Origin of the sequence: Canibacter oris (assembly GCF_014197205.1) — a bacterium.
Taxonomy (GTDB): domain Bacteria; phylum Actinomycetota; class Actinomycetes; order Actinomycetales; family Microbacteriaceae; genus Canibacter; species Canibacter oris.
On the sequence record NZ_JACIFD010000012.1, the window covers coordinates 1 to 56,228 of the forward strand.

The window sequence follows — 56,228 nt, forward strand, 5'->3', positions numbered from 1 at the left end:
TACCTGGGTTTTCACCCTGATTGCCGCCGCCGTGGTAATCACCGTGCTGGTGAAAGCCCGGTATGTCGAATCAAAGCGCTGGGCTGTGGTAATCGGGCTGCTGCTCGGCGGCACCACCGGAAACCTTGTCGATCGGCTCTTTAGGGCGCCGGGATTTGCAGTCGGCCACGTGGTCGATTTCATTCACACTCCCTGGCTGGTGCCCGCCGTTTACAATGTCGCCGATATCGGATTAACGCTTGCGGTGCTGGGAGCAATTGCGCTATTGATTACAAATGTGCCACTGCGCCGTGTCGTGACAGATCCCGCAACACCGCAGCAGAACGAAAGCGAAGACTCCTAATGCCACAGCTGTTTACTGTTGTGCCGCCAGAAATGGATGGGATGCGAATTGACGCTGCTATTTCCCAGCTCACCGGAGTTAGCCGCAGCTGGGCGACTGAGATAATCGCCGCAGACGGTGCGCAAATTGGCAACCGGGTGCTGAAGAAAAGCGACAAGCTCAGCGCGGGCCAGGAACTGATGCTCAGGTGGCAGCCGAAACCAGAGCCCACCGTGGTGCCGGAGATTATTCCGGGGCTGAAAATCGTGCATGATGACGACGAACTGGTGGTGGTCTCAAAACCGCCAGGGGTTGCGGCGCACCCCTCAAACGGCTGGTACGGCCCCACAGTGCTGGGCGGCCTCGCGGCGCTCGGATATAGCATCGCAACCTCAGGCGCTGAGGAGCGTCAAGGTATTGTGCATCGGCTAGACCAGGGCACCAGCGGGCTAATGGTGGTCGCTAAAAGTGAGTACGCCTATGCTGAGTTGAAACGGCAGTTCAAGGCGCGGGAGGTGCGGAAAATATACCACACCGTTGTGCACGGGTACCCTGATCCACTGGCCGGAACGATTGATGCGCCAATCGGGCGTGATAATCGCTCCGCGTGGAAGTTTGCGGTGACGGCCGATGGCAGACACGCGATAACCCACTACGAAACGTTGGAAATTTTCCCGGCGGCGACGCTGCTAGAGGTGGGATTAGAAACCGGCAGAACCCACCAGATTAGGGTGCATATGTCGTCACTCAATCACCCGTGTGTCGGCGATGTGACCTATGGTGCAGACCCGAAAATGGCGGCGCAGCTGGGGCTGGAACGGCAATGGCTGCACGCGTATGAGATAGAATTTACTCACCCGGGCAGCGGTGAGCGCGTGATGTTTAGCGCCGACTACAGTGCCGATTTAGAGCGCGCCTTAGAAATTCTCAGCAGCTAGCAAGCTGTGCCAACAGCAGTGAGGAAAAAGATGGCCAAGGAAGAATTCGTCCACCTGCACGTGCACACCGAGTATTCAATGCTCGACGGCGCAGCGCGAATCGGCGAACTCGTTTCCGCTGCGGCAGCTGCCGAGATGCCGGCAATCGCGATTACTGACCACGGTAACGTCTTTGGCGCTTTCGACTTTTGGCGCCAGGCTAAAAACGCTGGGATTAAGCCGATTATCGGCACCGAAGCCTACCTGTCTCCGGGCACACACCGCAGTGACCGCACTCGCGTGCGCTGGGGCAACGGCGGCGGCGACGATGTGTCTGGTGGCGGCGCCTACACACACATGACAATGCTCGCCGAAACTACCGGTGGGATGCACAATCTGTTTCGGCTCTCCAGTTATGCTTCCATCGAAGGCTACTATTTTAAGCCGCGCATGGATTTGGAGCTGCTAGAGCGCTACGGTAAAGGGCTAATCGCCACAACCGGCTGTCCGAGCGGCGAAATTCAGACCCGGTTGCGGCTGGGACAGTACGATAAAGCCCGCGAAGCAGCGGCCACCTTCCAGGACATCTTCGGTAAAGAAAACTTCTTTTGTGAGTTGATGGATCACGGCCTCGAAATTGAGCGCCGTGTCACCCAAGATCTGCTGCGGCTCGCGAAAGAAATGCAGATACCGCTGGTCGCCACCAACGACCTACACTACACTCACGCGGCTGATGCGACAGACCATGAGCTGCTGCTCGCGGTGCAATCAGGAAGTACGCTGCAGGATCCAAACCGCTTCAAATTTGATGGCGACCAGTATTATCTTAAGACCGCGGCTGAGATGCGCTCGCTCTTTAAGGAGCTGCCAGAAGCCTGCGACAACACTTTACTAATCGCCGAACGCTGCAACGCCGAATTTAACCAGGGCGCGAACTACATGCCAAACTACCCGGTTCCGCCGGGGGAAAGCGAAGAAAGCTGGTTCGTGAAAGAGGTTGAGCGGGGGCTAAACTACCGCTACCCACAGGGGGTGCCGGACGCAGTACGCAAACAAGCCGAATACGAGGTGCAGGTTATCACCCAGATGGGCTTCCCGGGATACTTCCTGGTGGTTGCTGACTTTATCAACTGGGCGAAGGATCACGGCATCCGCGTCGGTCCGGGCCGTGGCTCGGGCGCGGGCTCAATGGCCGCCTATGCAATGCGTATTACCGACCTTGATCCACTTGAGCACGGTCTCATCTTCGAACGCTTCCTGAACCCAGACCGTGTCAGCATGCCTGACTTCGACGTCGACTTCGACGATAGACGGCGGGGCGAAGTGATTCAGTACGTTACCGAAAAGTACGGCGATGAGCGGGTGGCGCAGATTGTCACCTACGGCAATATCAAATCGAAGCAGGCCCTGAAAGATGCCTCGCGGGTTTTGGGCTTCCCGTTCAGCATGGGGGAGAAGCTTACCAAAGCGATGCCGCCAGCGGTGATGGGCAAAGATATTCCACTGTCTGGAATTGTGGATCCGGCACACCCGCGCTACAAAGAAGCGGCTGAGATTCGCACCCTGTTAGAAACTGACGCGGAAGCTAAGCAGGTGTTTGATGCGGCACGCGGCATCGAAGGGTTGAAGCGGCAGTGGGGCGTCCACGCGGCCGGGGTAATCATGTCTAGCGATCCGCTTATCGACATTATCCCGATGATGATGCGCGAAAAAGACGGGCAGATCATCACCCAGTTTGACTACCCAACCTGTGAAGGCTTGGGGCTCATAAAGATGGACTTCTTGGGGCTGAGAAACCTCACGATTATTTCTGACGCCCTCGAAAACATTAAACACAACCGCGGTGAAGAACTTGATCTGGAAGTGCTGGAGCTTGATGATAAAGCATCTTATGAGCTGATGGCGCGCGGTGACACGCTCGGCGTGTTTCAGCTCGACGGCGGCCCGATGCGCGGGCTGCTCAGGCTGATGAAGCCTGATAACTTCGAGGATATTTCAGCGGTTTTGGCACTGTATCGCCCTGGCCCGATGGGAGCTGATTCACACACTAATTATGCGCTGCGTAAAAACGGCTTGCAGGAAATCACGCCGATTCATCCGGAGTTGGCCGAGCCGCTCGCGGATATTCTAGACACAACCTATGGCCTGATTATTTATCAGGAGCAGGTGATGGCGATTGCACAGCGGGTTGCAGGTTACTCCCTAGGGCAGGCAGATATTTTGCGCCGCGCGATGGGTAAGAAGAAAAAGGAGGAGCTCGACAAACAGTTTGAGGGCTTCTCCGGTGGCATGCTGGAGCGTGGTTTCTCGCAGGCCGCGATTAAAACGCTGTGGGATATTTTGCTGCCGTTTTCTGACTACGCTTTTAACAAGGCGCACTCTGCCGCTTACGGTGTTATCAGCTACTGGACGGCATATCTCAAAGCGCACTATCCCGCCGAGTATATGGCAGCACTGCTGACCAGCGTCGGTGGCAAAGACAAAGACAAGCTGGCGCTGTACCTCAACGAGTGCCGCCGTATGGGCATCGAGGTTTTGCCGCCGAGCGTGAACGAGTCAATGTCAATGTTTGCCGCGGTTGGCGCTGATATTCGCTTCGGCATGGGTGCGATTCGTAACGTCGGTGAAAACGTGGTGGCCGGCATCATCGCGGCGCGGCAGGAAGCGGGAGAATTTGATTCATTTAAAGACTTCCTGAAGAAGGTTCCCGCGAGTGTGCTCAACAAGCGCACTATCGAGTCGCTGATTAAAGCCGGCGCGTTCGACGGTCTTGGGCACACCCGGCGGTCGCTTGTGGAAGCACACGAGCAGCTGATCGATCAGGCGCTGCGCGACAAACGCAATCAGGAAAGCGGCAACATCGGCTTCGATTTTGATTCACTGTTTGCGGATTCGGCAGCCCCCGAGACCGCTATCGACAATGACATTCCAGAGCTTCCAGAGTACACCAAGCGTGACAAACTCGCCTTCGAACGGGACATGCTCGGGCTCTATGTTTCCGACCATCCGCTAAAAGGCCTTGAATACGCCCTCACCAAAGAGTCAAGCCACACCGTTGGCCAGCTGCTGGAAGCTGAAAAAGTGGACGGTGAAACCGTTACCCTTGCGGGGCTCTTGACCAAAGTTGAGCACGCTACCTCGAAAGCAGGGAAGCAGTATGGCAAAGTGCTGTTGGAAGATTTTTCCGGCGAAATGCAGGTGCTGTTTATGGGTAACTCTTACGGCGAAAACGCACACAAGCTTGCCGCAGACCAGGTTGTCGCGATTCGCGGTCGCTTAAATCAGCGCGATGACGGAGTGGCAATGCACGCATACAGCGTAACCACTATTGACACCGCTAACGTCGAGGCGGCGCCGGTGCTGAGGCTACAATTACATTCCCGCAGGGCTACTGTTGAAGTTTGTGAAAAACTGTTGGTTGTTTTGCAACGATACGAGGGCGCCAGCGAGGTGCAGTTAGAATTGCTCGATGACTCCGGTACAGTGCGAATTTTCGAACTGCATCAGCGGGTGCGAGTGGGAGCCGACATTATCAGTGAAATTAAGGCGCTGCTCGGCGCGGGAGCGATTTTGTAATCGCACAGTCAGTATTGAAGTTATTGTGAAGGGAAACCGCAACATGGGGCCGAATTTACAACAGCGGATTATCTCCGAGCTGCGCGTGAAACCGCAGATTGATGCCGCCGCAGAAGTCACGCGCCGGCTAGATTTCATCACCTCATACCTGCGAGTTAGCGGCGCACGCGGGTTGGTGTTGGGAATTTCTGGCGGGCAGGATTCAACCCTCGCGGGGCGGCTCTGTCAGCTGGCCGTAGAGCAGGTGCGGGAAGCCGGGCATGACGCGGAGTTTATTGCGGTGCGTTTGCCGTACGGAGAGCAGTTTGATGAGGCAGATGCGCAGGCAGCTTTGCGTTTTATCGCTGCGGATCGCACTGTCACAGTGAATATTAAGAGCAGTGTTGACGCTTTAGTTGCTGAGCTCGGGCATGATTTCGGGGCGGTGACTGACTTTAACAAGGGTAATGTGAAAGCCCGGGTGCGGATGACAGCTCAGTATGCGATTGCGGGGGATAGCGGCTGCCTAGTGGTGGGAACTGATCACGCTGCCGAGGCGGTAACCGGTTTCTTTACGAAACACGGTGACGGCGCAGCTGATTTGATGCCGCTTGCGGGGCTCACAAAGTCGCAGGGGGCGCAGCTTTTGGAGTATCTCGGGGCACCGGCTGCGCTGTGGCAGAAGGTTCCCACCGCGGATCTGCTTGACGGGGCACCGGGGCAGACAGATGAGAGCAGCTTGGGAGTAAGCTATCAAGAAATTGATGCTTACCTGCGAGGCGAAGAGATTGACTCGGCAGCTGCGGCAAACATTGAAAAACGGTTTTTAGTTTCACAGCATAAACGGAATATGCCGGCGACGGCGGAGAGTGAGTGGTGGCAAAATGGCTGAGCGTGAGTATGTGTTAGCTGGGGGTTGCTTCTGGTGTTTGGATGCAGCATTCCGGGCATTGCGCGGGGTGACCGAGGTGGTTAGTGGATATGCTGGCGGCACCCTGGCGGACCCTAACTATGAGGCGGTGTGCACGGGGGAGACCGGGCACGCAGAGGCCGTGCTGGTGCGTTTTGATGATGAGGTGATTCCGGCAGAGGTGATTTTGGATGCTTTCTTCACGATGCACGACCCCCGCCAGCTGAACCGTCAGGGAAATGACGTGGGTACACAGTATCGCTCAGCGATGTTTGTGGCGGATCAGCAGCAGCGCGAGGAGTTTACCGCGGCGCTTGAGCGGGCGGCGGAGATTTGGGACGGCGATCCAGTCACAACCCTGGAAGATTTGACCGAGTTTCATCCGGCGGAAGAGTATCATCAGAACTTTTTTGCCAAGAACCCCGAGCAGGGATACTGTTTGGCGGTTGCGGTTCCGAAGGTTAATAAGGTGCGGGCGGCTTTTAGTCAGTACTTGAAGTAGCCTGCCGCGGTCGCTGCCGGCGCACTTGCGGTGCGGCGCGTTCTGGTCGGGCTGTGCGCTTGACGGTGTATGCTTTGGGGACGCAGCGCCGCAACTGATTATTATATTGGGGCTGTGTAAAACATCTGTTACTGGGTGTTTTACACAGCCTCTTAATTTTTGCGTTGCGTGCTGTCGGTGCTCGTCAGACTAGGGTTAGTGATTAACAAATCACTGCAAGGATAGATGTAAGGAGTATCAAATGTCAGCACACGCAACAATTATTGGCACTGTAGCTACCGTGCCAAAGCTCACCACTTTTGACAACGGAGGTAGCAAAGCGAGCTTCCGGCTGGCTGCGAACGAACGCCGCCTAGACCGTGCTACCGGGCAGTGGGTTGAGGGTAGCACTAACTGGTTTAGTGTTAATGCCAGTCGGGAACTCGGAGAACACGTGGTGATGTCACTGCGCAAAGGAGACCGCATTGTGGTTACTGGCAAGCTGCGAGTCAGGCAATGGGAGACCGCGGAGGGTCGTAACGGTTATAGCGTTGATATCGATGCTGAGGGCGTCGGGCACGATTTGCGCTTCGGCACTTCTGCTTTTACTAAGAAAGAGTATGCTGCGAAGAGTGCGGCTGGCAGCGAGTCGCAACCCGGAGAGGCGAGTGACCTTGCCGCGCTGGCGCAGGTTGAGCAAGCCAGTTGGGCAGCGCCAGCAGCAGCGTAGCTGCAGCAGCAGTTGCCGGGCAGCGTGGCTGTGTGTGAGGGCAGGTGAAATCTATGTTATTTCACTGTCTTCATGCGTGGCCCGCTGCCCCTCTGTGCTCGCAGCGGAGTTTAAGCCATACTAAATAAAATGGGAGCATGAAGAAAACTCCTTTAGCGCTAGTTTCCTGTGCCGCTCTGTCTTTGCTGCTGGGAGGCTGTGCACAGGTGCAGCAAGCGTTAGCGCCGGCTCCTGCAGCACGGGAAAGTCAAGAGATTGATGACACCGCGCTGTACGTCAGAAACGGTTCGGCGGCGGATAACGAGCCTTATTTTGTGCGCATCACTAAGGAGTATGCTGAGTCAGATCAGCCGCTAACCGGGGAAGCGATGGTTAATACTTTCTCTGACGCGGGGTTCATCAAGTCAGATATGCAGGTGAGCTACGATAAAACTAAAATCAACCTAGATGCGGATTCTCTATTTCTGTCCGTGCGCTTCGGGGATGAGTGTTTGATTGCGCAGGTCGGGCGCGCAGCGCGAGACTATGTTACCGACAGGGCCCCGGTGGTTGGCGCTGACCCTGGGCAGTGCCTAATCGGGCAAACACGCCCGATTGACTGGTGAGTATAGTTGGCGCGTGGCAGCTATGACAATTGATTTCTGATTTTCATTTATGTTAAATTCTTAGTAATTTTACGTAGTGGTCTGGGAGCGAAGATGGTCACAGTCGCAGAAAATTTACTTGAAATTAAAAACCTCAATTATGGTTACCGTGTTAACGGAAAACGTATAGAGCTGTTGCCCGAGTTATCTTTGGAAATAGCTCCCGGAACAATCACAGTATTTTCTGGCCGCAGCGGCTCGGGGAAAAGCTCTCTGCTGCAGCTCTGCTACGGGCTTAGAACACCTGACAGCGGCACAGTTAGCTGGTTTAACAAAGACGTGAACCGCATGCCCAAACGCGAAAAACAGCGGCTGCGACGCGAAAAAATAGGTTACCTGCCGCAGGAAACAACGCTGTTTGACGAACTTTCAGTATTGCGTAACGTGTTAGTAGGGGGGGGCGACTGCGGTAGTGGCGCAGGAAATGCTGTCTAATTTAGGTCTTGAAGAATACCTGCGCAGAACCCCAAAACACATGTCGGGCGGGGAAAGACAGCGTGTCGCCCTTGTTAGGGCACTGGCAAAACAACCTCCGATACTGATATTAGATGAACCAACATCAGCACTCGATATAGTTAACGCCGAAAAAGTAGCGCAGCTTTTACTAACAGCTAAAGCTACCGGCAGCGCGGTAATTCTCGGAACGCACGATGCAGTGCTGTTAGACATTGCTGACGAGAAAGTACAACTCTGATGCAAACTAAAGCAAAACCAAGACTTAATAAGCCAGTAAACATTGCCTTAAGCATGTTGGGCATATTAATGCTGCTGGTGCAAACAATCGTTAATGTCACAATCAGCACTAGTGAAACCACCATCGACAGATTGTGGCGTGGTAGCTATGACATTCTAGTCACACATCAGAATTTTAGTGAAGCAGTAAATATCGGCACCAACGAATACGGATTAAACCTCGTCGAACCAAACTACGCCGGGGTCGCTGCGCCAACAATTAGCGCCGAGCAACTCGCGCAAATAAGACAAACTGCAGGCGTCGAAGTCGCAGCACCAATCGGATACATCGGCACTCAAAACAATAACCAAAAATGGCCGCTGGTGTTCATTCCATACGACGTAATCACCGCCAATCCGACGCTAGAACTGCAACTGCAGTTCATCGAACTCAGTGATGATGGCGTCTCGCAGCGGGTAAACCACAGCTCGCAGCTGAAGATAATAATTGACTCACAAGGATGGAATCAGACCAAACCAAGTGACGCAACGCCGCTGCGAGCTGCGGAACACGGTATCAAAACCATTAACCTGCAAGACCCTACCGTGCAGCACAGCGCAATGCTGCACCAAAATGGTCTCACCGTGCTTACTTCGCTGATGCCAATCGCTAACACCACCGTGGTGGCGGTTGATCCACAAGCGGAGCAACAACTATTACCCCCAGAACTCGCTGCCGAGATGCAAAAACTGCAAGACGCAGAGAATATCCTCGCCGCGCAGCCCGCAGCGACAGCGGCAGCTTTTTTGGCAGCGCTAGAAACCGACACTGACTGGGCCCAACAATTGCTGGCCTTGACCGGAGATGAAACTAGGCTGCCTTCGGCCCTATACGGTGGGTTAGGGATGGAAAACCCCTTAGTGCCATACCTGCGAAACACCGCAAGCTATCCGCCGCTCAGCTTCAAAACCGTAATTACCCAGGTAACGCCGCAGGGTGAGCACACCGTGGGCGAAACAACGGTTGATCTAGGCGAGCAAATGCGGCCTTTCGGGGATTTCGGCTTTGTCGTGCCCTGGCCCGGAGTCGTGGCTGATGTAGACCCTGCCTTTGCACTGAGTTACGGCGGATACTACTCCGCAATGAAAGTGGGGCCGCTGCAATTACGGCAAGACGATAGCGCAGACGGACACACTGTGTTTAAAGTGCAAACATTCGGTTTTGCCGCGCCCGTGGGCACGAATTTTAGCCCCGAATACGTGCCAGAAGGCAAACTACCAGGTGAAATCAGAACTTATCGTGACGCTACAGAAACAGAAATCAGCATCGGTGCATTCGATAAGCAGGGCGCAGCCCATTTTGAAGTGGGAACCTATCAACCACAAATTTTTGACGGCAAGCAGGCGGGATATGTGCCCCTCGGGTTGTACGAACATAACCCACTGCGGATGCAAGAAACTATGGCTGAACTACACCCGGATCTGCACGGGCTGGGGCTGGTAGCACAGAGCCCTAACGTGATAGTGCCATTAAGTGCTGCCGCACATTTCACCCAAGATGAGGTGGTAAATGCGGTGCGCGTGCGAGTTGGTGGAATTTCTGAACTCCCGCGGGAACAGGCGCAGCTGGAAATTGACCGGGTCGCGACACAGCTTCGCGCGTTGGGGCTCAACGCGGTGATTGTCAGTGGCGCTAGTAAACAAACCGTCCCGATGTATGTTCCAGGTTATGCATACGGTGTGACAGACCCAAACGGGGCACAAGAAATTGCAGATTTAGGCTGGGTCGCCCAGGATTTAACCGTCACCGGCACTGACGTGTGGACGGCGCAAACTTTTAAAACCGTGTCTTTGAACGTTGGAAAAATGCTGCTTGCGTTGATGCTGGGCGGGGTGTTTTTGGTTGCCTTGCTGGTCAGACCGCAAAGCGTCAGAGGGCAGCAACTATTAGCGCTTTTAGGATGGTCGAAAACCATGCGGCTGAGGTGGGCAGTCAGCGAAGTTGCGGTGGGAATTACGGTTTTGAGTCTCAGCGGCTGTGCTGCGATTCTGATTTCTACACCAGATAATCGATTGTTTACCGCGGTGTGTATGGCAGCAGCAGTTTTGGCCCTCGGCATTATGTTTAGCGCAATGCGAGGTAAGACACGGCCAGCGAGCGTCATCGGATCGCGGGGAACGCTGGTGTTTTTGGCGGCAGTGTGTGCGGCCAGCGCGGCGGCGGTTGCTATACTGTTGGCGCAGTTGGCGCAGGTGTTGCAGTGGCTAAGCGAAGTGAGCCAGAAGTTTACGCTCTCGCAAGCGGTGTTGGAGACGTTGCTGCCTGCCGGTGCAATGACTTTGTTAGTGGTGATATTTTTCCTCTATCTGCTGTTTTTAGCAGTGCGTATCCGCTTTGGGCTGCAGCGCGAACGAACACGATTTAAATATGAGGTTCTGGCGCAAAGCAGCAGCAAATTAAGCGGTGCTGCCCTCTTTGCTGTGGCGCTTGAAGCGCTGCTCGCGTGCGGCTTGATTTGGTTAGTTATGTGGCTGGGTAGTGCTTGGTTGCAGTTGCAGCCATTGGGTCTTGTAATTCTCCTGGGCACTGTCCTGATTTGGTGCCTAATTCTGACTGTGGCAAGTTTGCAAATGCTGCGACAAGCCACAAGCAGGTAGCAGCGGTCCTTCTCGCAATGCCATAAGATTAGAGGGAGAAAAAAGCGATTTAAGAGAAGAGCGCAACATGGCAGAATACATTTACCAAATGGTGCGGGCGCGCAAAGCGCACGGCGACAAAGTTATCCTCGATGATGTGACAATGTCGTTCTTCCCGGGCGCCAAAATCGGTATGGTTGGCCCGAACGGTGCCGGTAAATCAACCATCCTGAAGATTATGGCGGGGCTCGATACACCGTCAAACGGCGAAGCAATGCTGACCCCTGGTTACAGCGTCGGGATTCTGATGCAGGAGCCAGAGCTTGACGAAGAAAAAACCGTGCTGGAAAACGTGCAGCAGGGTGTTGCTGATCTGAAAGCAAAAATCGATCGCTTCAACGAAATCAGCATGGAAATGGCTAACCCAGACGCAGACTATGATGCGCTGCTGCCGGAAATGGGTGAGCTGCAGGAGCAGATTGATGCCCTCGACGGTTGGGATCTCGATAACCAGCTGGAGCAAGCTATGGACGCGCTGCGCTGCCCACCTTCAGACGAGGTAGTAAAACACCTCTCCGGCGGTGAGAAGCGCCGTGTTGCGCTGTGTAAACTGCTGCTCGAAAAACCAGACCTGCTGCTGCTCGACGAGCCCACAAACCACCTCGACGCGGAGAGTGTGCTGTGGCTAGAGCAGCACCTCGCTAAATATCACGGCGCTGTAATCGCGATTACCCACGACCGCTACTTCCTTGACAACATTGCGCAGTGGATCGCCGAAGTCGACCGTGGCCGCCTCTACCCGTACGAGGGTAACTACTCCACCTACCTCGAAAAGAAAGCCGAGCGGCTGGAGGTGCAGGGGCGTAAAGACGCCAAACTGCAAAAGCGCCTGCGAGAGGAACTAGAGTGGGTGCGGTCTAACGCGAAGGGTCGTCAGGCAAAATCAAAGGCGCGTCTGGCACGCTACGAAGAAATGGCTGCGGAAGCTGAGCGCACTCGCAAGCTCGACTTCGAAGAGATTCAAATTCCGCCGGGGCCGCGCCTCGGTAACGTGGTGCTCGAAGCCAAAGGCCTGCGCAAAGGTTTCGGCGACCGCGTGCTGATTGACGGGCTAGACTTCTCTCTGCCACGCAACGGTATCGTCGGTATTATCGGCCCGAACGGTGTCGGTAAATCAACCCTGTTTAAAACCATTGTGGGCATCGAGCCACTCGACGCCGGCGAACTCAAAATCGGCGAAACTGTGAAACTCAGCTACGTTGATCAGAGCCGCGCCGGGATTGATCCACAAAAAACAGTGTGGGAAGTGGTTTCAGACGGGCTCGATTTTATTCAGGTCGGCAACGTGGAGATTCCGTCTCGGGCGTATGTGTCAAGCTTCGGCTTTAAAGGCCCAGACCAGCAAAAACCAGCCGGTGTGCTCTCCGGCGGTGAGCGCAACCGTCTGAACCTGGCGCTCACTCTGAAGCAGGGCGGCAACGTGCTGCTGCTTGACGAGCCAACCAACGACCTTGATGTGGAAACCCTCGCAAGCCTCGAAAATGCGCTGCTGGAGTTCCCGGGCTGTGCCGTTGTGATTACCCACGACCGGTGGTTCCTGGATCGCGTTGCAACCCACATCCTGGCATATGAAGGCACCGCAGAAAACCCAGCCAGCTGGTACTGGTACGAGGGTAACTTCGAGGGCTACGAGAAGAACAAGATTGAGCGTCTCGGCCCTGACGCGGCAAAGCCGTCACGCATGACATACCGCAAACTGACACGCGGCTAAGAGTCACAAGCGCGGCCGGGGTAAAACCCGGTCGCGCTTTGCTTAACGGTATTGGTTGGTGTCCTTGGCGGTGCCGAGCGATATTCAGTGGCGCTTAGCGGTGCTGAGTTATGTTTTGGCGGATTGAGAGCACTGAGATACACTGAGTGACGCACAGCGGCGCAGCGGCGCAAAACACAGGAGACTGCAAGGAACATGGCGAGAATACACGTAGACATTGAAATGCGGTGGGGCTCAGACCAGGATGCCTACGGACACATCAACAACGTCACCTTCGCGCGCTACCTCGAAGAAGCGCGGGTGCGTGTCTTTTGGCTCGGCACAGCTCGCGAAAAAACCGGGCTCGAAGGGTATTTTCGTGGCAACGACCCCGCCGGGCCGAAAATGTTGGTTGCTGCGCAACACATCGAATTTCTGCGAATCCTAGGGTACTCAGAACATCCCGTCACCGTGGCCATGTGGATAGGGAAACTCGGCGGCTCCAGCCTCGAACTGCACTACGAAATCACAGACAACTCACTGCCCGAAAAACCCGTAGTGGCGCGCGCCATAACCACAGTGGTGATAGTAAACGGTGAGACTATGCGGCCTGAACGACTCGATGCCGCAGGACGCGAGCTCGCCGCACAGTGGCAAGATGCGCCGCTGAAACTCGGGCGCTAAAACCGCGAGCGGCTATGCCTCAGCCGTGATAAATTCGCGCACAAGGCGCTCAAACTCGGCGGGCTGATCCGCATGCACCCAATGCCCAGCCCCGGGCACAGCGACCGGAATCACATCCGGAAACAGCGAGCTCATCAAGGGCAGGTCGCTCTGCTTGACGTAGTTCGAGTCGCTGCCGGCAAGCCACAGCACCGGGCCTGAAAAAGAGGTCGCCGTAGGAGGCTCGAAACCAACAATCTGCGGCAGGGAATTAAACAGCAACCGGACGTTAGCGAGCCAACGGTAGCGGAAAGAACTCGGCTGCTTGACAAGATTGGCAAGCAAAAAATTGCGCATGGTGTCATCGGGAATCGCCGCTTGCAGCTGGTCGTGAGCTTCGCGCCTGGTGCGCAGCGACATCAAATCAAGTTGCAACAGCGGCCCCAACAGGCTGTTAAAAGGAGCAGTGCCGGCGGCAGGAGTGGGAGAAATATCTACGACAGTGAGGCTGTGTAACAGCTCCGGGTGTAACAGCGCCAGCATCATTGCGGTTTTGCCGCCCATCGAGTGGCCCACCAGGTGTACTTTCCCAACCCGCTGCACCTCCGACAGCCGCCTGAGCAGAGCAGCAACCGCATCAGCCATCTGCTGGTAAGAAAATTCTGTGGTCCAGGCGCTGTCGCCGTGGTTGGGCTGATCCACCAAAATCGCGGTTGTGGTGGCTGTTAGTGCCTTGGCGTTCTGTAAAAAGTTCTTACCGCGCCCCATTAGACCGTGCAAAAATACCGTTACCCGCTCTGGGTTGCCGGCGATTACCTCGTAATTAAGCTCACTCATGCTGCTGCCCCCGCGCGCAAGGCATTAGTGTTTGCTGCGTCGGTACGGGCGCGGTGCGAGCCCTGGGCGCCAGGACTCGCGGCGTGGGTGCCCGCTGCTAGCCCGCTGCGGGGCCCGGTGTTACCCGGCAGTCGCACCATCACCTCCTGGGCACAGCTCGCCACCAGCTCACCTGCCTGATTAAAGAACCTGCCCTGCGTGAGGGCGCGGCCACCAGCGGCATGCACACAGCGCAGGTCGTAAAGCAGCCAGTCATCAACGTTAACCTCGGTGTGGAACCAGATTGCTAAATCAAGGCTCGCGACCTTCAATCCAGGAGCTGTCCACGGCACACCATAGCCGCGCAGCACCGGCTCAATAAACATATAGTCGCTGGCAAACGTGAGCGCGGCCTTTTGCAAAAGCTGGGTGCCGCGCAGAGGAGATACCGTCTTTAGCCACACCCGCTGCGAAGCCTTAGTCGCGGCAACCGTGGTAAACACGTCGCTGTCGACATAGCGAAACTCGAACGGCCGCTGCAGGATGAAACTCGCATCGTGATCCGCCGCTAAATGCTGATAGGTGTCGCTCAAACTCGCTAGCTGCTGTGGCTCGGGAATCTCACGCATGTTGAGGGTGTCAGCAAAACCTGGCTGCTCGGCGGGTCGCTGAAAAGACGCGATCAGCGACATGATGGTTTCGCCGTTTTGGAACGCCTGTGCGCGGCGGGTGGCGAAAGAGCCCCCGGTGAAAACACTGTCTACCTCGAAAGTGGTTGCGGCGCTGGCAACTCCGGGGCGCAAAAAATACCCGTGCAGGGAGTGTAGCTCACGATCCGGATCCACCGTGGCACCCGCAGCGTAGGCTGCCTGCCCCATGATTTGCCCGCCGAAGCTGCGTCCGGAAGCTGTTGGGTGAGCCTGGCCCACAAAAATATCGTGGGTAGTGCGGGCGCGCTGCGATGCCACCGTGAGCAGCTCAGACAGTGAGGTGTTAGACATGTGTGAAGCTCCTGAAAAAGGGGTAAAACTGTTTCCCAGTGTAGCGGTGCAGCCGGTAAACTTGCTGCGTGCCCAAAAGTATTATGCTGTTAGACGCCAACGCTGTGCCGGATTTAAAAGTGTATTTGGCACGGTTGCAAAATGCGCAGGTGGATCGGGTGCTAGTGCAAGTAGTGCGCCACGGCGGTGGAGTCAGCGCGGTGTTTGCCGGAGCTTTGCTCGCGCCGGAAAGCCTGCTTGATAAGACCCCCACGGTGCTTGCCGAAAAGGCATATCGGGTGCGGGTGAACGCTGAGGCTGCGGAATCAGGGCCGCGCCTCGGGCTGTCGTCGCCGGAGTCGCCGGAGTCGCCGCAACCGGAGCTGGTGCTGAACGAGGTTTATCCCCTAGCCGCGCTAAACGAGCGCCTTGCCCACTTACAGCGCACCGGAGCAAACGTCATGCAGCTGCCGCCGGCAGCCACCACCGCAAGTTGGGCGGGAGTCACCGCACCGCTTGGTGGCTGGCAAGCGGAGGGGCAAATCGCAGCCAGCTCACTGCAGCAGGTGGCGCAGCAGGGCGCAGCGCGAATCGCCGCAGCTTTGCCCACGGCGCCTGGCCAAGCGATTGTGAACTCGCTGCGGGCCGAGGTGTGGGGTGCCCCGATGCTGCCGGGAGTGCCAGCGGGAGCTGCTTTCGCCCTCGCTCACCTTGGCTTTTTAGAGGGCGCAGAAAACGCGCGGCTACTGCGTCACGGCAACTGGGTGCGGATCGCAACATCCCGCGGCAGCGCGGTGGTGCGGCAAGGGCTGTAACTCCGATGTTGCCTGGCGGAAAACGCCGCAGTTAGATATAATAAGCAAGTTAATACTAGGAGGCTTATATGTCAGGCAACAACGGCATTATTGATCCGTCAATCGACGAGCTGCTGAAGCAGGTAGAGTCAAAATACTCTCTCGTGACCTTCGCGGCGCAGCGTGCACGGCAGATCAATGACTACTACTCAGACCTGCACGACGGCAAGCTGTACGAAAACATTGGCCCGCTCGTTGACTGCTCAGTTGACGACAAGCCACTGACTATTGCACTGCACGAGATTGCCGAAGGCAAACTCGAGCTCTCAACCGATCAGGCATAATTTCTGGGCTTTCACAGCGGCGTCGATTACTGGCTAATCGGCGCCCTTGCCATATCTGCCCGGTATCCACGCTGTAGTCCCGAATCGAGTTAGGCCGAGACCGCGCTAAACTCGTCTCCGCGCTCGTTTTCGCGCTCGTCTCCGCGCTCGGCCCGCATCGCGCCCCGTATCCGCATAACCCACAGGAAACCAGATGTCTGAGCAGCTCTCACCCGCGCCGCGGCGGCAGCCGCGCGTCGCAAAAGTGCTGCTGGATACCCGCCTACCACAGCTCGCACACGTTTTTGACTACGCTATCCCAGAACGCTTAGCCGCCCAAATTCAACAGGGCATGCGCGTCAAAGTGCCGCTGCGGGGTAAACAGCGCAGCAGCTACGGGTGGGTGGTGGAGCTCGCCCAGCACAGCAGTTACGGCGGCGAGCTGGCGATAATCGACGCTCTCGTCGGTGAAGTGCCGCTGCTCACCCCACAGCTGTGGGAGCTGGCGCAAAACCTCGCAGACCGGGCAGCTGGCAGCGCCTGCGACATTTTAAGACTCGCGATTCCCACCCGGCACGCCCGGGCAGAGCGCAAATACCTCATCGAACTGCCGCAAACAGCGGCAGCAGCGGAGACGGCAATAGCTCAGCTCAACGCCCGGATTGCTGCCACAGACGGGGCAGAAATGCTTGCGGGCGGGCAGATCCATCAACTGCCAAACTATAACCCTGAAGCGCTCGCCGAGAAGCTACTGGCCGGCGAAAAGCTGGCCTACACCGCAGCGCACTCGATGGCGCGGCTCGCCAGCGATGAGTGGGTCGGAAACTGGGCCGTGACGCTTGCGGCAACCGCGAGCAGGGTTTTGGCAGCCGGAAAATCGGTGATTATTTGCCTGCCAGACTGGCGCGATCTGGAGCAGCTCAGCGCCGCGCTTACCGTGGCTCTCGGGCCGGCGGCGGATGCACTGGTGCGGCTCGACGCGAAACAATCCGCCGAGAAACGCTTCGGCAACTACCTGCAGGCGCTCAGCGGCACCCCGCGCATTATTATCGGCAACCGTTCGGCGGTGTATGCGCCGGCGGCGAACCTCGGCGCAATCGTGATGTGGGACGAAGCAGACCCGCTACTCGCGGAGCCACTCGCGCCCTATGTGCATCCGCGAGACGCGGCGCTGCAACGGCAGAAACAAGAATCCTGCGGGCTGTTATTTTTCGGCCACAGCCGCTCCGGCGAAATCCAGCGGTTGCTTGACCTCGGCTATTTGCAGCCGCAGCCGCACCCGGTGCACCGCACCAAAATCAGGCACGCTGCGATGCACGTGCAGGGAGACGAATTTGCGGGGCGGATCCCGGAGGCCGCTTTACGGCTCATCCGGCAGGCGGCAGAAACCGGGCCAGTGCTAGTGCAGGTGGCAAAACCCGGATACGCCAGCGCCGTGGTCTGCAAAGATTGCCGCAGCCGTGCGGTGTGTGGGCGCTGTAGCGGACCTTTGGGAGCGCCGCAAACCGCCGGGAAGCTGCAGTGCCTGTGGTGCCTGGAACCGGTAATGCAGTGGCGCTGCAATAACTGTCACGGCAAAACCGCGCACCTGGCTGCCCCGGGAACCAGAATGACTGCGGAACGGTTGCAGCAGCAGCTGCGCGGGTATCGGATTATTGTTGCTGATGGCGAAAATATTGTGACGCGAGTGGATGCGCGCAGCGCCATCGTGGTGGCGACGGTGGGGGCGGAGCCGCTCGCCGCCGGAGGTTACAGCTCGGTCGTGCTGTTAGACGCCGAGAGGCTGCTGCAGATCCCCACCCTGCACGCCGCAGAGGACTGCCTCCGCTGGTGGGAAAACGCTGCCGCTAAAGCAGGGCCACAGGCGGTGTGCCTGCTGGCTAGTGGGTCCGGACCAGTGGTTACTGCGCTGCTGCGCGGCACCGCGGAGCAGTGGCTGCAGGGTGAACTACGCGAACGCCAAGAGCTGCGGTATCCGCCGATGGTGCGGGTTGCGGCGGTGAGCGGGCAGCGCGCCGATGTGCAGGCGGCGCTTACGGCGCTCGCAGAGATTGCCGAGTGCGATGCGCTCGACCCGGTGCCGCTCGGTGACGGCACCTGGCGAGCAGTTGTGCGGTGTAGTTACCGTGCTGCTGCGGAGGTTGCGAAGGTGCTGCGCGGACAGATTCTAGCTGTGGCGGCGGGGCGGATAACGCCCACAAAATCTCGACCAAACCCCAAAATGCGCAGCGGATTACGGGTAAAATTTGATGATCGCAGTATTTTTGATGAGCCGCGCGCGCCGCAGCAGACCGTGCTTTAGCTGTTGCTTGCAGCAGCCTCGACGAGAGAGAATTGATAACAGATGAGAATTGTTTTTGCGGGCACCCCGGCAGTGGCGCTGCCGACACTCGCGGCCCTCATACAACACCCCGCACATCAGGTCGTGGGGGTGCTCACCCGCACTGATGCGCCGCAGGGGCGCAAGCGCGTGCTAACCCAGTCACCGGTTGCGGAGCTTGCCGCAGCCCACGACATCCCCACTTTGAAAGCAAACCGGCTCGACGACGAAGCAACCACCTGGGTACGGCAATTGCAGCCAGACATTGGCGTGGTTGTGGCTTACGGTGCGCTGCTGCGCGAGGAGCTGCTGCAAACACCACGCTTGGGGTGGATCAACCTGCACTTTTCTGCGCTTCCTGCCTGGCGCGGCGCCGCGCCGGTGCAGCGCGCCCTGATGGCGGGTGAAACCACCATCGGGATTGACGTTTTCCGGTTGGTCGCGGAGCTTGACGCCGGAGACATTGTGGCGCGTGACAGCTATCAGGCAACACCTGGGCAGAGCGCCGGAGAGGTGCTGCAGGAGATGGCTGCTGCGGGATCCACAACTGTGTTTAAGGCTCTTGATGAGCTTGCTGCGAATCCCGCCGCGGGCACCGCGCAGCAGGGGGAGGTTAGCTACGCGCATAAACTGCAGCGCACCGACGGCCTGCTTGATTTCGCGCAGCCAGCTGCCGCAGTGCTAGCGCGCTGGGCGGGGGTGACCCCAGAGCCCGGAGCCTACGTCGAGTTCGAGGGCGCCGCGCTGAAACTGGTGCAGTTGCAGCCGCTCACGGTGGAACAACAGCAGCGGTTTGCGCGTCTGGCACAGCCGTTAAAACCGGGCGAAGCGATTATTTGGGAAAAACAGATGCTGATTGCTTGCGGCGCGGGAGCAGTGCTTGCGCCGCTCGTGCAACAGGCAGGGAAGAAAGCGATGCAGGGCAGTGATTGGTTGCGTGGTCGCGGCGCAAAGGCGGAACTAAATGGCTAATAAAGTAGCGGCAACCCGGCTGCTGGCATACGATGTGCTGCGCGATGTTGCAGATCGCGACGCCTACGCAAACCTGGCATTGCAGGCGCGGATCCACAAACAAAAACTGAGCGGCAGGGACGCAGCGTTTGTGACCGAGTTGGTGTCGCAAACACTGCGGTTGCAGGGTAAATACGACGCGATTATTAGCGCCGCAGCAGGGCGCGACACCGCAGAAATTGACGCCCGAACCCTGCGAGTGCTGCGCCTTGGAGCGCATCAACTTTTGGGGATGCGGGTGCCCCAGCATGCGGCACTGCACGAGACCGTGGAGTTGCAGCGCCTGGTGGCGAACCCGAAAGCCGCGGGTTTCGTGAACGCGGTGCTGCGCAAAATCAGTAAACGGTCGCTCGCTGGCTGGGAGACGGAGATTATCGCTGGCAGGAGCGTGGATCAGACCCTCGCCGTGCGGCACAGCCACCCGGAGTGGATTGTGCGGTCGTTGCGAGACGCGCTGAAATCTGCGGGCCGCGCTGAGCAGCTAGAAGAACTGTTAGCCGCTGATAATGAACCGCCGCAGGTGCAGCTGATGTTGTTGCCGCGTGGGTTTGGTGCCACAGATAAAGATGCCCTCACGGATGATGCCCCTGCAACTGCCGCCAGTGATGTCACCGCTAATGCGTTTGCTGCTGAGTTTTCTGCAACGCTCTTGCGGGAGAAAGCGCTCGCAGCCATACCAGAGCATCTCAGCCCCAGCGGACCCAGTCCGTATGGCGTTGCGCTCAGCGGAATGCAGCCAGCTAGCGTTATTAAACAGCTTGCAGCGGCCGGCGTCACCGCCCGAGTGCAAGACCAGGGATCGCAGCTCGCAGCCCTAACTTTAATCGCGGCAAAACCACTCGCCGACACTGAAACCTGGCTAGATTTGTGCGCCGGCCCGGGGGGTAAAACCGCGGTGCTGGCAGCTTTCGCAGCCGCTGCGACACCGCGGCGAATCTCACTGCGCGCCAACGAGGTGGCGCCGCACCGCGCAAAACTCGTGGAGCGGGCCGTGGCCGAAGCAGGGAGCGCGGCGGTTGCTCACACCACTGTGGTGAACCACGACGGCACCACTGCGGCCGCATTCGGTGAACAGCTTTTTGACCGCATCCTTGTGGATGCCCCCTGCTCTGGGCTGGGTGCCTTGCGGCGGCGCCCCGAAGCCAGATGGCGTAAACAACCAGGAGACATTCCTGCCCTGGTAAAATTGCAGGAGCAGCTGTTACAGCAGGCAGCATCACAGCTTGCGGCCGGAGGTGTGCTGGCTTACGTCACTTGCTCACCGCACCTGGCAGAAACCAAAGCCGTAGTGCAAAGACTATTGCGCCGCGATGAGCAGCTGCGATTGCTAGACACAGCGGCTGTGTTCGCAGCAATCCAAGAGCAAGACACCGCAATTATTTGTGAAAACACAATTGTGGGCGACACCGCAACAACTGTAAATAGTGGATCTACCCTGCAGCTGTGGCCGCACGCTAACGGCACAGACGCAATGTTTATCGCGCTGCTGCAGCGTAGCTAGCTGTTTCCCGGTTCTCCTGTCTGGTTGTTGGCGCCAGTGTGATTGCATCGGGTGGCTTGATCCACCAACAAAATTTTTAAGAGGAAAACATGACAACATCAAAATCAGAAGCAGCGGCATTGACGCAGTCCGAGACCCCACCGCGGCATCCGAGTGCGCTGTGGTGGTATCTTTCCGCATCAGGGCTCTCAATGCTCGGCAACTCCATCGCGATGATTGTGTGGCCGTGGCTGGTGCTCGACCGCACCGGTGACCCCGCGGCCGCCGGACTCGTGGCGGCACTGATTGCGGTACCGACGCTGATTTTTGCTTATTTCGGGGGCAACCTCATTGATCTGTTGGGGCGTAAACCGATGTCAATCGTGTCAGACATCATCTCCGGGCTGTCGGTGCTCGCGGTGATTCTGGTAGACAGCACCATCGGGCTGACGATGACGCTGTTCGTAATCATTGGGATTCTTGGCGCAGTAGGCGATATTCCCGGGATGTCAGCTCGCGCGGCGCTGATCGGCGACGTTGCCACCACAACCGGTAAAAGCGTGGCGACAGTCTCCGGTTACAATAACGCGCTGAGTGCCGTGAGCATGCTGGTTGGTCCCGCGCTGGCTGGAGTGATGATGGCGGTTTTGCCGCTTGGGCAGGTACTGTGGATCACCGCAGCCTGCTCCCTGCTCGCGGCGCTGTGCACGATGCTGCTGCGCCTCGCCCCGGCCACCGCGCCTGACGCGGCGGAGCGAGAGCAGTACCGTGGCTTTAAAGGTTGGCGCAAGGTGTTGTCGATCTCGCTGATTCGGCTGCTCGCGCTTGATGCCCTGCTGGCGATGGCGCTTGTTAGCCCGTATCTCGTTGTGCTGTTACCGGCCGCGTTTAAGGCACGTTCGCAGCCGGAGCTTTACGGGCTTGCGATGAGCGCGTTTGCGGTGGGTATTATGGTTACCAGTATTATTGCCGGCAAGATTGTGGTACGGCCGCGCTGGGCATGGGCGCTGACAATGCTGTTTTACAGTGTCGGTTTCTTGCTGATGGCACTGCTTGACAGTCCGGTGGCGGTGATTTCGGGCATGCTGATTGCGGGCTTCGGCAGCGGTGTCGGGACGCCACTGCAGAACACCCTGGTTACAGCGCTGGTGCCCGCTGAGGTGCGAGGCCGTGCCTTTAGTCTGTTTATGGCGGTGAGTCAGGTCGCGAGCCCGATTGGGCTCAGCATTACCGCCGCGGTTTTGGCGTTCATCTCAATTAACCACCTGGCGCTAATGCTCGCCATAATTTGGGTGTTCTTTGCGCTGTATCTCACGGTGCGTGGCTTCCAACTGATGCCGGAAAAGATCGCGGCAGATACTGCTGCGTCTAAGCCTTAAATCGCGCTAAAATTTTGAGTATGGCAACAACACAGCGCATTCACCCGAGTATTCTGTCCGCAGACTTTGTGAATTTAGAAACAGAGCTGCAGCGGATAGCCACCGCAGATTTGGTGCACGTGGATGTGATGGATAACCATTTCGTGCCGAACCTCACCTTCGGGCCGCCGGTGGTGGAGCGGATTCAGGCGGTATCGCCGCTGCCGCTTGATGTGCACCTGATGATTTCTGACGCTGACCGTTGGGCTCCCGGATACGCCGAGATGGGGGCTGCATCTGTGACTTTTCATGCCGAGGCGGCAGCTGATCCGGTCGGACTTGCCCGCCGGCTGCGACAGATTGGGGCGCGGGCAGGTATCGCGTTAAAGCCAGGAACCGCGGCAGAACCATACCTGGAACTCCTGCCAGAGTTTGATATGGTGCTGGTGATGACGGTGGAGCCTGGCTTTGGCGGGCAGGCTTTTATGCCGGATATGATGCCAAAACTGCGGCAATTTGCGGAGGCAAAAAAACGGTTGGGGCTTGATTTATGGCTGCAGGTAGACGGCGGGATTAGCGCTGACACTATCGGGATTGCGGCTGAAGCCGGGGCAGACACATTCGTTGCCGGAAGTGCGGTTTATAAGGGTGATCCGAGCGCGCAGATTGCTGCGTTGCGCGAAGCAGCTGCACGCCACGTGTGTGGTGAAACCCTGTAGCAGCGGCTAGATGAGGGCGTACCGGGATTACGAGATGGTTGATAGGCTGTAACAATGAAAACTTTTGAGGAGCTGTATCAGGAGCTACGGGAAAAAGCGCGGATGCGCCCCGCAGGCAGTGAGACAGTGGCGCGGTTAGATGCCGGGGTGCATCAGATCGGCAAGAAAATCGTGGAAGAAGCAGCAGAGGTTTGGATGGCTGCCGAATACGAGAGCGATGCCGCCCTGGCCGAAGAAATCAGCCAGCTTTTGTATCACCTGCAGGTGCTGATGCTTGCTAAAAACATTTCTCTCGAACAGGTATATAAGGAGCTCTAATGCTGAGAGTAGCGGTGCCGAATAAGGGAGCGCTAGCTGAAACAGCAGCGCAAATGCTTGCAGAGGCTGGTTATCGAGGTCGCCGCGACAGTCGCACCCTGGTTAGCGTTGATAACCGCAACGAGGTGGAGTTCTTTTATTTACGCCCACGCGACATTGCGACTTACGTTGGCAGCGGAGCGGTTGATTTAGGAATCACAGGGCTGGATTTGTTGCTTGACAGCGTGACCGCAGCTGAAGTATTGCAAGAACTACAGTTTGCAGATTCCACCTTCCGTTTTGCGGCACCGCAACACACCATCACCAATCTGCAGGAGCTTGCTGGGAAGCGTCTAGCAACCAGCTACCCGAAACTCGTTGGCGACTTCCTTGAGAAGCAGGGGGTTGCGGTGCATCTGGTCAAACTTGAGGGTGCTGTGGAGTCGGCGGTGAGGCTGGGGATTGCTGATGCCGTTGCAGACGTCGTCTCAACCGGATCCACCCTCCGTGCTGCTGGGCTCAGCATTTTTGGTCCCGTGATTCTAGAATCAACCGCGGTTTTGATCTCAAACCCTGAGATTGCGGCCGATAAAGCAACCGCGGTAACTAAACTTACCAAGCGCATCAACGGCGTGCTAGCAGCACGCAATTTTGTGATGATGGAGTATGACCTCGAAGAGAGAAAACTCGCCGCAGCTACCGCAGTATGCGCAGGTGCCCAGGCGCCGACGGTGTCACCTTTGGCAACTCCGGGGTGGGTTGCGGTGAAAGTTATGGTGCCAGTTGCAGAAACCGCTGAGGTGATGGATCAGCTGGCGGATCTGGGAGCCCGCGCGATTATCGTCACCGCAATTCACGCTGCGAGGCTGTAAGCATGGGTGTTACCGCGAGGGTTATTCCGTGTCTTGACGTGGCTGCTGGCCGAGTGGTCAAGGGTGTTAATTTTCTGAATCTCACTGACGCCGGAGACCCGGTAGAACTCGGGGCGAAATACGCGGCTGAGGGAGCCGATGAATTAACCTTCCTCGACGTCACCGCAACCGTTGATGAGCGATCCACTACATACGATATTGTGCGGCAAACCGCCGAGCATGTGTTTATTCCGCTCACAGTCGGTGGCGGTGTGCGCAGTGCGGATGATGTCGCGCGTTTGTTGGAGGTTGGTGCGGATAAGGCGGGCGTGAATAGCGCGGCTATCGCTAGGCCGCAGCTGCTGAATGAGATAGCCGATCGTTTCGGTAACCAGGTGCTGGTGCTGTCGCTGGATGTGAAACGCTCCTGGCGTACCCCGTCTGGATTTGTGGTGACAACTCACGGCGGAAAACGCGAAACAGAGCTTGACGCGCTCGCGTGGGCAAAGGAAGCGATGGAACGTGGCGCCGGGGAATTATTGCTGAACTCGATGGACGCAGACGGCACCAAAACCGGCTTTGATTTGGAACTGTTGCGGCAGATTACGGAGTTCGCGACGGTGCCGGTTATCGCCTCTGGCGGAGCGGGTAAAGCCAGTGACTTCGCGCCAGCGATTGCGGCGGGGGCAGATGCGGTGCTTGCAGCAAGTGTGTTCCACCACGGTATTGTGAGTATTGCCGAGGTGAAGGCGGAGATGGCGCGGGCCGGGGTGCCAGTGCGCCTGGCGCATTAGCTAGATAGGGAAGAGCAGGATGAGTGATATTGAAACGGTGCTGCCGCAGCTCAGGTTTAACATGGATGGTTTGATTCCCGTGATTGCTCAGGATGCTAACACCAAAGAAGTTTTGATGCTGGCATGGATGAACTTACAGGCGCTACAGCAAACCGTTGCAACCGGTCGTGCCACCTACTGGTCACGCTCCCGCGGTGAGCTGTGGCGCAAGGGAGACACCTCCGGGCATCAGCAGTTTGTGCAGGACATCAGTTATGACTGTGACGGAGATACGATTTTGTTGACGGTACAGCAGCTTGGTGCTGCCTGCCACAACGGGACGCGGTCGTGTTTTGAGACCGGGAAAATTACCGTGCAAGCGGCTAGCCGGCAGCCGGCAGCCGCTGACGGAACGGAGGAAAGTGCAGAAAATGACTAAGCGCAACGCTGTTTTGGTGCTTCTCGCGGCCGCGCTTGGTGGCCTGCTTATTGCAAATCAGCCCTGGTTGACGCTACAGTACACCGACGGCGCCGTAACCGAAACCCTGCAGCTCACAGGCACTCAGCTCAACGCGGCACTGATGCCGGTGCTGATTGCAATTTTGATTGGAGCATTGGTGCTGCCATTGGTGCAGGGAATCAGCAGTAAAATTCTCGCGGTAATACTGGGTGCGCAAGCCATTTTTCTGGCCGCTGTGGCGTGGCAAACATGGCGGGCAGGAGTCAGCCCAGCCGCTAGTTTTTTGGCAGAAAAAACCGGAATCACCGGAGGGGCGCAGTTAGACTTGATAACCGCTCATACACAGAGCGCGATGGGGGGTGTCACTATTGGCTGTGCAGCTGTGGCACTGCTAGGTGCGGTTATGGCACTGTTCGTTAAGAGCACCCACACCACCGGGACGAGCCGCTACGATCGTGTGACACAGCCGCGTGCAGAAAGCTCCAGAACAACTGCTGCAACCGCGGTAGCAGCGACCGGAGGTTCTGCTGTTGCGGTGGCCGTAGGTGAGGATCCTGTGGCCGAGGCTGACCGCATCAGTGACTGGGACGCTCTGACCAAAGACCAAGATCCGACTGTTTAATGCTTGCAGCGTATCGTGTTAGGAATCAAAGTTGTTTACTAGCGCGTGTGCTGCACGAGTAACGTAGTCTCGCAGCGCTGCATCGTGCAGCGGCGCTAATTCCGCGTTATCAAGTGCCCGATACATGTGGTGCAGCCACCTATCCCGGGCCGCGGGAGTTACCCGAAAAGGTGCGTGCCGCAGTCGTAACCGGGGGTGCCCACGTTGCTCCGAGTAGGTTGTCGGGCCACCCCAGTACTGCTCCAAGAACTTTTGCAACCGCCACTTTGCGCCTTCCCAATCAGCATCTGGATACATCGGCGCCAGCAGTTCATCATGCTGCACTCCAGCATAAAAATCAGCAACCAAACGCTCAAAAAATGCGGTGCCACCGACTTGCTGCCACAGGGTCTCAGTCACCGCGTTGCCGTGCTCAGCCTGCCGCAGTGTGAGCCGTGGGCGTGGCGGCTCGGCTTCTTGATTTTTTGCCGCGGTCATTGTTGTGGCCCTAGCAAGCCATCAGGTAACTGATTTGCGAGTACGATGCCGCGCTTACTGAACTCGTCATTAATCTCTTTGCGTACCGCTCGCTGTAGTGCCCACTGTGCCTCTGCTCGTGTACGCACACCGAAACGCAGCGTGACCCGGTCTCCGTAGACACTCTGCACTCCCCATATCTCTGGCTTGCCTGTCACCTTGCGGCGATACTCTGCCGATTCAATCACATTTTGGGTGGCAGCTAGAGCTGCCTCTTGCACCGCATCCAGGTCGTTGTCGGTGCTCACTGTGATATCAATGATCGCCTGCCCGTATCCCTGCGAGGAGTTGCCCAGCTCCAGAATTTCACCGTTGCGAATAAACCATAGCGTACCGTCAATGGCGCGCACCTGGGTGACCCGAATCCCGACATCTTCAACAGTGCCCTCAACATTACCAATGGAGACCCAGTCTCCCACGCCGAGTTGATCCTCAAACACCATAAATATGCCGTTTAACACGTCTTTTACGATGGACTGGGCGCCAAAAGCTAGTGCTGCGCCAATAAAACCTGCCGAGGCGAGATTCGCAGTGAGATCGATGCCCACTTGATGCAGAATGAGGATCAGCGCAACTACGACAACCACCCAGGTCAGCACGCTGTTAGCAACTGCACCAATAGTCCGGGTGCGTTGAATCGCGCGCTCGCGCACTAGGCCCACGGTGGAAATCTCTTTGGTGGAGTCGGTCATTTGACTCTTTTTAACCCCTCGCACCACCTGCTGCACCCCGCGCGAAATCAGTGTGCGGACGATCCACCAAATGATGCATGCCAGCACCACAAACAGCAGAATCCGCCACGCGGCTTCGTTTTCAACGAAGAAATTTTTGATGGTGAGCCAAAGTTCTTCCATACTTTATAAGCCTAACGAATTATGAGCGCAACGAAAACGCGACCCGGGTTCGAGTCGCGTTTTCGTCGTCCTAAACAAGCATAGTTAAGCGAGATCAGCTCGCTGGGCTTTCACCGCGCGCTCTACATCAGACAAGCTTTCTATAATCATTCGGCGCAGGCTGGCTGCGGCATCCGGGTTATCGTCAAGCCACTTTTGGCTAGCTGCTGCAAGTTCGGGGCTGGCCAGCGGCATTGGGTAGAAGCCAACCAGAATCTCTTCGGAAATCTGGTAGCTGCGGTTGTTCCAGATATCGTTAACAATTTCGAAGTATTCTGTGACGAAAGGCTCTAACACCGTGGCATCTTTAACTCGTTTAAAGCCATCTGCGCTGGAACGGATAATCAGGTTTGCAGCGCCATCGGTAACCACATTTTCTTGCCAAGCCGCGCGCTTTGCATCGAGACTTGGTAAGGCAGCTCGTGCTCGCGCAGCTGACTGCTTGCCAGAAGCCGTATTGTCAGCGGCTGCGGCTGCATCGATTGCGGCCACGTCAGCTTTGCCACCTGCTGCCAGGCTAGTCAACAGCACCCAGTTTAGGTCAGTGTCGATTGTTAAATCTGGGAGAGTGCGCTCACCGTTACGGTAAGCGGCAACGGCAGCTAGCTGCTCTTCGCTGGTTGCGAAAGCCGCAAAAGCCTTAAACAACTGGAACTGGGAGTCACTGCCGGCTGTGGCAGAGTGCGCCAATTCCAGCATCCGCGCTGCAATCCGCTCCGCAGCTGCATTACGTTTTGCCACAGGTAGGTAGATGTTAGCCGCAGTAGCCAGTTGAGACAGTACGGTGCGCAACGTTGAAGACTGATCCTCGCCGCCGATGTGCTGCAGAATGCAGTCGATGAAGCGGCTCGGTGCTAGCTCCCCGTCGCGCACCGCATCCCACAGTGCAATCCACAGCACGCCGCGGGTGAGAGAATCCGCGCAGCTGCCCAGGTGCGCCAAAACGGTTTCAAGTGATTGCTCGTCGAAACGCACCTTCGCAAAGCTCAGATCATCGTCATTAAGCAGCACTAAGGCTGGCTGCGGTACACCGACAAGTTCCGGAATTTCGACGCTAGTTTCTGCCACGTCAGCCTCTACCTGGTGCACCCGAGTGAGTTTCCCATCAACAACGTCGTAGCAGCCAATCGCGATACGGTGTGGGCGGATGGTTGGGTAGTCAGGATGTGCGCTCTGCAGTACCTTGAAGCTGCTGAACTTACCAGCTGCATCCACGGTAAATTCCGGAGTTAGGGTGTTAACCCCTGCAGTTTCCAGCCATGCCTTTGCCCAGGCACCGAGATCACGGCCGCTGGTAGCCTCCAGCTCGGTGAGCAGGTCAGGCAGTTCAGTGTTACCGTAAGCGTGCTTCTTAAAGTAAGCGTTTACACCTGCAAAGAACTTGTCACGACCCACGTATGACACCAGCGCGGTCAGTACTGACGCGCCCTTGGCGTAGGTAATGCCGTCAAAGTTTGCCATTACATCTTCCAGGTCGCGAATCTCCGCCACGATTGGGTGGGTTGAAGGTAGTTGGTCCTGACGATAAGCCCAAGCCTTTTCCATAGAAGCGAAAGTTGTCCAGGCGTCGCGCCACTCTGTCGCTTCAGCAGTGGCCAAAACTGACGTGTATTCTGCGAAAGATTCGTTCAGCCATAGATCGTTCCACCACTTCATTGTGACCAGGTCACCGAACCACATATGTGCAAGCTCGTGCAGTACAGTAACAACCCGGCGCTCTTTTAGTGCGTCCTCGGTTTTGCTGCGGAAAACGTAAGCCTCGGTGTGGGTTACAGCGCCGATGTTTTCCATCGCACCCATGTTGAATTCCGGCACAAATACCTGATCATACTTCGCAAATGGGTACGGGTAGCCGAAAGTTTTTTCAAAGAACTCGAAGCCTTCGCGGGTTTTCTCGATGATGTAGTCTGCGTCGAGGTGTTCCAGCAGCGAGGCGCGGCAGAACACACCGAGCGGAATGGTGCGCCCCTCGGCATTAACCAGCTCGGAGCGGGTGCCCTGGTATGGACCCGCAATAATCGCGGTGATGTAGCTGCTCATCACCGGGGTGCTTGAAAACTCCCAGGTGGCGAGCTCTTTGCCCGCAAAGTAAGACTCTGCTGGAGCGGTTCCGGCGGCCACTGGCTCCGGGGTCGGCTGGTTACTGACAACTAGCCAGTGCGCTGGCGCGGTAACTGTGAAGTTGAAGACACTCTTCAAGTCAGGCTGTTCAAACACTGCAAAAACCCGGCGGCTATCAGGCACCTCAAACTGGGTGTATAGGTAAACTTCGTCATCGACAGGATCAACAAAGCGGTGCATACCCTCACCAGTGTTAGTGTACGCTTGCAAACTCTCAATAACTAGCTCATTTTCTGCTGCGAGGTTCTGCAGCGTGATACGGCTATCACTGAACGCCGCGGTGTCCACCGGTGCGCCGTTAAGAGTAATGCTTGTCACCTTGTCTGCGACAAGGTCAATGAAGCTTGCGGCTCCTGCAGTTGCGGCGAATTTCACTGTTGTGCGGGCAGTGAATTGGGTTGCAGATCCTGCAAGATTCAAGTCCACATCGTAGCTGTGAACCTTGCTGATAACGTTTGCGCGCTGCTGGGCTTCGACGCGGGTAAGATTAGTGCCTGGCACGATTCTCCTTTGTGCGGTTGCGCTGCTTCACATTGCAGCTGTGATTATTTGCGGATCAGGCTCCGCGGTGCTGCGTGGGCCGATCCACCTGCTTTCAAAACCTGAAAGCAATAGAACACTTCAATCTTAGTGCTTTCTGGAGTGGCTCCGGCTGCAACAGCGTTCAGGTGGGGGAAGCGCTAAACTATATTGATATGAGCGCAACCCCAGAAAAAGTAGAATTTTGGTTTGACCCTGCTTGTCCGTGGTGCTGGATGACTAGCCGCTGGATCACCGAGGTGAGTGCAAAGCGCCAGTTTGCGGTGCAGTGGCAGCTGTTTAGCTTGGAAATGTTGAACGAGGGGCGGGAGCCAGGTTCGCACGCGGCAGCGCACGCCCAGGGGTTGCAGGCTTTGCGCGTGTGCGCGGCGGTGCGAGAAGCGCACGGCGACGCGGCGGTGGGGCAGCTGTACACTGAGCTTGGCACCCGCTACCACAAAGAGGGTAACAAAGACATGCAGGCGGTTATCGCGAATGCTCTTGACGCGCTGCAGCTGCCCGCTGAGCTGGCCGCTGCAGCAGCTGACACTGCCTATGATGCGGCGGTGCGCAGCAGCACGGAAGCGGCGCTGAAACTGGTCGGTAACCAGGTCGGGATTCCGATTGTGGCGATTGATGGCAAGGGTTTCTTTGGCCCGGTGGTGACCCCGGCGCCAACTGGGCAGCAGGCGCTGGATCTGTTTGACGGGCTGGTGCTGTGCACCCAGGTTGATGGGTTTTACGAGCTGAAGAAAACCCGCAACGCGAGCCCGCAGTTTTAACCCGCAAGGCGAGCCCGCACTTTTACCCGCGGCGACGCTGACGCAGCTCACCGCGCAGCTAACCGATTGTAGTTCATTTGCCGGTTTTGACACAGTATGAAGCCGGTTTTCGACCCTAGATTATTAAAGGAAAATTATGCGAATTCACGTAGCAACCGACCACGCCGGATTGGAGTTTAGTCAGCTGGTGCAGCAGCATCTGCGCGAGCAGGGATTTGAGGTGATTGACCACGGGCCGCAGGAATACGACGCGCTTGATGATTATCCTGCGTTTTGCATCAACGCTGCGCAGGCCGTGGCGACCGATCAGGCTGCGGGGATTCCGGCGCTGGGTGTAGTGTTCGGCGGCTCAGGCAACGGTGAGCAGATGGCGGCAAACAAGGTGCAGGGGATTCGCGCTGCCCTGGTGTGGAACCTGGCTACGGCAGAGCTGGCCCGCGAACACAACAATGCTAACGTGATCTCAATCGGGGCCCGGCAGCACAGCGCCGAGGAAGCGATCGCCCTGATCGACCGGTTTATTGCAACCTCGTTCCCGGGTGATGAGCGGCACGTGCGGCGAGTGACGCAGCTTGCAGAGTATGAAGCAACCGGTGACATCGTTGGCAAGGGCGTGAACCCTTTCGAGCTGGGCTAAGGTATTAAATACAGATGCCTGAAGGTCACTCCGTACATCGTATTGCGCGGCAGTTCGACGCGAACTTCGTGGGCAAAGCCGCCGAGATTACCAGCCCACAGGGGCGTTTTAGCGAAGGTGCGGCGCTGCTTAACGGGGTGCCTATGATGGCTGCAACCGCGGTTGGCAAACAGTTATTTTTAGGTTTCGCTAACGAACTGTGGTTGCGGGTGCATCTGGGAATTTATGGCGCCTGGGATTTCGCTGGGGAGGTCTTAGTGCACCCAAGCATTCAGGTGCACGGCATCGCTCCGAAGCTCGGGCAGGACGGCCAACTTGCAGTCGCCGGTAATGCCGTTAAAAGCGCCGCAGGGCGGGCGCTGCTGGCGGGGCACGGCAGCAATAACCGTGCCCGGTTAGCGGCAGAGCAAAAGGCGGTGGATGAAGCTGCTGAAGACTCTGTGACCTCGATTGGGGCACCACGAAAAACCCGAGTGCGTATGGCAGAGCAGGAAAAGGGTGGTTTGGTCAACACTGAACTGTGGCCTCCTGAACCTGTGGGGCAGGTGCGTGCTAGGCTTTTGACGGATACGGTATGCGCTGACTTGCGGGGGCCGACAGCGTGCGAGGTGATTACCGCTGAGCAGAAGGAGGCGGTGCTGCAGCGGTTAGGGCCTGATCCCGCAAATGATGCGAGCCCGGCGGAGCGTGACCGCTTTGTGCAGCGGGCAGCAACAAAGAAAACTCCAATCGGTCTGGTTTTGATGGATCAGGCCGTGATTGCGGGTATCGGTAATGTTTATCGCGCGGAAATGCTGTTCCGAGCCAGGCTTGATCCACACCGTCCTGCGAATGAGTTAAGCAGGGAGCAGCTGGTGCAACTATGGAATGACTGGGTGCAGCTGCTTGGTACCGGCATCCATGTGGGACAGATGATTACTGTTGACGGATTAACCGGGGAAGCCTATCAACGGGCGCTTGTGGAGCGCGACGCGCGGCATTGGGTCTATAAAAAAGAAGGAACCGCCTGCGCCAGATGCGGCGCTAGCATTGTCTTAGAGGAATTTGGGGCACGCAAACTGTACTGGTGCCCAGGATGTCAAAAATAGTAGCGCTGCCAGTGTGTTAGCAACTGTGAGCCGGTACCATGGTTGCTATGCGGCATTTTATAGTGACGGTGATTGGGCGCTTAGTGCGTTTCGGGGCGCGGTTGCGTGGCGGTGGATCAGCCCTTCCAGGGCTCGTGGTGGAACGCTTGGATGCGGGCTACCTGGCTCGGGTTTTAGCAGATTTACCTGCCGGCGTTGTGGCTATCAGTGGTACCAATGGCAAAACTACCACCACTAAAATGGTGGTGGAGCTGCTGCAATCACAGGGCTTTAAGGTTTTTACTAATAAAACAGGTTCTAATTTTTCGCGGGGAATTATTGCTGCTGCGCTAGGTGAGTGCGATTGGCGAGGTAAGCTTGACGCTGATATAGCCGTGTTGGAGCTTGACGAAGCTCATGCAATGCACGTTATTGATAAGGTACAGCCGCGTTACACGCTGCTGTTGAATGTCTTACGGGACCAGCTAGACCGGTTCGGTGAGCTTGATACCACCGCGCAGCTGCTGCGGCGTTTAGGGGCTGCAACCACGCAGGCTGTGGTGGTGAATCAGCAGGATCCGTTGCTTGCCAAAATCGGGGCAGAGTTGGTGGCAACCGGTGCAGCGGAGGTTGTGGAATTTGGGGTTGCGCCGCAGTTACGGGAGTTGTTCCCGAGTGATCAAGATTTGCACGCTGCCGAAATCGGGGCACCGCAGCATCGTGATTCTAGCAGTGATGCTACTGCACTGCAGGCTGACGTGGTGCTGCAGCGGGTCGCAAAGCAAGAAGCCGCATATCTCATTGATGGGCAGATACACCAGGTGACGCTGCAACTCGATGGCCTGTATAACCTGTTTAATGCCGCTGCAGCATTGGCGTTGGTGCGTGCTATTTTACGGCTGAACGGTCGCGAAGCCGTTACTGGTGAGCTGTTGGGTGAGCTTGCGCAGGTGCAGCCGGCTTTTGGGCGCGGGGAGAAGTTGACCTTAGATGGGCAGCCGCTGGAGTTGGTGCTGGTAAAAAATCCCGCCGGATTCCGCCTGGGGCTGGCGTCTTTTGATCCCGCTGAGGTGGCAGTGATGATTGCGATTAATGATCAGTACGCAGACGGCCGCGATATGTCTTGGCTGTGGGATGTGGATTTCAGCAGCTTGGCGGCTGAAGGAGTTGATACTGTGAGCGGTGTGCGAGCCTGGGATATGACGCTGCGATTGGAGCATGACGACGTGTATGTGCGTCAAACAGTGCCAAACCTTGCGCAGGCACTGAGCTCTTTCCGGGCTGCTACCAGTGGTAAAAACCGAAGAATTTACTGCACCTATACCGCAATGCTTGAACTACGGGAAAAGCTTGCTGAACTGACAGAGGTGGAAAATATATGGTAGAACAGAGGGCTGCGCGGAATCTGACGATCGCGGTGTTGTATCCGCGTGAAATGAACATGTATGGTGATCGCGGTAACACGTTGGCGCTCGTGAAGCGCGCTGCCGCGCATGGATATGACACCACAGTGATTGCGGTGAATCCCGGGGAAGAACTGCCAGATGCGGATATTTTTTTGGGCGGTGGTGGGCAGGATTCTGGGCAGGAAATTGTTGCCGCTGATCTGCAGCTGAAGGCTGACAAACTGCGGGAGCTAGCTGCTTCAGGTGTCCCAATGCTACTGATTTGCGGCCTATATCAGCTCTTTGGGCACTGTTTCGTGACGGCTGCTGGCAAAATAATGGAGGGTATTGGCGTGTTAGACGTTGAAACCCGCGGCGGTGATGCCCGGATGATTGGTAACATCGTGCTGGAGTCAGCCGAGTTTGGCGAGATTGTTGGTTACGAGAACCATTCCGGTAATACGGTGCTTGGTGCAGCTGCGGTGCCCTTTGGCAAAGTTTTGCGTGGCGCAGGAAATAACCCGACAGATGGAGTTGAGGGTGCTCGCTTCAAAAATGTGATTGGTACTTATTTGCATGGTTCATTGTTGCCGAAGAATCCTGCGGTAAGTGATTTTTTGATTCGAGTTGCTGCGGAGCGTAAATACGGTGACTTTGTGCCTTTAGCACGCGATAGCAAGGCAGTTACGGCTGCTAGAGAAGCAGCGAAGACGCGCCCGAGATAAAAATATATCCATTTGCATTTATTTTTCAGCTTTTTGATACTAGACTGGGTTTAACACTTTGTTTCACACTGTTGAAGGAGAAAAAATATGACCGTTTCAGCTGAGCAGATTCCTGGCTACGAGGCAGCCACCTGGAATATTGATCCAGTGCACTCTGAGGTTTCATTTACTGTGCGTCACATGGGTATTAGCAAGGTAAAAGGTAACTTTGCTGACTTCAGCGGAACCATCGTTACCGCCGCTAACCCTGTAGATTCAACCGTTGAAGCTACTGTGCAGGTAGCATCTGTAAGCACCAACAACAAAGATCGTGACCAGCATCTGCAGACCAGTGACTTCTTCGCAGCAGATGAATTCCCAACCTTCGAGTTCAAGTCACAGAATATTGAATTCCAGAGCCCACAGGAAGCAAAAATCACCGGTGAGTTGACCATGCGCGGCGTTACCAAAGAGGTCACCTTCGACGCGGAGCTCGGCGCTTTCGGTGAAGATGCTTACGGGCAGCAGCGTCTCGGCCTGAGCGCTAAAACCACCGTTGAGCGCAGTGATTTCGGCATTGAGTTTAACGCAGCTGTTGAGAAGACTGGCAATCTGGTTGTTAGCAACAAGGTTGTAATCGAGCTTGAGCTCTCAGCCGTGAAAGCTGCTTAATTATCGCTCGTTTAAGAGCTGAGTAGTTTGCGATAAAAGCAAAGGCTGCGGGCTTGGAAACTTAAATTTTCCGGGCCCGCAGCCTTATTGCTTTCTTATTACTTCATAAAGATGCCAATACTAGCAAGTTTTTTCCGTAAGCTGGATCCGTCAGGGCCATAAATCCACGGCACACCTGCAACCTCGCGGTGCTTTGTAGCGCCGCTGCGGCCACCCGCGAGCACAGCTTCTCCAGGAGATAGCTGTCGAATTGCTACGGCAGATACGTGTTGTGGAAATTCCGATACAAACTCATGGTAAAGCTGTTCATCATGTTGTCCGTCGTCACCAATTAAAAGCCATTTAGTGTGTGGAAATTCTTTAGCTAAGCGTCTTAACTCGGTGCGCTTATGGTCTGCGCCGCTGCGAAACAAACGATCTTTTGTTGGCCCCCAGTCTGTCAGCAGCAGTGGCCCAGGTGGGTACATATGGCGTTTTAAAAAGCGGCTTAGAGCAGGTGCTACATTCCAAGCTCCGGTAGACAAGTAAACTACAGCAGAGCCGGGGTGGGTAGTGACTAAATGATCCAATAACACTGGCATTCCGGGAACTGCGAGGCGTGCGTGCTCGGCAATTACAAAGCTGTTCCAGGCCGCGACAAATGGTTTAGGTAATACCGTATTAAGGATGGTGTCATCAATATCGCTGATAATGCCAAACTGGGACTGTGGATCCACAATTAAAAGCGGAGCCTGTGATTTGACGCCATCTTCTGAAATTAAGGTGAGTGTGTGCCGACCAACCGGCAAATTTGTTTCTAGTTTGGAGTCAATTACTCCACCGCTGTCGGCTTTTACCTGGCCAATTTTAGTATTTCCCAGAAATACGTCGATTAAAGCGTGCGAATCATGCACGATCATAAAGGAGCGCCAGCCGCGCACTCTGCCGTCTTGAAACCGGCCGTCAAGGTGGGGTGCGCCGGTGCCATCGGAGCTGAGTAAAGCAACCCGTCCGAGAACTCTAATCCATGACGTGCTGCCGTACCCCATAAACGGGACAACGGTGGCAAGTTTGCCTTTTTTGCGTGCTCTGCTCTCACGCTTCTCACTGAGCCACAGGTCGAAACGCATTGCACGCCGCGGCTTTGAAGATTCGCTGGTGTTATGCATCGTGACAATTGTAGCGGGTTAGTTGCTGCCTGAGTGCGTTTGGGAACGATTGCGGGGCAATGCACAAGAATTCATTTAAGGTAATTACCAGTATATGCTCAGATAATATACAAGAAAATATCTTGACATCTAATTATATTAGCGATATATGTCCATCGGGAGTAGGATTTAACTGTCTGTCAATATTGCAGACAGTGCACACAGTGCAGCAATAATAGCTCTCGGAGGAACAAGTGTTTGAAACGCTCGACGCAGTGAGTTTAGCTCGCTGGCAGTTCGGTCTAACCACGCTATACCACTTCATTTTTGTCCCACTCACGATTGGGCTCAGCTTCTTAGTGGCCATTATGCAAACCCAGTGGGTGCGCACCGGCAACGTAAAATGGCTGCAACTGACCCGACTATTTGGCAAAATTTTCTTGATTAACTTCGCCATGGGCGTGGTGACCGGCATCGTGCAAGAATTCCAATTCGGGATGAACTGGTCAAACTACTCACGCTTCAACGGCGACATCTTCGGTGCGCCGCTGGCGATGGAGGGCCTCATCGCCTTCTTCCTAGAAGCCACCTTCATCGGGGTGTGGATTTTCGGTTGGGATAAACTGCACCCGAAAGTGCACGTGGTGTCGATCTGGCTCACGGCGCTGGCAACGTGGATCTCGGCATACTTCATTTTGGCTGCAAACGCCTTTATGCAAAACCCCGTCGGGTTCGTGCTAAATGAAGAGCGCGGCCGCGCCGAACTTGATGACTTCCTCGCGGTGCTGACAAACCCGGTGGCGCTGCTGCAATTCCCGCACACCATTTTCGCCTCAATCATGTTCGCTGGCACCGTTATCGTCGCCACCGCAGCATGGCACCTAAAGCGCGGACAGCACCCGGAGCTGATGCGCACCGGGCTGCGTTTCGGCATGTGGTCAAACCTCCTAGCGTTTATCGGAGTAGGCCTCAGCGGGCACGAGCTGAGCATCATCATGACCGCCACCCAGCCGATGAAAATGGCTGCGGCGGAGGCAATGTACGAAACCTCAAGCGGGGCAGACGCGAGCTTCTCCCTGTTCAGTATCGGCACCCCAGACGGCACCAGCGAAATCTGGTCGCTGCGAGTTCCATATCTGCTTAGCTTCCTTGCTAACGGTAACTTCGACGGCACCGTTGAGGGCATCAACAATCTGCAAGCAGAATACACTGCGCTGTACTGCGGTGCCGACAGTATGTTGACCTGCCCTGCAAGCGGCAGCTTTGTACCGGTGGTATGGATTACCTACTGGGCGTTCCGCTGGATGATCGGCCTGGGGGTGCTCGCGGCGCTGTTCTCTGCCATTGGTCTGTGGCTCGGCAGGAAGCACAAGGAGCTGCCAAACTGGGCATACACCGCTGCGGTCTGGACAGCTGCGCTGCCAATGCTCGCATCGCTCGTGGGATGGGTTTTCACCGAGATGGGCCGCCAGCCATGGATTGTGTTCGGGGTGATGACAACCGAGCAGGGAGTGAGCCCGAACGTGCCGGGTTGGGCGGTGCTGCTGTCAATGCTCGCCTTCACCCTGGTTTACGGTGCCCTCGCGGTGGTGGAGTTTAAGCTCATCACAAAAGCCGCAAAAGAGGGACCGGCAGAAATTGCGGCGGCGCCTGACGGCACCCCAGACCACGACCAGCTGGCAATCGCCTACTAACAGTAAGGACCTAATCTTATGGAACTCACAACAGTTTGGTTTTTAATCGTAGGCGTTTTGCTGATTGGCTACTTTGTGCTTGACGGCTTTGATTTCGGGGTGGGGATCGCGCTGCCCTTCGTCAGCAAAGACGACACTGATAGGCGAGTGGTTATCAACACCATCGGCCCGGTTTGGGATCTTAACGAAACCTGGTTGATTGTTGCCGGCGCCTGCTTGTTTGCGGCTTTCCCCGAGTGGTATGCCACCATGTTTGCCGGTTTCTACCTGCCGCTGTTGCTGATTCTGTTGGCGTTGATTCTGCGAGGTGTCTCCTTCGAGTATCGGCACCAGGGCAACAAGCCGCAGTGGAAAGCCTGGTTTGACAACTTCATTTTCTGGGGATCTGTGCTGCCGCCGCTGCTGTGGGGTGTAGCGTTTGCGAACCTGATCAACGGCTTGCCAGTGCGCGCGGTGGAGTCCGGCGGCTGGATTTACGAGGGCACCCTCTTCACCCTGCTAAACCCGTATTCCCTGCTGGGTGGCGTTACCGTGCTGCTGCTGTGCTTCACCCACGGCCTGGTATATCTGGCGCTGAAATCTGAGGGCGAGGTGCGCGAGCGGGCGCGGCATCTGGCGGTGAAAGTCGGCGCGGTTACGATTCTGGCAGCGGCTGGTTTCTTGGTGTGGACCATCATCTCGCATCTCGCAAACCCGAATTTGATGCTGATTATCGTGCTTGCGGCCCTCGCCGCGGTGAGCCTGATTGCCGCCTGGCTGTTTAACCTGCGTAGCCGCGAGGGGTGGGCTTTTGCGAGCACCGCGCTGACAATCGCCTTCGCGCTGCTGACAATCTTTGCGGCGCTGTTTCCGCACCTGATGATTTCAAATATTGATCCGGCGCACTCAATGACCGTGGTTGGCGCTGCAAGCACTCCAAAGACGCTGCAGCTGATGACCTGGGTGGCGGTGTTTACGCTGCCGTTTGTGCTGGCTTATCAGGCCTGGACTTTCTGGATTTTCCGCAAGCGAATCAGCCGCAAGACAGTTTTGCAGGCGGCGCACTAGGAGCTGCCTGGAGGTTTAGCGGCAGGCTGGTGCAGCACGCTCGTTAGCCGCTGCGCATCCCAGCTGTGAGCCGATAATCGGAACTGGCAATCGGGGGCACACCCCGGTTGCCAGTTTTATTTAACAACTCTCATTTTGTTTAATGAAGTTTTAAGTGTCTTGGTTTACGCTGTAAATGAAAATTAGAGACAGAGGAGCCGCGTGAAACCACTCGATCCGCGCCTGTTGCGTCATGCAAAAAGTGCCCGCCTTGCCCTGATGGCAGGGGTGCTGTTGGCGACAGTGCGGACGGCAGCGATTATCGTCTGGTGCTATGCCTTGGCGCAGCTGCTGCTGGTTTTTATTGCTCCGGTTTTAGCGGGGCCGAAGTATGGCTTGGTGCTTGAGGGCGCCCCGAGTGCTGCCGCGTTGCCATGGTTGGTGTTGCTTGCCGTGGGGGCTTTGCTGGTGCGAGCCGGATCCACCTGGATGCTAGATATGACCAGCGCGAGCGCCGCGATTAAAGTGAAAACCCAGTTGCGGGCGTGGGCTTTGACGCAGCTGGGGCAGAAATCGCCGCTGGCGTGGGGCGGTCCGCAGCAAACTCCCGCGCAGCTGGCGACGATTCTGGGGCGCGGTCTTAACGGCCTCGACAACTATTTTGCAAACTATGTGCCGCAGTTAATTTTGACCGCGGTTGCGACCCCGGTGATTTTTATTGCGATTTTGGTGGTGGATCCGCTCAGCGCCGTAATTGCTGCCGTGGTTTTCCCAATTATCCCGATCTTTATGGTGCTGATTGGCATCACCACCCAGAAAGTACAGGCGGCGCAGTGGCGCAAGCTGGGCGATATGTCGCAGGGGTTTTTGGATATTCTAACCGGTATCGCAACCCTGAAAATTTTCCGCCGGGAGCAGCGGCAGCGCGAAAACATTGCGGCGCAGGCGCAGGGGTATCGCAAAGCCACCATGCGGGTGCTGCGCGTTACTTTTTTGTCTGGTTTTGTGCTTGATTTAGCGGGGACTTTTTCGGTTGCTCTGGTTGCGGTAACGGTCGGAACCAGGTTGGTGAGCGGTGAGTTTGGGCTCGCCGCGGGGCTGTTTGTGTTGCTGCTGCTGCCGGAGTTCTTTATTCCGATTCGGCAGGTGGGGGTTGCATTTCATGCTTCCGCAGAGGGCGCTGCTGCCGCTCAGGCGCTGTTTGAAGCGGTGGACCCGGCGGCGGATCGGGTTGCTGATGCCGCTGCCTCCGGTGGTGTTGGTGCTGCCGGTGCTCAGCCGCTTGTTCCTGGAACCCGGCACCTGAGCGGAAGTGAAGCTGCCGCGACAGCGAGTGTGGCGCAGCGCGCCATCACCGTCACCGACTTGGTGCTGCGCCATCAAGGCGCCGCCGCCGCGATAGGCCCCTTTAACTGTCACATTAAGCCTGGCAGTATGGCGGTGTTATGCGGCAGCAGCGGCAGCGGCAAAACCTCAATCATCAACGCGCTGCTGGGGCATTTAGCTGTGCAATCCGGCAGTGTTACGGTGCCGCCGGTTATTAGCTGGGCGGGGCAGCAGAGTGTTTTACTGCGCGGCACGGTGCGTAGCAATTTAGCTTTAGCGGCAGAGCGGGCGCAGCAGCTCACTGGTGTGCAGCTGCCGGCTTCGGAGTTTACAGCACACAGCGCTGCGGTGCTGCACGAGCTGGGATTGGGTGAGCTCTCCCTTAACACTGAGATTGGTGAACTGGGAGCGGGACTATCTGGTGGTCAAGCGCAGCGCCTGGCGGTTGCCAGAGCGCTGTTGCTGGTTGATTTAGTGCCGCATGCTGCTCTCCTGCTTGACGAGCCGAGCAGCCACTTAGATGTGGCAAGCGAGAGCTTGATGCTTGCAGCGGTGCGTCAGAGAGCCGCTAGCGGATCCACAATTCTAGTGACCTCGCACCGGAAAGCCTGGGCCGCGGCCGCAGACCAGGTTTTGCATTTGGGAGAGAGGGAAGGCGGTGGTGCGAATGCTGCAGCGGCGTAATCTGGCTGGTGTGCGCGATGTTTTGGCGCGGGCGATGCCGCCTCTATCGCTGCGGATTCCAGGCGCCGTGTTTGCGATTCTTGCGGATCTGACCGTGGTCGCGCTGCTCGGCCTGAGCATTTGGCTCTTGGTGAGCGCCTCCGAACAGCCACCGATTCTGTACCTGAACTTTGCAATTGTGGGGGTGCGGGCGTTGGCTATCGGGCGCGCGGGGCTGCGTTATCTGGAGCGCTTAGCAAACCACGACGCTGCTTTTGCACAGCTGAACGAGCTGCGCACTGCGACGTTTGCGGCGCTGCTGCCGCGGGTGCCAGGAGGGCTTGGGCAGAAACCGAGTGGGGAGGTGCTCGCGAACTATGTTGATGATGTGGATCAGCTGCAAGACGAGCCTTTGCGGGTGCGTGGGCCGCTGCTGAGCGGTTTTGCGGTGCTGCTGCTTAGCGTAGTCACGCTGGCGCTGATTTCGCCGCTGGCGGCTGCGGTTACTACGGGGTTTATGCTGGCGGCTGCGGTGCTCAGCGTGCTGCTGTCACGCCGTATCAGCGCCCGTGCCGAAGCTGAGCTCAGTGCTAGTCGTGTAGCGCTGCAAAGCGCTTTGCTGGAGCGAATTTCTGCGGCGCAGCTGCTCGCGGTTTTTGGTGCCACAGCAGCTTTTGAAGCGCAAATATATAAGGTGGAGCAGCGACTCACCGGGATTTCCCAGCGCGCTGTGCGCAGCGCCGGACTCACCGCCGGGCTTTTTACCCTGTGCGCCGGTTTTGCGACTCTCACAGTTTTGTTGCTGGTGGGGCCGGAACTGTCGCAAGGTTGGCTTACGGCGCCGCTGTTTGCAGTGCTGGTGATCGTGCCTGCTGCGCTTGCGGAGGTGTTTGTGCAGGTTCCGCTGGCGGTTTTGGCTAGTGTCCGGGTGCGCGGTAGCGCGGTTGCGATTGCGGATCTGACTGCTCGCGAGATTCCTGCAGAGGTGCCAGTTCTGCGAGAGGCGGATCCGGCGGCGCTGCAGCAGCTGCAACAGCAGTTGGCCGCGGTACGCGCTGTCGCACAGCCTACGCCGGCGCTGCAGGTGCGGGATTTCACGGTGCGCTACCCGGGCAGCGCAACGCCGGTGCTTGATGGCGTGGAATTTACGGTGCGTGCTGGAGAGCTGCTGGTAATCACCGGGCCGAGTGGCAGTGGAAAATCTACTCTCGCTAACGCGCTGGTGAGGTTCTTGGAGTATCAGGGCGAGTACGAGGTGTACGGTGTTCCGGTAAAACAGCTGGGGGTGCAGGTGCGCGACGTGGTTGGATTGTGCGAGCAGCGTCCGCATATTTTCAACAACACCCTGGAACAAAATCTGCTGTTTGCAAAGCCTGACGCGACTGCAGCAGAGCTATGGCAGGTGCTAACCGCTGTGGGATTGCGAGAATGGGCTCAAGAGCGTGAGGGGCTGCAGACACAATTGGGTACTGCAGGTGCGCTTATTTCCGGTGGTCAGGCACAGCGCATTGCGCTGGCGCGAGTGCTGCTGCGGGACTTCCCGATTGTGGTTTTTGACGAGCCTACAGCGGGTGTGCATCCGGAACTGGCGGAGCAGCTGCTAACGGAGCTGTTTGCCGCGGTGCCGGCTGCTAAAGCTGTGCTGTTAATCACTCATCATGAGCTGCCAGAAACAATTTCGGCACGGACGCTGCACTTGCCAGAGGTTAATGCGAGTTAGATTGCGCGCAGCACCGCGACAACTTTGCCGAGAATCGTGCAGTTATCGCCGAGAATCGGGGCAAAAGCGGTGTTTTGTGGCAGCAGCCAGAGATGGCCGTCACGCCGTTTAAAGGTTTTAACTGTTGCTTCGCCGTCTAGCATCGCGGCCACGATATCGCCGTTGTTGGCATCCTGCTGCTGGCGCACCACAACAAAGTCGCCGTCGCAAATAGCTGCGTCAATCATCGAATCGCCGACAACCTTGAGCATGAAAATATCGCCGTCGCCGACCAGGGTTGTCGGGAGCGGGAAGACATCTTCCACCTGCTGCTCGGCGGTAATTGGAACGCCTGCCGCGATATGTCCCACCAACGGCACAATAGTTGTGTGGTGTGTGGTGACTAACTCTGGTGACTCGGTAAAGCTGCGGGCTGCGGCTGCCGTTGCAGAGGTGGTTTGATATTGCTCAATTGCAATCGGTGTGGTTGCTGCTGCTGTTGCGGCTGCTGCCCCCGCTGCTGCTGTCGTTGCTGTGCGCTGTGCCGGCGTCGAAGTCATTGGCGTAGGCCCGGCAGCGCCGTTAGTTAACTGAGCAGTCGCGGGGTGTGCAAGCACCTGGGCGCTGGCGGGGCGGATCGGCGAACCGCTGCCGTCTACTGAAACAAGCACCTCAATGGCTCGGCTGCGGCCAGGAACCTTCCTGATTAATCCCATACGTTCTAGCTGGTTGAGCTGGTATGTAGCGCTGGAAAGCGAAGCCAGCGAAGCGTCATCGCAGATTTCACGCATTGAAGGGGGGTAGCCCTGTTCTTTAATTTTGGCAACGATAAAATTGAAAATTTTAAATTGCCGAACGGTGAGTTCAGGGAAATCGCTGTGCTGCATTTTTCCTCCAAGCGAAGCAAAGTTGTCATACCCATGAGATTGACTAGATATCAAAGAGATTAACCAATCAAATGCCGCTGCAACAAGCCGAAAATAGCGTGTCGCAGAAAAATGTACGAAAGAATAGTTGCAATTCTTTGTAGTTGTGTACTAATCTTTAGTTAGAACATAGGTGTGGAATAAATTTTCGATTAAGTAGGAGTTGCATTGTCTAGTTCAAATCTTGAAATTGCGGTATCTGAGGCTACTGTGGCGTCAGTTAATGCTTCGTCGCAACAATTGCGACTGACTCGGCGGGGGAAGGCTGTGCTTGCGGCTGCTGCCGCGGCAGTGGTCCTCTCGGTGATGAGTGTCTTGCTGTTTGGCCAGCCTGTTACTGCTGCCGCTACATCCGTTGCGGGCGAGGCTAATTATGGCTACGTAGTGCCGACTCCAGGTGACTCGCTCTGGGAAATTGCAGAGCGTTTAGACAGTGCGGCGGATCCGCGTGATGTGGTGGCTGAGCTGGTGCGTTTTAATCAGCTTCCAAGCGCTGAACTTAATGCTTACGAGCCGATAGCAGTTCCATCTAAATACCTGGGCAATCCTGAAGTGGTGACCGCCGCAGAGCTTGGTTTTGCAGGGCAGTAATTGCGGCTAGTTGTTGCAGTGATATGCTCAGTGTGGCATTGAACACTAATCTGCGCTTGATACTGTTACGTTGGAGCAATTTTTTCTGACGCACTTGGGAGCTGCGTTGCTAGAATCTCTATATGGCACAATTGAGTGATTTTCCATTGCGAGACAACCTTAAAGGCAAGACACCATACGGTGCACCGCAGTTGGATGTGCCCATTGCTCTAAACGTCAACGAAAACACTCATCCATTAAATGAGGCTGCGTTGCAGCACATAGCTGCCGCAGTAACCAGCGTTCTCGGTTGTCTTAACCGTTACCCGGAGCGGGAATTCACTCAGCTGCGCGAAGAGCTTGCCGCGTATTTAGGCTCAGGGCTTACCGCAGAAAATATATGGGCCGCTAACGGCTCAAATGAAACTTTGCAGCATATTCTGCAGGCATTCGGCGGGCCAGGTCGCTCGCTGCTGAGCTTCGTGCCCAGCTACTCTATGTATCCACTGCTGGCACAGGGCACAGACACCGCTTGGATTCCAGTGCCGCGGCAAGCCAATTACGAGCTATCGCCAGAGTATGTAGCTTCGCAGCTTGCCAAACACAACCCAACTATCGCAATTATTTGTGGCCCCAATAACCCCACAGGTACCAGCCTCACTCTGGAAACAGTGATTGCCGCGTATGAAGCTTTTGAAGGCATCCTGGTAATTGACGAAGCCTATTTTGAATTCGAAGAAAACACCTTAAGCGCGGTAACTCTTTTAGAGGGACGCCCCCGGTTAGTGGTCTCTCGCACCATGAGCAAAGCATTCTCTTTCGCTGGAGTGCGGCTCGGATACTTAGCAGCAGACCCGGCGCTACTAGATGCCTTGCGTCTGGTGCGCCTGCCTTACCACCTATCCACGCTGACTCAAGCAGCTGCGGTGGCCGCGGTGCAGCACGCGGCGTTAATGTTGGAATCGGTAACGGCGATTAAAGAGCAGCGGCAGCGTTTGGTAGCAGAACTTAAAGCACTAGGGTTGCAGCCGTACCAATCAGGCGGCAACTTCCTGCTGGTAGCCGGTTTTGGAGACAGCACCGCAGCGTTCGAAGCATTACTAGCAGCTGGGGTGCTGGTGCGACAATTCAACATTCCCGGACACCTGCGACTCACTGTTGGAACCGCAGCCGAAAACACCGCAATGCTGCAAGCAATTGCAGCCTTCCTGGATACCTCTCAGAGCCCCCAGAAAGTAGACTAGAAACATGACACAGCACCCGCGCACTGCAGCAGTTTCACGCAAAACAAGCGAATCGGAAATTAGCATCGAGATCAATCTCGATGGCACTGGCAAAGCAGACATCGAAACCGGTGTGCCGTTCTTTGACCATATGCTCGACGCCTTCGCACGACACTCCCTGACCGACCTGAAAGTTCGGGCAATCGGCGATGTTCACATTGACGTGCACCACACCGTAGAAGATACCGGAATTCTGTTGGGGCAGGCAATCCTAGAAGCCCTCGGTGATAAAGCAGGAATTTCTCGTTACGGCGACGCTTTAGTGCCGCTTGATGAAGCGCTCGCGCAGGCCGTTGTTGACATCTCCGGGCGTCCCTACCTGGTGCACAGCGGAGAGCCCGCCGGCTACGAATTCCACCTCATCGGAGGCCACTTCACCGGTTCCATGGTGCGGCACTTCTTTGAAGCCATCACCCTGAACGCGCGGCTCACCGTGCACCTCACCCTGGTGGGCGGCCGCGATCCACACCACATCGCAGAAGCAGAATTTAAAGCCTTCGCTCGCGCTTTCCGGCAGGCAAAAGCTTTTGACGCGCACACTGTCGGGGTGCCCTCAACAAAGGGCGTGCTGTGACAGGCAGCGACCCAACAGCGGTGGGGCACCCAGACTGCAGTAACAAGCTGGTTGCGGTGCTGCGGTACGGTTCAGGCAACGTGCACAGCGCGGTGAAAGCGCTGGCAACAACCGGTGCGCGGGTCGTGCTAACCGCTGACCCCGAGGTGATTCTCGCAGCCGACGGACTAGTGGTGCCCGGAGTTGGAGCCTTCGGCGCGGTGATGGAGCAGCTCCAAGCAGTATCCGGAGCAGAGCTGATTCGCCAGCGACTTGCGGCAGGTAAACCAGTTCTAGGTATCTGTGTTGGCGAACAGATTATGTTTGAAACCGGGACAGAGCGAGAAATTACCGCTGCCGGGCTCGGCTATCTCAGTGGCACAGTGCAGCAGCTGCGTAGCAAAACCCTGCCGCACATGGGGTGGAACACGGTAACCGCACCCGCTCACAGCGTCCTGTTGCAGGGGTTACAAGACGCCATGTTTTATTTTGTGCACAGCAACGCTGCCACCCAGATGCCCCGCGCACTATTGCCAGAACTCCGCGAAGCCGAGCTGCGAGTTGCGTGGGCCGAGCATGAAAACCAAAAATTTATTGCTGCGTTTGAGGTCGGGGCACTCAGTGCGACACAGTTTCACCCAGAAAAATCTGCCTCGGCAGGGTTGAAGCTGCTCAAAAACTGGGTTGCTGCGCTTTAGTTAAACCGGGCTGCAAGCTAGGTGAGCAAGCGCAGAGAGACAAAACTCCGGCAAAGCAACTTAACAAGCCTGAGCCCGGGAAGCAAAACAGAGAGAATTTACAATCCACGAGCGGAAAAGAGAGCAAATGAACACCAAACTGGAGCTGTTGCCGGCGATTGATGTGCGTGACGGCAAAGCCGTCAGGCTGCTGCAGGGAGAGTCAGGAAGCGAAACCGACTACGGCAGCCCCGTTGCTGCTGCGCTGGAGTGGATCAACGCCGGCGCCGAGTGGATCCACCTGGTAGATCTAGATGCCGCATTCGGCACCGGAGATAACGCTGCAGTGGTGCGGCAGGTGTTGGCGCAAGCTGGCAACACCAAAATCGAAATGTCTGGTGGGATCCGTGACGATGCGAGCCTGGAGCGTGCCCTAGAGTTAGGTGCGGCTCGCGTGAACCTCGGCACCGCGGCGCTCGAAAACCCCGCGTGGACTGAGCGTGTCATCGCAAAACACGGTGACAAAATAGCGGTCGGTTTAGATGTGCGTGGTGAGACTCTAGCGGGGCGAGGTTGGACCTCCGAAGGGGGGAACCTGTGGGATGTGTTAGCGCGGCTGGAAGACGCCGGGTGTGCTCGATATGTTGTAACGGACGTCACTAAAGACGGGACCCTGCGCGGCCCCAACCTGCAACTGTTGCAACAGGTGATAGAAAAAACCGGGAAACCGGTTGTCGCGTCCGGTGGAATCTCCGCGTTGCAAGATCTTGCCGATCTCAAAACATTGGTGCCGCTTGGGCTCGAGGGTGCGATTATCGGTAAGGCGCTCTATGCTGGGAAGTTCACGCTACAGGAAGCACTGCAGGTGGCAGGTTAAGATGGCTATTAAAAAACTTCCTTCGACTGGCGATAGACCACACTTCTCGCAGACTAGAACCGGGTTACCAGCAGGAATCACTGCCGGCGGTAGAGCGGACTCAGCAGGCTTCCCATGGGAGGGACGCAGTTTTACTCATCACGACACCGCGTTTGCTGAAGACGACGGTACCGCGCCGCCCACATACCTGGCTGCGGTGCAGCAAGTCAGAGCTGCGGCAGCTGTCTATTTTAAAGCCAGCGCAGAGCGCGATCCAGCACAGATTAGCAGCAGTCTCCGCGCACTCGCAGCAGCGCAACGAGAGGCTTTGCTGGCACTGCAAGAAGTGCGGGTGCTGATTCCGTTGCTTACAGTTGCTGGAGATATCGGGGTGACGCCGGAAGGCAAAACCGTTGAAAAAACTCAGGAGCTTTCGATTGTCACCGTTGCTGCGCCGGACGGGCGTAAAGTTATGCCGGTGTTTTCTTCAACAGCCGCGATGCGGCGCTGGGATCCTACCGCTAGACCAATTCCCGTGCCGTTGCCACAGGCGCTGCTAGCGGCTGCGGAAGAACAGACTGAGCTCGTGATAATCGATCCTGGAACCACAGAAACCGAGTTCGGGCTGCGTCATAATCAGTTTGCGGTGGTTGCAGCCGCGGCAGACTTTACGCCGAGCTGGGCTGACCCAGAAATTGCAGCACTGGCAACCGCTGAGCTTACCGCAGACGAACTGGTGCAGCTGGTGGCGTTACTGCCAGCTGACCCGGAAATGCGTTTGCTGACACCGGAGACGGAGCTGGTGCTCGGGATTGTCGGTGGTTTGCCAACAACTCAGATGCAAGCAACTGCAAATCAAGCGGCACAAAAATGGCAAAACCACCCGCAGCTAGCCTCGAGTGTTGACTCTTTGAAGCTGCGAGTGGTAGCGGTTTAATCGGGCGCTTATGCTGCCGCGCCAGCCCGGTTAGAGGTGCGGCAGCAAACTAGGCACCAGGCGAGGTGCCTGGTGCGTGCGGTAGAGGTGCGCGGTTAGATAACCGAGCCGGTCCATTTCTCGCCTGGGCCAGCGCCTGGCGCATCAGGAATCGTGGAAGCTTCACGGAAAGCTAGCTGCACGCTGCGCAGTCCATCGCGGAGGCTGCGGGCGTGCATGTCGCTGACTTCGGGAGCGGCGGCGGTAATTAAACCGGCTAGAGCATTAATAAGTTTGCGAGCCTCATCAAGATCAATCTGGTTTTCAGGGTCATCAGCCAGGCCTACTTTAACCGCTGCTGCGCTCAGCAGATGCACGCACGCAGTGGTGATAACCTCGACAGCAGCAACGTCGGCAATGTCGCGGGTTGCTTCCGCAACAACTTCTTCTGGGAGAGAGTTTTCAGTCATAGTTACAATCACACCACACTGTGAGGAAAGTTGCAGCAGGGGCTCTCGAAAGCTCACAAAATATTTGCGAGACCGTGAAAACAGCTCATGATTGTGGTAATGTTGTTTTTGGCTCTCAGAAAACTGAGACTGAAGCGGATAATCTCCCACCAGCACTTTCTGATTTTAGGTGTTTGGTAGTTGGCACTCCGTCACCGTATGGTGATAGCTTGAGGGTGCAGAGCAGGCAACTGTTCTATAGTTCGTTTCTTGGTGCATCACGGGATGTGCTGCCGTCAAATTATTGTTGAGGAGCGAGCTATTAGCGAACCACGTACTAATGAACGCATTCGAGTCCCAGAAGTTAGGCTTGTGGGCCCCGGCGGAGAGCAAGTTGGTGTTGTATCAGTTGCTACCGCGTTGCGTCTTGCTCGGGAGGCAGATCTTGACCTTGTTGAGGTGGCCCCGAATTCAAAACCACCCGTTGCCAAAATCATGGATTATGGGAAGTTTAAGTACGAGGCTGCGCAAAAAGCCAAAGAGGCTCGTCGCAACCAGGCTAATACGCAGCTGAAAGAGGTGCGTTTTAGGCTGAAAATTGACACCCACGACTACGAGACTAAGATGAAACGAGCAGTCGGCTTCTTAAACGGTGGGGACAAAGTCAAAGCGATGATTCAGTTCCGTGGGCGCGAACAGTCACGCCCAGAGCTCGGTGTGCAGCTGCTGCAGAAATTTGCAGAGGATATTGCTGAGTTCGGAGTGGTGGAATCACGCCCTCGACAGGACGGCCGCAACATGGTGATGGTGATTGCACCAATAAAGAATAAGTCAGAAGCTCGTGCGGAAATGAACGCGCGTCGTGCTCAGGAAAAAGCTGAACGGCGCCAGGCACGTGCCGAGAAGAGCCAAGCGGCAGCTGACAAGAGCTAACTTGTTGCCGGTTTCCGGCAGCTAACGTAATCAAGGAGAATCATGCCTAAGCAGAAGACTCACTCGGGAGCTAAGAAGCGCTTCCGTGTAACCGGCAGCGGCAAGCTGATGAAGCAGCAGGCGGGTATGCGCCACAACCTCGAGGTTAAGGCTTCAAAGCGTAAACGTCGTCTGAATGCTGATCAGGTGCTCGCAAAGGGCGATGTGAAGCAGGCTAAGAAGATGCTCGGTCTGTAGCCCAGTATCTAGAGAAGCAACAGAGATTTTAGAAGGATAAATAAGAAATGGCACGAGTAAAGAGGGCTGTTAACGCCCATAAGAAGCGCCGCGTTGTTCTCGAGCGTGCGTCAGGTTACCGCGGTCAGCGTTCACGCCTTTACCGTAAGGCTAAAGAGCAGCTGCTGCACTCATACGTTTACGCTTACAACGATCGCCGTAAGAACAAGGGCAACTTCCGCCGCCTGTGGATTCAGCGTATCAACGCCGGTGCCCGCGCAAACGGCCTAACCTACAATCGTTTCATCCAGGGGCTGAACCTGGCCGGGGTTGAGGTAGATCGTCGCATCCTGTCAGAGCTGGCTACCAACGATCCAGCTACCTTTGCAACCCTGGTGCAGGTTGCTAAAGATGCACTGCCAGCAGATACTTCTGCGCCAAAAGCTGCTTAAGCTTGACCTTTAAGACTTTGGGGCGATCGCGGTCAGCGGTCGCCCCAAAGTTATATAGGCTTGTAAGAAACACTCAACACCGAAAAGAGACCGATGTCTGACCCCGCACCGCAGTTTGCATCGTCACCCGCACCGCGCCAGGCACCGCAGACACTAGCTGCTGCTGCGCCGAATCGCTCGGTGTTGCGCACCGACGTGCAATTTTTACGAACCATTGCGGTTACTGCGGTTGTCATTAACCACCTCTCGCCGTGGCACCTCCCAGGCGGTTTTCTCGGTGTCGATATCTTTTTCGTCATCTCCGGCTTTCTGATTACCGGGCACCTGATGCGGGAACACCACAAAACCGGCGCAATCAACCTGCCACGTTTTTACGTCCGCCGCGCCCGCCGCCTCCTGCCAGCGGCGTTAACGGTTATTTTGGCATCGCTGTTGCTAACGGTACTGTTTCTTCCAAACAGTAGATGGGCAGCGAACGCGTGGGAGTCTTTTGCATCTGCTGCATACTTCCAAAACTGGGCGCTGTTCTTCTCCCAAACAGATTACTTTGCGCAACAACAACCACACACTCTGGTACAGCATTACTGGTCACTCTCCGTAGAGGAACAGTTTTATCTCGTTTGGCCGTGTCTGCTCCTGCTGGTTTACACGGTAGCCGGCCGTTTCCGTTTTAGCCGTTTCCGTTTTAATCGCCTGCTGCTTTTCACCGCGGCGCTGTTTGCAGTGTTTTTCGTGGTTGCGTTGTGGCAGCTGCAACTAAATCAAAGCTCCGCTTACTTCAGTACCTTGGCACGAGCCTGGGAATTCATGCTCGGCGCCTGTTGCGTTGCCGGCTGGCCGGCGCTGCAGCGCTGGTTACAGGCTCGCGGTGCAGCTACGGCCGCGCTTACAACCCTGCTGCAGCTTGCAGGATACGGCATGATAGCGGTGTCTTTTGTGGTGTTCTCGGGAGCTGATCCGATTCCCGGTTTTGCCTCGCTGCTACCGACGAGCGGCGTGGTGCTGGTGATTTTGGCCGGGCCGCAAACCGTGTTTAAACCACTTGCATTTGCGGTGGAGAATCGCGCCTCACAGTACATCGCGAAACGCTCCTACAGCATTTACCTGTGGCACTGGCCATTGATCGTGACGTTGCCATTTGTGTTCGGACAGCTCCTGCAATTGCCACATAAAATTCTTGTCGTGCTGTTAACTCTGGTAGCGGCAGAGTTGACCTATCGGTTCATTGAAGAACCTGCAAGGCGGCGGTTATTTACGGCGCAGCGGCCGCGGGTAACTTTTGCTGCGATTGCTGCGAGCATTGCGATAGTGGCTGCTGCCAGCACCACAGTAATTGCGTCTGGGCAGCAGCGAATTGATGTTAATTTGCGGGCATCGCAGAAAGCCATTGAGCAAATAATTGCGGCCGGGGAACCGATCTGTCTTGGGGCGGAAGCGGCTGCGCACCCTGCTGCGTGTGCCGAGGTTTTGTACAGTGATTCATTCATCACTGAGCTTTCGGAACAGTGGCCATGGAGTATGCCAGATGAAAATTGTGTGCCGGCAGCAACACCTTTGGCAGGGGCAAAAGTAAATCTTGTTTGTGATTACAGTACCGGGGCTGCGGATGCCGTTGAAGTGATGCTAGTGGGTGACTCGCACGCCGAGCACCTGTTTCATACGTTCAGCATGATTGCGGCCGAAAATAATTGGAGACTTCACTTCTCAGCGCTCGGCAGCTGCTACCCGGTTGTGCTACCACAGCACCAAATTAGTGCGGGGCTAGCGGCAAGCGACTGCCAAACATACGCGGCGAGCACAGCCGATTTTGTGGCTGCAAATAACCCTGACATGATTTTCGTAATCAGTGCGTCGAAATCGCAGGGCGCGTTCACGCAGGGGTTAAAAGAGGCTGACATCATCCAAAACGCGGCAGAAAATTTTGCTGCGTGGGCGGCTCAGGGGGCTCGGGTTACGGTGCTCCGTGACGTGCCATTTGCTGGGCAAGAATTAGGCCCGACCTGTGTAGAGCTGAATTTCACCGCTGTCGCAAAGTGCAGCGCGCCCGAGTCAGAGGTGCTGCAGCGCGACTATCTGTATGAGGCAACAACAACGGATGCCGTGGTGACGAATCTTGGCGCGCAGCGTGAGCGAGTGCGAGGTTTGCAGCTGAATGACCTGATTTGTCAGCAGGGTAACTGCTACGGGGTGATCGGCGGGATTCCGGTCTACTTTGATAATGATCACCTTGCTCGTTCATTTGCGAAGTCGATGGCGCCGGAGCTCACGAAACGGTTAAATAAGCTGTGGGACACAGAATATAAGATCCCGGTATTAACCTCGGAGATTATGCAGTAGCACGATAGCGAGAATTGGATTTATAAAGTAGGGGGAGCGAACAATGATTGAGAATCCGGGCGCGGGGCAGATTAAGAAGGCTGCACAGCTGCTGCGTAAAAAAGATCGCTTGGCGGCAGGGCGGTTTCTGGTCGAGGGGCCGCACGCGATTTTGGAAGCGCTCACCTCGGGCGCGCGGATCCACGTCATATACGCTACTGTGGTTGGCCGCAGCAATCACTTCGATGTGGAGCGGGCTGCTGACAGTGCCGGGGTGCGCATCGAAATGGTGACGCCCCAGGTGCTTGCAAAGCTCAGCGACACGGTGACTCCGCAGGGGCTGATTGCGGTGGTGGATCGCCCCGCCCACGCTCCGCTGACCGAGCTTGCGAGATCCAGCCGACTGCTTGCTATTTTGCATGATGTCCGGGACCCTGGCAATGCGGGCACAGTTTTGCGTGCTGCTGACGCCGCCGGTGCTGACGCCGTGATTTTTACGGGGGACAGCGTGGATCCGTGGCATCCGAAGGTGGTGCGTGCCACAACCGGATCGCTGTTTCACTTGCCGGTGCTGGTGGAAAAACAGCTGGATGCGGTTTTAGAGGTACTGCATGCCGCTGATGTGACCTCGATTGCAGCGGATCTGCGCGGCGCAGAGGTGCATCCCGGTGATGCTTTGCTACGGCAACCGGTTGCGTGGGTTTTCGGTAACGAAGCGCGTGGGCTCACCGCTGCAGACAGTGCGCTGTGCACAGTAGCTCGCAAGCTCCCGATTTACGGTGCAGCGGAGTCGCTGAACCTGGCAACCGCTGCCGCAGTGAGCCTTTATACCACCGCTTTCGCGCAGCGCGGTTAAGCGTTGCGGTGTTTGCCGCGGAGCTTGGGCAGGGCGTACACTGCAGCGCAAACGAAGGTTGCGTTTGCGCTGCAGCTTAAACTGGGTTTCGTGAGCATTACAGCTCGAACAGCGTTTGTGCCAGTATTCCGCCGGGCTGCCAGCCGGGCAGCACCGCGAAAACCGCACTGCCTGTGTGGGTTACCCACTGATTCAACATATCTAGATCATCCAGGCGCTGCTGAATCGGAATGAACTGTTTGCGAGGGTCACGCTGGTAGCACATAAACAGCAGCCCCTGCTCACTGCCGGCATCGTAGTTGTAGGAGCGGCGGAAAATCCGCTCAGTCGGGTCTGTGCTGTGCGCCCGCCGGATATGTGCGGCGGCGTGAATCACCGGGAGCTTGAGCTCGTTGACCGCGCTGAAATCGCCTGGGTCTTTCTCACTGCCGCCGGTGAGCGGGGCACCCGTCGCCAGGGTGCGCCCGATGGTGGCCTCGCGACCGGGCCGATCCACCTCATCCCAGGTGTCAAGCTCCATCCGAATCCGTCGCAGCACCTGACACGTGCCACCGGCTAACCACCCGGCGCTAGCGTCAAGCCACACCAGGGAGGAGAAATCAGGGTCTGTTGGTTCCGGATTAAAGGAACCGTCTACCTGCCCCATCAGGTTTCGCATTGTGGTGCCGTCGGGTTCGCTGCCGCGGGTGCGACGGAAACCGTCCTGAATCCAGTGCGGGGTGGTGAAAGAGCGCACAGTGCGTGTCAGCACCCGTGCCGCGTGCGACACCGTAACCTGATCGTCAGCGGTGATTTGCAGTAGCAAATCGCCGTCGTTAAACTCCGGCGCTAAGCGGTCTTTCTTGAAAGCCGGCAACGGTCCCAACCACTCGGGAACAGCGGCTGGATTCACCCGCGCCACAAACTCGGCGCCAACCGCCACAGTGATGGTGAGACGAGCCGGCACCAACGCAAGGTGCGGCTCCGAGTCGGCAACCGGAGCGGCACCGCTGGTGAGCGCCTCGATGTCGGCAGTCAAAAGACGCATCAAACGCTGCAAATCTTCACGCTGCACTTCAGGCCGCAGCATGAAAGCGAGCGCGCGCAGGTGCGAAGTGGCGGGGGTTGTGACCCCGGCCTGTTGGGTGCCGTGGCAGCTAATCACATCAGTGCCGGTTTTTGTGCTGTTAAGCGCTGCTGCTACTTCACTATGGTTTGTGGCCCTGGTGACACCGGCTCCCGCAACAGCTCCAAGTGCGGCGACGCCGGCCCCCGCAGCAACCGAGCCGAGCAGCCCCCGCCGGCTCAGCGTGGTGCCCGCGGCGCCAGAATCGACAGGCGACGACTCTGACGCCGCAACGCTATCATGCGCAGCAGAATTAGTGGTCATGCCCTGACTCAGAGTCGCCGTGGCCGTCGTGGCTGTCATGGTCGCCGTGGCCGCTGTGACCATATTCCTCGTTAGCGCCGCTGTAGTCGCGCACAACCGCCTCCAGCGCAATCTCTTCACCGCCCTTAAGGTGCAGCGTGAATTTCACGGTGTCGCCGGCGCGCAGCTGTTGTTTCAGGTTCAGCAGCATCAGGTGATGCCCGCCCGGCTCCAAATCAAGCTCTTGCCCTGCTCCCAGGGTTAGGCCGCCGGCCACCGGCTGCATTTTCCCGTTGACAACCTCGTGAATTTCAGCCGCCTCAGCAACGTCAGTGGTGACCTTTTCAATCACCAAGTCCTTGTCTTTCAGGTCGCTGTGCAGGTTGCCGAAAATCGCGGTGTGCGCGCCCTGGTCAGCAGCCTTTACCCACATCTCGTGAGTGTGCAGCGAGTGCTTGTGATCGTGGTTCGCCGTGGTTGCATGACTGTGGTCGTGTGACTCAGCAGTTTCTTGTTGATTAGCGCAGGCGGTCAGCGCGCCGAATGCTAAAAAGCCGGTGCTTAACGCTGCAGTGGTGCGAATTAACTTGCTGTTCAATGACATATATTTTCCTAAAATTTAATAGATTTATGATTTGCGTTGAGTGCGGGTGTACCAAATAACACACGCAATCACAAGCACCGCTACTAGCACCGCGGTGATGCTGATCGCCACCACCGGGGCTGCTGCGGTAGCTGCGGTGGCAGTGTCTGCGTTTTGAGCTTCTTGCTCTGCCGGAGTGGTGACGGCAATCTGCTGCTGTGACGCCGCCAGCTCTGGGCTCAGCTCCAGGGCGTTAGCGGCCACGTTGATGGGAGCGGGCAGTTGCGCCAGGTCCACCTCAGTCACACTGCCAACTCCGAAGTTAAAGCTGCCCTCAATCGGGTGCCCGTCAGAAGAAACTACGCGCCACACCACACG

Annotated in this window: 56 protein-coding genes (1 of these 56 running past the window's edge); 45 read left to right on the forward strand and 11 right to left on the reverse strand. The window is 56.7% G+C overall.

Annotated elements, in window-relative coordinates:
• The 12 genes from F5897_RS06055 to F5897_RS06110 all read left to right on the forward strand — a co-directional run.
• Positions 1 to 343, forward strand: a 343-nt coding sequence (locus tag F5897_RS06055; protein ID WP_183304858.1) for a signal peptidase II, incomplete at its 5' end; no start/stop codon positions are given.
• A complete protein-coding gene (locus tag F5897_RS06060) occupies positions 343 to 1,260 on the forward strand; it encodes an RluA family pseudouridine synthase (protein ID WP_124823853.1) in 918 nt (305 codons plus the stop codon). The genes F5897_RS06055 and F5897_RS06060, both read left to right, overlap by 1 nt.
• A 30-nt stretch (positions 1,261 to 1,290) precedes the next feature.
• Positions 1,291 to 4,815 carry a DNA polymerase III subunit alpha gene (gene dnaE, locus F5897_RS06065; RefSeq protein ID WP_183304859.1) on the forward strand — a complete coding sequence of 1,175 codons (3,525 nt, stop codon included), beginning with the start codon at positions 1,291 to 1,293 and terminating at the stop codon, positions 4,813 to 4,815.
• Positions 4,816 to 4,858: 43 nt separating this feature from the next.
• Positions 4,859 to 5,686, forward strand: coding sequence for an ammonia-dependent NAD(+) synthetase (gene nadE / locus F5897_RS06070; RefSeq protein WP_183304860.1), 828 nt, complete (start codon positions 4,859 to 4,861; stop codon positions 5,684 to 5,686).
• Entirely contained in the window at positions 5,679 to 6,206 is a 528-nt protein-coding gene (gene msrA, locus F5897_RS06075; RefSeq protein ID WP_183304861.1) for a peptide-methionine (S)-S-oxide reductase MsrA, read from the forward strand. Before nadE ends, msrA begins: the two co-directional genes overlap by 8 nt.
• A 241-nt stretch (positions 6,207 to 6,447) precedes the next feature.
• Positions 6,448 to 6,915: a single-stranded DNA-binding protein gene (locus F5897_RS06080; RefSeq protein ID WP_183304862.1), complete on the forward strand. Its 468-nt coding sequence runs from the start codon at positions 6,448 to 6,450 to the stop codon at positions 6,913 to 6,915.
• Between the two features lie 137 nt (positions 6,916 to 7,052).
• Complete coding sequence (locus tag F5897_RS06085) at positions 7,053 to 7,520, forward strand: DUF6993 domain-containing protein (protein WP_183304863.1); 468 nt, start codon at positions 7,053 to 7,055, stop codon at positions 7,518 to 7,520.
• 93 nt (positions 7,521 to 7,613) lie between these two features.
• Complete coding sequence (locus F5897_RS06090; protein WP_183304864.1) at positions 7,614 to 7,994, forward strand: ATP-binding cassette domain-containing protein; 381 nt, start codon at positions 7,614 to 7,616, stop codon at positions 7,992 to 7,994.
• Positions 7,972 to 8,253, forward strand: coding sequence for an ATP-binding cassette domain-containing protein (locus tag F5897_RS06095; protein WP_183304865.1), 282 nt, complete (start codon positions 7,972 to 7,974; stop codon positions 8,251 to 8,253). The genes F5897_RS06090 and F5897_RS06095 overlap by 23 nt, the downstream gene beginning before the upstream one ends.
• Positions 8,254 to 8,306: 53 nt before the next feature.
• Positions 8,307 to 10,889: a hypothetical protein gene (locus tag F5897_RS06100; protein WP_183304866.1), complete on the forward strand. Its 2,583-nt coding sequence runs from the start codon at positions 8,307 to 8,309 to the stop codon at positions 10,887 to 10,889.
• 67 nt (positions 10,890 to 10,956) lie between these two features.
• Complete coding sequence (gene ettA / locus F5897_RS06105) at positions 10,957 to 12,639, forward strand: energy-dependent translational throttle protein EttA (protein ID WP_124823861.1); 1,683 nt, start codon at positions 10,957 to 10,959, stop codon at positions 12,637 to 12,639.
• A 195-nt stretch (positions 12,640 to 12,834) separates the two neighbouring features.
• Positions 12,835 to 13,302 (forward strand): acyl-CoA thioesterase, encoded by a 468-nt coding sequence (locus F5897_RS06110; RefSeq protein WP_183304867.1) that lies wholly within the window; start codon positions 12,835 to 12,837, stop codon positions 13,300 to 13,302.
• A gap of 12 nt (positions 13,303 to 13,314) precedes the next feature.
• On the opposite strand, the gene F5897_RS06115 is transcribed toward F5897_RS06110, so the two are convergent.
• Complete coding sequence (locus F5897_RS06115; RefSeq protein WP_183304868.1) at positions 13,315 to 14,118, reverse strand: alpha/beta fold hydrolase; 804 nt, start codon at positions 14,116 to 14,118, stop codon at positions 13,315 to 13,317.
• Positions 14,115 to 15,098 (reverse strand): acyl-CoA thioesterase, encoded by a 984-nt coding sequence (locus F5897_RS06120; RefSeq protein WP_124823864.1) that lies wholly within the window; start codon positions 15,096 to 15,098, stop codon positions 14,115 to 14,117. Before F5897_RS06120 ends, F5897_RS06115 begins: the two co-directional genes overlap by 4 nt.
• 68 nt (positions 15,099 to 15,166) lie before the next feature.
• Here F5897_RS06120 and F5897_RS06125 point away from each other — a divergent pair, with 68 nt between their 5' ends.
• The 12 genes from F5897_RS06125 (at position 15,167) to F5897_RS06180 (ending at position 26,085) form a co-directional block, all read left to right on the forward strand.
• Entirely contained in the window at positions 15,167 to 15,892 is a 726-nt protein-coding gene (locus tag F5897_RS06125; RefSeq protein ID WP_183304869.1) for a DUF8185 domain-containing protein, read from the forward strand.
• Between the two features lie 68 nt (positions 15,893 to 15,960).
• A complete protein-coding gene (gene rpoZ / locus F5897_RS06130) occupies positions 15,961 to 16,215 on the forward strand; it encodes a DNA-directed RNA polymerase subunit omega (RefSeq protein WP_124823866.1) in 255 nt (84 codons plus the stop codon).
• 193 nt (positions 16,216 to 16,408) lie between these two features.
• A complete protein-coding gene (locus tag F5897_RS06135) occupies positions 16,409 to 18,496 on the forward strand; it encodes a primosomal protein N' family DNA-binding protein (RefSeq protein WP_183304870.1) in 2,088 nt (695 codons plus the stop codon).
• A 42-nt stretch (positions 18,497 to 18,538) separates the two neighbouring features.
• Complete coding sequence (gene fmt / locus F5897_RS06140) at positions 18,539 to 19,486, forward strand: methionyl-tRNA formyltransferase (protein WP_183304871.1); 948 nt, start codon at positions 18,539 to 18,541, stop codon at positions 19,484 to 19,486.
• Positions 19,479 to 21,026, forward strand: coding sequence for an RsmB/NOP family class I SAM-dependent RNA methyltransferase (locus tag F5897_RS06145; RefSeq protein WP_183304872.1), 1,548 nt, complete (start codon positions 19,479 to 19,481; stop codon positions 21,024 to 21,026). Before fmt ends, F5897_RS06145 begins: the two co-directional genes overlap by 8 nt.
• Positions 21,027 to 21,115: 89 nt before the next feature.
• Positions 21,116 to 22,384 (forward strand): MFS transporter, encoded by a 1,269-nt coding sequence (locus F5897_RS06150; RefSeq protein WP_183304873.1) that lies wholly within the window; start codon positions 21,116 to 21,118, stop codon positions 22,382 to 22,384.
• 20 nt (positions 22,385 to 22,404) lie between these two features.
• On the forward strand, positions 22,405 to 23,082 hold the full coding sequence (gene rpe / locus F5897_RS06155; protein WP_183304874.1) for a ribulose-phosphate 3-epimerase: 678 nt from the start codon (positions 22,405 to 22,407) through the stop codon (positions 23,080 to 23,082).
• A gap of 54 nt (positions 23,083 to 23,136) precedes the next feature.
• A complete protein-coding gene (locus F5897_RS06160; RefSeq protein ID WP_124823872.1) occupies positions 23,137 to 23,400 on the forward strand; it encodes a phosphoribosyl-ATP diphosphatase in 264 nt (87 codons plus the stop codon).
• Positions 23,400 to 24,251, forward strand: a complete 852-nt coding sequence (hisG, locus tag F5897_RS06165) for an ATP phosphoribosyltransferase (protein WP_124823873.1) — start codon at positions 23,400 to 23,402, stop codon at positions 24,249 to 24,251. The genes F5897_RS06160 and hisG overlap by 1 nt, the downstream gene beginning before the upstream one ends.
• 2 nt (positions 24,252 to 24,253) lie before the next feature.
• Entirely contained in the window at positions 24,254 to 25,024 is a 771-nt protein-coding gene (hisF, locus tag F5897_RS06170; RefSeq protein WP_124823874.1) for an imidazole glycerol phosphate synthase subunit HisF, read from the forward strand.
• Positions 25,025 to 25,043: 19 nt separating this feature from the next.
• Positions 25,044 to 25,442, forward strand: coding sequence for a phosphoribosyl-AMP cyclohydrolase (gene hisI, locus F5897_RS06175; protein ID WP_183304875.1), 399 nt, complete (start codon positions 25,044 to 25,046; stop codon positions 25,440 to 25,442).
• Positions 25,435 to 26,085, forward strand: a complete 651-nt coding sequence (locus F5897_RS06180) for a Trp biosynthesis-associated membrane protein (protein ID WP_183304876.1) — start codon at positions 25,435 to 25,437, stop codon at positions 26,083 to 26,085. Before hisI ends, F5897_RS06180 begins: the two co-directional genes overlap by 8 nt.
• An 18-nt stretch (positions 26,086 to 26,103) precedes the next feature.
• Here F5897_RS06180 and F5897_RS06185 read toward each other — a convergent pair whose 3' ends face one another.
• The 3 genes from F5897_RS06185 to pepN all read right to left on the reverse strand — a co-directional run bounded on the left by F5897_RS06185 (position 26,104) and on the right by pepN (position 30,116).
• Positions 26,104 to 26,562 (reverse strand): globin, encoded by a 459-nt coding sequence (locus tag F5897_RS06185; RefSeq protein ID WP_221221332.1) that lies wholly within the window; start codon positions 26,560 to 26,562, stop codon positions 26,104 to 26,106.
• Positions 26,559 to 27,455, reverse strand: coding sequence for a mechanosensitive ion channel family protein (locus F5897_RS06190; RefSeq protein ID WP_183304877.1), 897 nt, complete (start codon positions 27,453 to 27,455; stop codon positions 26,559 to 26,561). The genes F5897_RS06185 and F5897_RS06190 overlap by 4 nt, the downstream gene beginning before the upstream one ends.
• A gap of 84 nt (positions 27,456 to 27,539) precedes the next feature.
• Complete coding sequence (gene pepN / locus F5897_RS06195) at positions 27,540 to 30,116, reverse strand: aminopeptidase N (protein WP_183304878.1); 2,577 nt, start codon at positions 30,114 to 30,116, stop codon at positions 27,540 to 27,542.
• A 194-nt stretch (positions 30,117 to 30,310) separates the two neighbouring features.
• Here pepN and F5897_RS06200 point away from each other — a divergent pair, with 194 nt between their 5' ends.
• From F5897_RS06200 to F5897_RS06225, 6 genes are all read left to right on the forward strand, one after another.
• Entirely contained in the window at positions 30,311 to 30,916 is a 606-nt protein-coding gene (locus F5897_RS06200; RefSeq protein WP_124823880.1) for a DsbA family protein, read from the forward strand.
• 136 nt (positions 30,917 to 31,052) lie between these two features.
• The gene (locus F5897_RS06205; RefSeq protein WP_183304879.1) at positions 31,053 to 31,553 is read left to right on the forward strand and encodes a ribose-5-phosphate isomerase; all 501 of its coding nucleotides are present in this window, start codon (positions 31,053 to 31,055) and stop codon (positions 31,551 to 31,553) included.
• Positions 31,554 to 31,567: 14 nt separating this feature from the next.
• Positions 31,568 to 32,641, forward strand: coding sequence for an Fpg/Nei family DNA glycosylase (locus F5897_RS06210; RefSeq protein WP_183304881.1), 1,074 nt, complete (start codon positions 31,568 to 31,570; stop codon positions 32,639 to 32,641).
• A 47-nt stretch (positions 32,642 to 32,688) separates the two neighbouring features.
• A complete protein-coding gene (locus F5897_RS06215; protein WP_183304882.1) occupies positions 32,689 to 34,005 on the forward strand; it encodes a DUF1727 domain-containing protein in 1,317 nt (438 codons plus the stop codon).
• Entirely contained in the window at positions 33,999 to 34,730 is a 732-nt protein-coding gene (locus F5897_RS06220) for a type 1 glutamine amidotransferase (protein ID WP_183304883.1), read from the forward strand. The genes F5897_RS06215 and F5897_RS06220 overlap by 7 nt, the downstream gene beginning before the upstream one ends.
• Positions 34,731 to 34,817: 87 nt before the next feature.
• The gene (locus tag F5897_RS06225; RefSeq protein WP_124823885.1) at positions 34,818 to 35,381 is read left to right on the forward strand and encodes a YceI family protein; all 564 of its coding nucleotides are present in this window, start codon (positions 34,818 to 34,820) and stop codon (positions 35,379 to 35,381) included.
• Between the two features lie 98 nt (positions 35,382 to 35,479).
• On the opposite strand, the gene F5897_RS06230 is transcribed toward F5897_RS06225, so the two are convergent.
• Positions 35,480 to 36,529 (reverse strand): App1 family protein phosphatidate phosphatase, encoded by a 1,050-nt coding sequence (locus tag F5897_RS06230; RefSeq protein ID WP_183304885.1) that lies wholly within the window; start codon positions 36,527 to 36,529, stop codon positions 35,480 to 35,482.
• 233 nt (positions 36,530 to 36,762) lie between these two features.
• Between F5897_RS06230 and F5897_RS06235 the strand changes: the two genes are divergently transcribed.
• The 4 genes from F5897_RS06235 to cydC all read left to right on the forward strand — a co-directional run bounded on the left by F5897_RS06235 (position 36,763) and on the right by cydC (position 42,937).
• Positions 36,763 to 38,202, forward strand: coding sequence for a cytochrome ubiquinol oxidase subunit I (locus F5897_RS06235; protein WP_124823887.1), 1,440 nt, complete (start codon positions 36,763 to 36,765; stop codon positions 38,200 to 38,202).
• 18 nt (positions 38,203 to 38,220) lie between these two features.
• Complete coding sequence (gene cydB / locus F5897_RS06240) at positions 38,221 to 39,249, forward strand: cytochrome d ubiquinol oxidase subunit II (RefSeq protein WP_183304887.1); 1,029 nt, start codon at positions 38,221 to 38,223, stop codon at positions 39,247 to 39,249.
• Positions 39,250 to 39,450: 201 nt separating this feature from the next.
• A complete protein-coding gene (cydD, locus tag F5897_RS06245) occupies positions 39,451 to 41,238 on the forward strand; it encodes a thiol reductant ABC exporter subunit CydD (protein WP_183304888.1) in 1,788 nt (595 codons plus the stop codon).
• Entirely contained in the window at positions 41,222 to 42,937 is a 1,716-nt protein-coding gene (gene cydC, locus F5897_RS06250) for a thiol reductant ABC exporter subunit CydC (protein ID WP_183304889.1), read from the forward strand. Before cydD ends, cydC begins: the two co-directional genes overlap by 17 nt.
• On the opposite strand, the gene lexA is transcribed toward cydC, so the two are convergent.
• Positions 42,934 to 43,803, reverse strand: a complete 870-nt coding sequence (lexA, locus tag F5897_RS07945) for a transcriptional repressor LexA (RefSeq protein WP_183304890.1) — start codon at positions 43,801 to 43,803, stop codon at positions 42,934 to 42,936. The genes cydC and lexA overlap by 4 nt on opposite strands.
• A gap of 207 nt (positions 43,804 to 44,010) precedes the next feature.
• Here lexA and F5897_RS06260 point away from each other — a divergent pair, with 207 nt between their 5' ends.
• The 6 genes from F5897_RS06260 to F5897_RS06285 all read left to right on the forward strand — a co-directional run bounded on the left by F5897_RS06260 (position 44,011) and on the right by F5897_RS06285 (position 48,718).
• Positions 44,011 to 44,433 carry a hypothetical protein gene (locus F5897_RS06260; protein WP_183304891.1) on the forward strand — a complete coding sequence of 141 codons (423 nt, stop codon included), beginning with the start codon at positions 44,011 to 44,013 and terminating at the stop codon, positions 44,431 to 44,433.
• Between the two features lie 122 nt (positions 44,434 to 44,555).
• Positions 44,556 to 45,656 carry a histidinol-phosphate transaminase gene (locus F5897_RS06265; protein ID WP_183304892.1) on the forward strand — a complete coding sequence of 367 codons (1,101 nt, stop codon included), beginning with the start codon at positions 44,556 to 44,558 and terminating at the stop codon, positions 45,654 to 45,656.
• Between the two features lie 4 nt (positions 45,657 to 45,660).
• Positions 45,661 to 46,269: an imidazoleglycerol-phosphate dehydratase HisB gene (gene hisB, locus F5897_RS06270; RefSeq protein WP_124823893.1), complete on the forward strand. Its 609-nt coding sequence runs from the start codon at positions 45,661 to 45,663 to the stop codon at positions 46,267 to 46,269.
• The gene (gene hisH / locus F5897_RS06275) at positions 46,266 to 46,946 is read left to right on the forward strand and encodes an imidazole glycerol phosphate synthase subunit HisH (RefSeq protein WP_233574287.1); all 681 of its coding nucleotides are present in this window, start codon (positions 46,266 to 46,268) and stop codon (positions 46,944 to 46,946) included. Before hisB ends, hisH begins: the two co-directional genes overlap by 4 nt.
• 127 nt (positions 46,947 to 47,073) lie before the next feature.
• Positions 47,074 to 47,802 carry a bifunctional 1-(5-phosphoribosyl)-5-((5-phosphoribosylamino)methylideneamino)imidazole-4-carboxamide isomerase/phosphoribosylanthranilate isomerase PriA gene (gene priA, locus F5897_RS06280; RefSeq protein WP_183304893.1) on the forward strand — a complete coding sequence of 243 codons (729 nt, stop codon included), beginning with the start codon at positions 47,074 to 47,076 and terminating at the stop codon, positions 47,800 to 47,802.
• A gap of 1 nt (position 47,803) precedes the next feature.
• Positions 47,804 to 48,718, forward strand: coding sequence for an SseB family protein (locus tag F5897_RS06285; protein WP_183304894.1), 915 nt, complete (start codon positions 47,804 to 47,806; stop codon positions 48,716 to 48,718).
• A gap of 95 nt (positions 48,719 to 48,813) precedes the next feature.
• Here the strand turns inward: F5897_RS06285 and F5897_RS06290 are convergent, their stop codons facing one another.
• Entirely contained in the window at positions 48,814 to 49,167 is a 354-nt protein-coding gene (locus F5897_RS06290; protein WP_124823896.1) for a DUF1844 domain-containing protein, read from the reverse strand.
• A gap of 264 nt (positions 49,168 to 49,431) precedes the next feature.
• Here F5897_RS06290 and infC point away from each other — a divergent pair, with 264 nt between their 5' ends.
• The 5 genes from infC (at position 49,432) to F5897_RS06315 (ending at position 53,919) form a co-directional block, all read left to right on the forward strand.
• The gene (gene infC / locus F5897_RS06295; RefSeq protein WP_183304900.1) at positions 49,432 to 50,079 is read left to right on the forward strand and encodes a translation initiation factor IF-3; all 648 of its coding nucleotides are present in this window, start codon (positions 49,432 to 49,434) and stop codon (positions 50,077 to 50,079) included.
• Between the two features lie 42 nt (positions 50,080 to 50,121).
• Positions 50,122 to 50,316 carry a 50S ribosomal protein L35 gene (gene rpmI / locus F5897_RS06300; RefSeq protein ID WP_124823897.1) on the forward strand — a complete coding sequence of 65 codons (195 nt, stop codon included), beginning with the start codon at positions 50,122 to 50,124 and terminating at the stop codon, positions 50,314 to 50,316.
• A gap of 47 nt (positions 50,317 to 50,363) precedes the next feature.
• Complete coding sequence (rplT, locus tag F5897_RS06305) at positions 50,364 to 50,747, forward strand: 50S ribosomal protein L20 (protein WP_124823898.1); 384 nt, start codon at positions 50,364 to 50,366, stop codon at positions 50,745 to 50,747.
• 93 nt (positions 50,748 to 50,840) lie between these two features.
• A complete protein-coding gene (locus F5897_RS06310) occupies positions 50,841 to 53,084 on the forward strand; it encodes an acyltransferase family protein (RefSeq protein WP_183304895.1) in 2,244 nt (747 codons plus the stop codon).
• A gap of 43 nt (positions 53,085 to 53,127) precedes the next feature.
• Positions 53,128 to 53,919 carry a TrmH family RNA methyltransferase gene (locus F5897_RS06315; protein WP_183304896.1) on the forward strand — a complete coding sequence of 264 codons (792 nt, stop codon included), beginning with the start codon at positions 53,128 to 53,130 and terminating at the stop codon, positions 53,917 to 53,919.
• Positions 53,920 to 54,016: 97 nt separating this feature from the next.
• On the opposite strand, the gene F5897_RS06320 is transcribed toward F5897_RS06315, so the two are convergent.
• The 3 genes in view from F5897_RS06320 to F5897_RS06330 are tightly spaced (at most 24 nt apart) and all read right to left on the reverse strand, a layout consistent with a single transcriptional unit that may run on beyond the window.
• Positions 54,017 to 55,327 carry a Dyp-type peroxidase gene (locus F5897_RS06320; RefSeq protein WP_246332271.1) on the reverse strand — a complete coding sequence of 437 codons (1,311 nt, stop codon included), beginning with the start codon at positions 55,325 to 55,327 and terminating at the stop codon, positions 54,017 to 54,019.
• The gene (locus F5897_RS06325; protein WP_124823902.1) at positions 55,278 to 55,871 is read right to left on the reverse strand and encodes a copper chaperone PCu(A)C; all 594 of its coding nucleotides are present in this window, start codon (positions 55,869 to 55,871) and stop codon (positions 55,278 to 55,280) included. The genes F5897_RS06320 and F5897_RS06325 overlap by 50 nt, the downstream gene beginning before the upstream one ends.
• A gap of 24 nt (positions 55,872 to 55,895) precedes the next feature.
• Positions 55,896 to 56,228, reverse strand: partial view of a copper resistance CopC family protein gene (locus F5897_RS06330; RefSeq protein WP_183304897.1) — the 3' portion only. The gene runs 303 nt beyond the window's last position; only the last 333 of its 636 coding nucleotides appear in the window; its start codon lies off the right edge, out of view; its stop codon occupies positions 55,896 to 55,898.

What these genes read in the sequence shown, in the direction of transcription:
- F5897_RS06060 (WP_124823853.1), top strand. Translation starts at nt 343, where the DNA reads ATGCCACAGCTGTTTACTGTTGTGCCGCCAGAAATGGATGGGATGCGA.
- dnaE (WP_183304859.1), top strand. Translation starts at nt 1,291, where the DNA reads ATGGCCAAGGAAGAATTCGTCCACCTGCACGTGCACACCGAGTATTCA.
- nadE (WP_183304860.1), top strand. Translation starts at nt 4,859, where the DNA reads ATGGGGCCGAATTTACAACAGCGGATTATCTCCGAGCTGCGCGTGAAA.
- msrA (WP_183304861.1), top strand. Translation starts at nt 5,679, where the DNA reads ATGGCTGAGCGTGAGTATGTGTTAGCTGGGGGTTGCTTCTGGTGTTTG.
- F5897_RS06080 (WP_183304862.1), top strand. Translation starts at nt 6,448, where the DNA reads ATGTCAGCACACGCAACAATTATTGGCACTGTAGCTACCGTGCCAAAG.
- F5897_RS06085 (WP_183304863.1), top strand. Translation starts at nt 7,053, where the DNA reads ATGAAGAAAACTCCTTTAGCGCTAGTTTCCTGTGCCGCTCTGTCTTTG.
- F5897_RS06090 (WP_183304864.1), top strand. Translation starts at nt 7,614, where the DNA reads ATGGTCACAGTCGCAGAAAATTTACTTGAAATTAAAAACCTCAATTAT.
- F5897_RS06100 (WP_183304866.1), top strand. Translation starts at nt 8,307, where the DNA reads ATGTTGGGCATATTAATGCTGCTGGTGCAAACAATCGTTAATGTCACA.
- ettA (WP_124823861.1), top strand. Translation starts at nt 10,957, where the DNA reads ATGGCAGAATACATTTACCAAATGGTGCGGGCGCGCAAAGCGCACGGC.
- F5897_RS06110 (WP_183304867.1), top strand. Translation starts at nt 12,835, where the DNA reads ATGGCGAGAATACACGTAGACATTGAAATGCGGTGGGGCTCAGACCAG.
- F5897_RS06115 (WP_183304868.1), bottom strand. Translation starts at nt 14,118, where the DNA reads ATGAGTGAGCTTAATTACGAGGTAATCGCCGGCAACCCAGAGCGGGTA.
- F5897_RS06120 (WP_124823864.1), bottom strand. Translation starts at nt 15,098, where the DNA reads ATGTCTAACACCTCACTGTCTGAGCTGCTCACGGTGGCATCGCAGCGC.
- rpoZ (WP_124823866.1), top strand. Translation starts at nt 15,961, where the DNA reads ATGTCAGGCAACAACGGCATTATTGATCCGTCAATCGACGAGCTGCTG.
- F5897_RS06135 (WP_183304870.1), top strand. Translation starts at nt 16,409, where the DNA reads ATGTCTGAGCAGCTCTCACCCGCGCCGCGGCGGCAGCCGCGCGTCGCA.
- fmt (WP_183304871.1), top strand. Translation starts at nt 18,539, where the DNA reads ATGAGAATTGTTTTTGCGGGCACCCCGGCAGTGGCGCTGCCGACACTC.
- F5897_RS06145 (WP_183304872.1), top strand. Translation starts at nt 19,479, where the DNA reads ATGGCTAATAAAGTAGCGGCAACCCGGCTGCTGGCATACGATGTGCTG.
- F5897_RS06150 (WP_183304873.1), top strand. Translation starts at nt 21,116, where the DNA reads ATGACAACATCAAAATCAGAAGCAGCGGCATTGACGCAGTCCGAGACC.
- rpe (WP_183304874.1), top strand. Translation starts at nt 22,405, where the DNA reads ATGGCAACAACACAGCGCATTCACCCGAGTATTCTGTCCGCAGACTTT.
- F5897_RS06160 (WP_124823872.1), top strand. Translation starts at nt 23,137, where the DNA reads ATGAAAACTTTTGAGGAGCTGTATCAGGAGCTACGGGAAAAAGCGCGG.
- hisG (WP_124823873.1), top strand. Translation starts at nt 23,400, where the DNA reads ATGCTGAGAGTAGCGGTGCCGAATAAGGGAGCGCTAGCTGAAACAGCA.
- hisF (WP_124823874.1), top strand. Translation starts at nt 24,254, where the DNA reads ATGGGTGTTACCGCGAGGGTTATTCCGTGTCTTGACGTGGCTGCTGGC.
- hisI (WP_183304875.1), top strand. Translation starts at nt 25,044, where the DNA reads ATGAGTGATATTGAAACGGTGCTGCCGCAGCTCAGGTTTAACATGGAT.
- F5897_RS06180 (WP_183304876.1), top strand. Translation starts at nt 25,435, where the DNA reads ATGACTAAGCGCAACGCTGTTTTGGTGCTTCTCGCGGCCGCGCTTGGT.
- F5897_RS06185 (WP_221221332.1), bottom strand. Translation starts at nt 26,562, where the DNA reads ATGACCGCGGCAAAAAATCAAGAAGCCGAGCCGCCACGCCCACGGCTC.
- F5897_RS06190 (WP_183304877.1), bottom strand. Translation starts at nt 27,455, where the DNA reads ATGGAAGAACTTTGGCTCACCATCAAAAATTTCTTCGTTGAAAACGAA.
- F5897_RS06200 (WP_124823880.1), top strand. Translation starts at nt 30,311, where the DNA reads ATGAGCGCAACCCCAGAAAAAGTAGAATTTTGGTTTGACCCTGCTTGT.
- F5897_RS06205 (WP_183304879.1), top strand. Translation starts at nt 31,053, where the DNA reads ATGCGAATTCACGTAGCAACCGACCACGCCGGATTGGAGTTTAGTCAG.
- F5897_RS06210 (WP_183304881.1), top strand. Translation starts at nt 31,568, where the DNA reads ATGCCTGAAGGTCACTCCGTACATCGTATTGCGCGGCAGTTCGACGCG.
- F5897_RS06215 (WP_183304882.1), top strand. Translation starts at nt 32,689, where the DNA reads ATGCGGCATTTTATAGTGACGGTGATTGGGCGCTTAGTGCGTTTCGGG.
- F5897_RS06220 (WP_183304883.1), top strand. Translation starts at nt 33,999, where the DNA reads ATGGTAGAACAGAGGGCTGCGCGGAATCTGACGATCGCGGTGTTGTAT.
- F5897_RS06225 (WP_124823885.1), top strand. Translation starts at nt 34,818, where the DNA reads ATGACCGTTTCAGCTGAGCAGATTCCTGGCTACGAGGCAGCCACCTGG.
- F5897_RS06230 (WP_183304885.1), bottom strand. Translation starts at nt 36,529, where the DNA reads ATGCATAACACCAGCGAATCTTCAAAGCCGCGGCGTGCAATGCGTTTC.
- cydB (WP_183304887.1), top strand. Translation starts at nt 38,221, where the DNA reads ATGGAACTCACAACAGTTTGGTTTTTAATCGTAGGCGTTTTGCTGATT.
- cydC (WP_183304889.1), top strand. Translation starts at nt 41,222, where the DNA reads ATGCTGCAGCGGCGTAATCTGGCTGGTGTGCGCGATGTTTTGGCGCGG.
- lexA (WP_183304890.1), bottom strand. Translation starts at nt 43,803, where the DNA reads ATGCAGCACAGCGATTTCCCTGAACTCACCGTTCGGCAATTTAAAATT.
- F5897_RS06265 (WP_183304892.1), top strand. Translation starts at nt 44,556, where the DNA reads ATGGCACAATTGAGTGATTTTCCATTGCGAGACAACCTTAAAGGCAAG.
- hisB (WP_124823893.1), top strand. Translation starts at nt 45,661, where the DNA reads ATGACACAGCACCCGCGCACTGCAGCAGTTTCACGCAAAACAAGCGAA.
- priA (WP_183304893.1), top strand. Translation starts at nt 47,074, where the DNA reads ATGAACACCAAACTGGAGCTGTTGCCGGCGATTGATGTGCGTGACGGC.
- F5897_RS06285 (WP_183304894.1), top strand. Translation starts at nt 47,804, where the DNA reads ATGGCTATTAAAAAACTTCCTTCGACTGGCGATAGACCACACTTCTCG.
- F5897_RS06290 (WP_124823896.1), bottom strand. Translation starts at nt 49,167, where the DNA reads ATGACTGAAAACTCTCTCCCAGAAGAAGTTGTTGCGGAAGCAACCCGC.
- infC (WP_183304900.1), top strand. Translation starts at nt 49,432, where the DNA reads ATGTGCTGCCGTCAAATTATTGTTGAGGAGCGAGCTATTAGCGAACCA.
- rpmI (WP_124823897.1), top strand. Translation starts at nt 50,122, where the DNA reads ATGCCTAAGCAGAAGACTCACTCGGGAGCTAAGAAGCGCTTCCGTGTA.
- rplT (WP_124823898.1), top strand. Translation starts at nt 50,364, where the DNA reads ATGGCACGAGTAAAGAGGGCTGTTAACGCCCATAAGAAGCGCCGCGTT.
- F5897_RS06310 (WP_183304895.1), top strand. Translation starts at nt 50,841, where the DNA reads ATGTCTGACCCCGCACCGCAGTTTGCATCGTCACCCGCACCGCGCCAG.
- F5897_RS06315 (WP_183304896.1), top strand. Translation starts at nt 53,128, where the DNA reads ATGATTGAGAATCCGGGCGCGGGGCAGATTAAGAAGGCTGCACAGCTG.
- F5897_RS06320 (WP_246332271.1), bottom strand. Translation starts at nt 55,327, where the DNA reads ATGACAGCCACGACGGCCACGGCGACTCTGAGTCAGGGCATGACCACT.
- F5897_RS06325 (WP_124823902.1), bottom strand. Translation starts at nt 55,871, where the DNA reads ATGTCATTGAACAGCAAGTTAATTCGCACCACTGCAGCGTTAAGCACC.